This window comes from Cytobacillus sp. ABV4_503, assembly GCF_056158445.1.
Window position 1 is genome coordinate 1,089,307 of record NZ_JBSWTH010000001.1, and the last position, 57,671, is coordinate 1,146,977.

57 protein-coding genes and 1 other annotated feature (2 of these 58 only partly in view) are annotated in these 57,671 nt (G+C 40.2%); of the genes, 45 read left to right on the forward strand and 12 right to left on the reverse strand.

Features of this window, described 5'->3' with window-relative positions; translation table 11 throughout:
- A protein-coding gene (locus tag ACXAD1_RS05605; protein WP_206835231.1) for a Crp/Fnr family transcriptional regulator crosses the window boundary here: on the reverse strand, positions 1 to 238 show its 5' end (the start). It extends 464 nt beyond the left edge of the window; the window shows 238 of its 702 coding nt (coding positions 1–238); its start codon is at positions 236 to 238; its stop codon lies beyond the left edge, outside the window.
- Positions 239 to 524: 286 nt separating this feature from the next.
- Here ACXAD1_RS05605 and moaA point away from each other — a divergent pair, with 286 nt between their 5' ends.
- On the forward strand, positions 525 to 1,541 hold the full coding sequence (gene moaA, locus ACXAD1_RS05610; protein WP_206835235.1) for a GTP 3',8-cyclase MoaA: 1,017 nt from the start codon (positions 525 to 527) through the stop codon (positions 1,539 to 1,541).
- Positions 1,542 to 1,653: 112 nt separating this feature from the next.
- On the opposite strand, the gene ric is transcribed toward moaA, so the two are convergent.
- Positions 1,654 to 2,346: an iron-sulfur cluster repair di-iron protein gene (ric, locus tag ACXAD1_RS05615; protein WP_206835237.1), complete on the reverse strand. Its 693-nt coding sequence runs from the start codon at positions 2,344 to 2,346 to the stop codon at positions 1,654 to 1,656.
- A gap of 513 nt (positions 2,347 to 2,859) precedes the next feature.
- Here ric and ACXAD1_RS05620 point away from each other — a divergent pair.
- The 10 genes from ACXAD1_RS05620 to argF all read left to right on the forward strand — a co-directional run bounded on the left by ACXAD1_RS05620 (position 2,860) and on the right by argF (position 15,171).
- A complete protein-coding gene (locus ACXAD1_RS05620; protein ID WP_206835239.1) occupies positions 2,860 to 4,125 on the forward strand; it encodes a molybdopterin molybdotransferase MoeA in 1,266 nt (421 codons plus the stop codon).
- The gene (gene mobB, locus ACXAD1_RS05625; protein ID WP_474909619.1) at positions 4,119 to 4,655 is read left to right on the forward strand and encodes a molybdopterin-guanine dinucleotide biosynthesis protein B; all 537 of its coding nucleotides are present in this window, start codon (positions 4,119 to 4,121) and stop codon (positions 4,653 to 4,655) included. Before ACXAD1_RS05620 ends, mobB begins: the two co-directional genes overlap by 7 nt.
- A 157-nt stretch (positions 4,656 to 4,812) precedes the next feature.
- The gene (locus tag ACXAD1_RS05630) at positions 4,813 to 5,532 is read left to right on the forward strand and encodes a YwiC-like family protein (RefSeq protein WP_474909620.1); all 720 of its coding nucleotides are present in this window, start codon (positions 4,813 to 4,815) and stop codon (positions 5,530 to 5,532) included.
- A 196-nt stretch (positions 5,533 to 5,728) separates the two neighbouring features.
- Positions 5,729 to 6,760: an N-acetyl-gamma-glutamyl-phosphate reductase gene (gene argC, locus ACXAD1_RS05635; RefSeq protein WP_474909621.1), complete on the forward strand. Its 1,032-nt coding sequence runs from the start codon at positions 5,729 to 5,731 to the stop codon at positions 6,758 to 6,760.
- Positions 6,761 to 6,773: 13 nt separating this feature from the next.
- A complete protein-coding gene (gene argJ / locus ACXAD1_RS05640) occupies positions 6,774 to 8,003 on the forward strand; it encodes a bifunctional ornithine acetyltransferase/N-acetylglutamate synthase (RefSeq protein WP_206835251.1) in 1,230 nt (409 codons plus the stop codon).
- Positions 8,004 to 8,015: 12 nt separating this feature from the next.
- The gene (gene argB, locus ACXAD1_RS05645) at positions 8,016 to 8,789 is read left to right on the forward strand and encodes an acetylglutamate kinase (protein WP_474909622.1); all 774 of its coding nucleotides are present in this window, start codon (positions 8,016 to 8,018) and stop codon (positions 8,787 to 8,789) included.
- Positions 8,786 to 9,943, forward strand: a complete 1,158-nt coding sequence (locus ACXAD1_RS05650) for an acetylornithine transaminase (RefSeq protein WP_474909623.1) — start codon at positions 8,786 to 8,788, stop codon at positions 9,941 to 9,943. The genes argB and ACXAD1_RS05650 overlap by 4 nt, the downstream gene beginning before the upstream one ends.
- Positions 9,944 to 10,020: 77 nt before the next feature.
- Positions 10,021 to 11,100, forward strand: coding sequence for a carbamoyl phosphate synthase small subunit (locus ACXAD1_RS05655; RefSeq protein ID WP_474909624.1), 1,080 nt, complete (start codon positions 10,021 to 10,023; stop codon positions 11,098 to 11,100).
- Complete coding sequence (locus ACXAD1_RS05660) at positions 11,093 to 14,218, forward strand: carbamoyl phosphate synthase large subunit (RefSeq protein ID WP_474909625.1); 3,126 nt, start codon at positions 11,093 to 11,095, stop codon at positions 14,216 to 14,218. Before ACXAD1_RS05655 ends, ACXAD1_RS05660 begins: the two co-directional genes overlap by 8 nt.
- Complete coding sequence (gene argF / locus ACXAD1_RS05665; protein WP_474909626.1) at positions 14,215 to 15,171, forward strand: ornithine carbamoyltransferase; 957 nt, start codon at positions 14,215 to 14,217, stop codon at positions 15,169 to 15,171. The genes ACXAD1_RS05660 and argF overlap by 4 nt, the downstream gene beginning before the upstream one ends.
- 36 nt (positions 15,172 to 15,207) lie before the next feature.
- Here the strand turns inward: argF and ACXAD1_RS05670 are convergent, their stop codons facing one another.
- Positions 15,208 to 16,020, reverse strand: a complete 813-nt coding sequence (locus ACXAD1_RS05670; RefSeq protein ID WP_370224709.1) for an undecaprenyl-diphosphate phosphatase — start codon at positions 16,018 to 16,020, stop codon at positions 15,208 to 15,210.
- Between the two features lie 171 nt (positions 16,021 to 16,191).
- On the opposite strand from ACXAD1_RS05670, the gene ACXAD1_RS05675 reads away from it, so the two are divergent.
- Both ACXAD1_RS05675 and clpB read left to right on the forward strand, forming a co-directional pair.
- Positions 16,192 to 16,371 carry a YjzC family protein gene (locus ACXAD1_RS05675; protein WP_009331234.1) on the forward strand — a complete coding sequence of 60 codons (180 nt, stop codon included), beginning with the start codon at positions 16,192 to 16,194 and terminating at the stop codon, positions 16,369 to 16,371.
- Positions 16,372 to 16,535: 164 nt separating this feature from the next.
- Positions 16,536 to 19,133, forward strand: coding sequence for an ATP-dependent chaperone ClpB (gene clpB / locus ACXAD1_RS05680; RefSeq protein WP_474909627.1), 2,598 nt, complete (start codon positions 16,536 to 16,538; stop codon positions 19,131 to 19,133).
- Positions 19,134 to 19,203: 70 nt separating this feature from the next.
- Here the strand turns inward: clpB and ACXAD1_RS05685 are convergent, their stop codons facing one another.
- A complete protein-coding gene (locus tag ACXAD1_RS05685) occupies positions 19,204 to 19,395 on the reverse strand; it encodes a YjzD family protein (RefSeq protein ID WP_206835273.1) in 192 nt (63 codons plus the stop codon).
- Positions 19,396 to 19,609: 214 nt separating this feature from the next.
- On the opposite strand from ACXAD1_RS05685, the gene ACXAD1_RS05690 reads away from it, so the two are divergent.
- The 7 genes from ACXAD1_RS05690 to ACXAD1_RS05720 all read left to right on the forward strand — a co-directional run bounded on the left by ACXAD1_RS05690 (position 19,610) and on the right by ACXAD1_RS05720 (position 23,941).
- Complete coding sequence (locus tag ACXAD1_RS05690; RefSeq protein ID WP_206835274.1) at positions 19,610 to 20,347, forward strand: serine aminopeptidase domain-containing protein; 738 nt, start codon at positions 19,610 to 19,612, stop codon at positions 20,345 to 20,347.
- Between the two features lie 82 nt (positions 20,348 to 20,429).
- Positions 20,430 to 21,263 (forward strand): hypothetical protein, encoded by an 834-nt coding sequence (locus ACXAD1_RS05695; protein ID WP_474909628.1) that lies wholly within the window; start codon positions 20,430 to 20,432, stop codon positions 21,261 to 21,263.
- A gap of 118 nt (positions 21,264 to 21,381) precedes the next feature.
- Complete coding sequence (locus ACXAD1_RS05700) at positions 21,382 to 22,341, forward strand: BMP family ABC transporter substrate-binding protein (RefSeq protein ID WP_206835276.1); 960 nt, start codon at positions 21,382 to 21,384, stop codon at positions 22,339 to 22,341.
- A 26-nt stretch (positions 22,342 to 22,367) separates the two neighbouring features.
- Positions 22,368 to 22,562 (forward strand): ComZ family protein, encoded by a 195-nt coding sequence (locus ACXAD1_RS05705; RefSeq protein WP_206835278.1) that lies wholly within the window; start codon positions 22,368 to 22,370, stop codon positions 22,560 to 22,562.
- Between the two features lie 416 nt (positions 22,563 to 22,978).
- Positions 22,979 to 23,284 (forward strand): nuclease-related domain-containing protein, encoded by a 306-nt coding sequence (locus ACXAD1_RS05710; RefSeq protein WP_280516051.1) that lies wholly within the window; start codon positions 22,979 to 22,981, stop codon positions 23,282 to 23,284.
- Between the two features lie 19 nt (positions 23,285 to 23,303).
- Positions 23,304 to 23,393, forward strand: coding sequence for a hypothetical protein (locus tag ACXAD1_RS05715; RefSeq protein ID WP_312886136.1), 90 nt, complete (start codon positions 23,304 to 23,306; stop codon positions 23,391 to 23,393).
- Positions 23,384 to 23,941, forward strand: coding sequence for a hypothetical protein (locus tag ACXAD1_RS05720; RefSeq protein WP_474909629.1), 558 nt, complete (start codon positions 23,384 to 23,386; stop codon positions 23,939 to 23,941). Before ACXAD1_RS05715 ends, ACXAD1_RS05720 begins: the two co-directional genes overlap by 10 nt.
- A 16-nt stretch (positions 23,942 to 23,957) precedes the next feature.
- Here the strand turns inward: ACXAD1_RS05720 and ACXAD1_RS05725 are convergent, their stop codons facing one another.
- Entirely contained in the window at positions 23,958 to 24,350 is a 393-nt protein-coding gene (locus tag ACXAD1_RS05725) for a hypothetical protein (protein ID WP_206835281.1), read from the reverse strand.
- A 215-nt stretch (positions 24,351 to 24,565) separates the two neighbouring features.
- Here ACXAD1_RS05725 and ACXAD1_RS05730 point away from each other — a divergent pair, with 215 nt between their 5' ends.
- The 10 genes from ACXAD1_RS05730 (at position 24,566) to ACXAD1_RS05775 (ending at position 34,912) form a co-directional block, all read left to right on the forward strand.
- Positions 24,566 to 25,498: a beta-ketoacyl-ACP synthase III gene (locus ACXAD1_RS05730; protein ID WP_206835283.1), complete on the forward strand. Its 933-nt coding sequence runs from the start codon at positions 24,566 to 24,568 to the stop codon at positions 25,496 to 25,498.
- Between the two features lie 48 nt (positions 25,499 to 25,546).
- Positions 25,547 to 26,785 carry a beta-ketoacyl-ACP synthase II gene (gene fabF, locus ACXAD1_RS05735; protein WP_206835286.1) on the forward strand — a complete coding sequence of 413 codons (1,239 nt, stop codon included), beginning with the start codon at positions 25,547 to 25,549 and terminating at the stop codon, positions 26,783 to 26,785.
- A 253-nt stretch (positions 26,786 to 27,038) separates the two neighbouring features.
- Positions 27,039 to 27,695, forward strand: a complete 657-nt coding sequence (locus ACXAD1_RS05740) for a DUF2268 domain-containing putative Zn-dependent protease (RefSeq protein WP_474909630.1) — start codon at positions 27,039 to 27,041, stop codon at positions 27,693 to 27,695.
- Positions 27,696 to 27,852: 157 nt separating this feature from the next.
- Positions 27,853 to 28,878 (forward strand): ABC transporter ATP-binding protein, encoded by a 1,026-nt coding sequence (locus ACXAD1_RS05745; protein ID WP_206835292.1) that lies wholly within the window; start codon positions 27,853 to 27,855, stop codon positions 28,876 to 28,878.
- Complete coding sequence (locus ACXAD1_RS05750) at positions 28,878 to 29,894, forward strand: ABC transporter ATP-binding protein (RefSeq protein ID WP_474909631.1); 1,017 nt, start codon at positions 28,878 to 28,880, stop codon at positions 29,892 to 29,894. The genes ACXAD1_RS05745 and ACXAD1_RS05750 overlap by 1 nt, the downstream gene beginning before the upstream one ends.
- 35 nt (positions 29,895 to 29,929) lie before the next feature.
- Positions 29,930 to 31,660 (forward strand): oligopeptide ABC transporter substrate-binding protein, encoded by a 1,731-nt coding sequence (gene opp4A, locus ACXAD1_RS05755; protein ID WP_206835298.1) that lies wholly within the window; start codon positions 29,930 to 29,932, stop codon positions 31,658 to 31,660.
- 98 nt (positions 31,661 to 31,758) lie between these two features.
- On the forward strand, positions 31,759 to 32,724 hold the full coding sequence (opp4B, locus tag ACXAD1_RS05760) for an oligopeptide ABC transporter permease (protein ID WP_206835300.1): 966 nt from the start codon (positions 31,759 to 31,761) through the stop codon (positions 32,722 to 32,724).
- 12 nt (positions 32,725 to 32,736) lie between these two features.
- Entirely contained in the window at positions 32,737 to 33,657 is a 921-nt protein-coding gene (opp4C, locus tag ACXAD1_RS05765; protein WP_206835302.1) for an oligopeptide ABC transporter permease, read from the forward strand.
- A gap of 156 nt (positions 33,658 to 33,813) precedes the next feature.
- Positions 33,814 to 34,029 (forward strand): YuzI family membrane protein, encoded by a 216-nt coding sequence (locus ACXAD1_RS05770; RefSeq protein WP_244671093.1) that lies wholly within the window; start codon positions 33,814 to 33,816, stop codon positions 34,027 to 34,029.
- Between the two features lie 136 nt (positions 34,030 to 34,165).
- Positions 34,166 to 34,912: a YjbA family protein gene (locus ACXAD1_RS05775; protein ID WP_206835304.1), complete on the forward strand. Its 747-nt coding sequence runs from the start codon at positions 34,166 to 34,168 to the stop codon at positions 34,910 to 34,912.
- Between the two features lie 189 nt (positions 34,913 to 35,101).
- Here ACXAD1_RS05775 and trpS read toward each other — a convergent pair whose 3' ends face one another.
- On the reverse strand, positions 35,102 to 36,088 hold the full coding sequence (trpS, locus tag ACXAD1_RS05780; protein WP_206835306.1) for a tryptophan--tRNA ligase: 987 nt from the start codon (positions 36,086 to 36,088) through the stop codon (positions 35,102 to 35,104).
- A gap of 100 nt (positions 36,089 to 36,188) precedes the next feature.
- Positions 36,189 to 36,407 (reverse strand) — a binding site (T-box leader).
- Between the two features lie 613 nt (positions 36,408 to 37,020).
- Here trpS and ACXAD1_RS05785 point away from each other — a divergent pair.
- From ACXAD1_RS05785 to ACXAD1_RS05810, 6 genes are all read left to right on the forward strand, one after another.
- The gene (locus ACXAD1_RS05785; protein WP_206835308.1) at positions 37,021 to 38,667 is read left to right on the forward strand and encodes a peptide ABC transporter substrate-binding protein; all 1,647 of its coding nucleotides are present in this window, start codon (positions 37,021 to 37,023) and stop codon (positions 38,665 to 38,667) included.
- Between the two features lie 94 nt (positions 38,668 to 38,761).
- Complete coding sequence (locus tag ACXAD1_RS05790) at positions 38,762 to 39,697, forward strand: ABC transporter permease (RefSeq protein WP_206835310.1); 936 nt, start codon at positions 38,762 to 38,764, stop codon at positions 39,695 to 39,697.
- Positions 39,697 to 40,614, forward strand: a complete 918-nt coding sequence (locus tag ACXAD1_RS05795; RefSeq protein ID WP_370224732.1) for an ABC transporter permease — start codon at positions 39,697 to 39,699, stop codon at positions 40,612 to 40,614. Before ACXAD1_RS05790 ends, ACXAD1_RS05795 begins: the two co-directional genes overlap by 1 nt.
- A gap of 12 nt (positions 40,615 to 40,626) precedes the next feature.
- Positions 40,627 to 41,694, forward strand: a complete 1,068-nt coding sequence (locus tag ACXAD1_RS05800; RefSeq protein WP_206835313.1) for an ABC transporter ATP-binding protein — start codon at positions 40,627 to 40,629, stop codon at positions 41,692 to 41,694.
- 2 nt (positions 41,695 to 41,696) lie between these two features.
- Complete coding sequence (locus tag ACXAD1_RS05805; RefSeq protein ID WP_206835316.1) at positions 41,697 to 42,632, forward strand: ABC transporter ATP-binding protein; 936 nt, start codon at positions 41,697 to 41,699, stop codon at positions 42,630 to 42,632.
- A 399-nt stretch (positions 42,633 to 43,031) separates the two neighbouring features.
- Positions 43,032 to 44,237, forward strand: coding sequence for a putative glycoside hydrolase (locus ACXAD1_RS05810; RefSeq protein ID WP_370224723.1), 1,206 nt, complete (start codon positions 43,032 to 43,034; stop codon positions 44,235 to 44,237).
- A gap of 115 nt (positions 44,238 to 44,352) precedes the next feature.
- On the opposite strand, the gene ACXAD1_RS05815 is transcribed toward ACXAD1_RS05810, so the two are convergent.
- The gene (locus ACXAD1_RS05815; protein WP_159868752.1) at positions 44,353 to 44,541 is read right to left on the reverse strand and encodes a hypothetical protein; all 189 of its coding nucleotides are present in this window, start codon (positions 44,539 to 44,541) and stop codon (positions 44,353 to 44,355) included.
- A 249-nt stretch (positions 44,542 to 44,790) separates the two neighbouring features.
- Here ACXAD1_RS05815 and ACXAD1_RS05820 point away from each other — a divergent pair, with 249 nt between their 5' ends.
- The 5 genes from ACXAD1_RS05820 (at position 44,791) to pepF (ending at position 50,613) form a co-directional block, all read left to right on the forward strand.
- Positions 44,791 to 45,366: a GNAT family N-acetyltransferase gene (locus ACXAD1_RS05820; protein ID WP_206835321.1), complete on the forward strand. Its 576-nt coding sequence runs from the start codon at positions 44,791 to 44,793 to the stop codon at positions 45,364 to 45,366.
- A 463-nt stretch (positions 45,367 to 45,829) separates the two neighbouring features.
- Positions 45,830 to 46,225: a transcriptional regulator SpxA gene (gene spxA, locus ACXAD1_RS05825; RefSeq protein WP_009331204.1), complete on the forward strand. Its 396-nt coding sequence runs from the start codon at positions 45,830 to 45,832 to the stop codon at positions 46,223 to 46,225.
- Positions 46,226 to 46,641: 416 nt separating this feature from the next.
- A complete protein-coding gene (mecA, locus tag ACXAD1_RS05830; protein WP_206835324.1) occupies positions 46,642 to 47,304 on the forward strand; it encodes an adaptor protein MecA in 663 nt (220 codons plus the stop codon).
- Between the two features lie 179 nt (positions 47,305 to 47,483).
- Positions 47,484 to 48,677 carry a competence protein CoiA gene (locus ACXAD1_RS05835; RefSeq protein WP_474909632.1) on the forward strand — a complete coding sequence of 398 codons (1,194 nt, stop codon included), beginning with the start codon at positions 47,484 to 47,486 and terminating at the stop codon, positions 48,675 to 48,677.
- Between the two features lie 118 nt (positions 48,678 to 48,795).
- Positions 48,796 to 50,613 (forward strand): oligoendopeptidase F, encoded by a 1,818-nt coding sequence (gene pepF / locus ACXAD1_RS05840; protein WP_474909633.1) that lies wholly within the window; start codon positions 48,796 to 48,798, stop codon positions 50,611 to 50,613.
- A 582-nt stretch (positions 50,614 to 51,195) separates the two neighbouring features.
- Here the strand turns inward: pepF and ACXAD1_RS05845 are convergent.
- The 4 genes from ACXAD1_RS05845 to ACXAD1_RS05860 form a co-directional block, all read right to left on the reverse strand.
- Positions 51,196 to 52,071, reverse strand: a complete 876-nt coding sequence (locus ACXAD1_RS05845) for a ClpXP adapter SpxH family protein (protein WP_206835331.1) — start codon at positions 52,069 to 52,071, stop codon at positions 51,196 to 51,198.
- Positions 52,068 to 52,472, reverse strand: coding sequence for a globin domain-containing protein (locus ACXAD1_RS05850; protein ID WP_206835334.1), 405 nt, complete (start codon positions 52,470 to 52,472; stop codon positions 52,068 to 52,070). The genes ACXAD1_RS05845 and ACXAD1_RS05850 overlap by 4 nt, the downstream gene beginning before the upstream one ends.
- Positions 52,473 to 52,701: 229 nt before the next feature.
- Entirely contained in the window at positions 52,702 to 53,343 is a 642-nt protein-coding gene (locus ACXAD1_RS05855) for a lytic transglycosylase domain-containing protein (protein ID WP_474909634.1), read from the reverse strand.
- Positions 53,344 to 53,375: 32 nt separating this feature from the next.
- Positions 53,376 to 53,966 (reverse strand): CYTH domain-containing protein, encoded by a 591-nt coding sequence (locus ACXAD1_RS05860; protein WP_206835342.1) that lies wholly within the window; start codon positions 53,964 to 53,966, stop codon positions 53,376 to 53,378.
- A gap of 211 nt (positions 53,967 to 54,177) precedes the next feature.
- On the opposite strand from ACXAD1_RS05860, the gene ACXAD1_RS05865 reads away from it, so the two are divergent.
- The 4 genes from ACXAD1_RS05865 to ACXAD1_RS05880 all read left to right on the forward strand — a co-directional run bounded on the left by ACXAD1_RS05865 (position 54,178) and on the right by ACXAD1_RS05880 (position 57,083).
- Positions 54,178 to 54,543 (forward strand): UPF0738 family protein, encoded by a 366-nt coding sequence (locus ACXAD1_RS05865; RefSeq protein WP_206835345.1) that lies wholly within the window; start codon positions 54,178 to 54,180, stop codon positions 54,541 to 54,543.
- 119 nt (positions 54,544 to 54,662) lie between these two features.
- Positions 54,663 to 55,301: a GTP diphosphokinase gene (yjbM, locus tag ACXAD1_RS05870; RefSeq protein WP_275723073.1), complete on the forward strand. Its 639-nt coding sequence runs from the start codon at positions 54,663 to 54,665 to the stop codon at positions 55,299 to 55,301.
- A 25-nt stretch (positions 55,302 to 55,326) separates the two neighbouring features.
- Complete coding sequence (locus tag ACXAD1_RS05875) at positions 55,327 to 56,121, forward strand: NAD kinase (protein ID WP_009331194.1); 795 nt, start codon at positions 55,327 to 55,329, stop codon at positions 56,119 to 56,121.
- Positions 56,122 to 56,198: 77 nt separating this feature from the next.
- Entirely contained in the window at positions 56,199 to 57,083 is an 885-nt protein-coding gene (locus ACXAD1_RS05880) for an RluA family pseudouridine synthase (RefSeq protein WP_474909635.1), read from the forward strand.
- A 32-nt stretch (positions 57,084 to 57,115) separates the two neighbouring features.
- Here the strand turns inward: ACXAD1_RS05880 and prpE are convergent, their stop codons facing one another.
- Positions 57,116 to 57,671: the 3' portion of a bis(5'-nucleosyl)-tetraphosphatase PrpE gene (prpE, locus tag ACXAD1_RS05885; protein ID WP_474909636.1), read on the reverse strand. 179 nt of this gene lie beyond the right edge of the window; only the last 556 of its 735 coding nucleotides appear in the window; the start codon falls outside the window, past its right edge; it ends in the stop codon at positions 57,116 to 57,118.

A 57,671-nucleotide genomic window follows, 5' to 3' on the forward strand; every position in this document is an offset into this window, starting at 1 on the left:
ATAGGGTCAGCTCACCAATGATTTCATTTTCTCCGCATATCCTGAAAGTGAGTTCTCTGCCATCTGCTGTTATCTTGCTGATTTGTATCTTGCCTGAAAGTATAATATAAAGCTCATCAGCATCCATACCTTCCTGAAAAATGTAGGCCCCTTTGGGGGTTTTCATACGCCGGTCTGCGAAATGAAGAAGCTCTTTAATCTCTATGGAATGTGTCGGTTTAATGGCTGTACGAGGCATGTTGACCCTCCTTCATAAAACAACTGTCTTTTTTCACAATAATATCATTTGTATAGTGAAAACATTGCCGGCTTTTGTGTCTTTATTGTGGCAAATTCTATTGAAATGGCGTGTCTTTGCTATTATACAAACAATTCCCTATTAACATTGAAACGATTGTATGTTCTAATAGTAGAAGCCCTTAATTTGAGATACTGGGTTATTTCTGTTATTTTAAGGGAAAGGCTAAAATATACATCTGTATAGAAAGCTTTTTTAAGTCACTCTTTATATGGAGTTGAACGAAATGGCTAAAACAATCGTAAAAGATAAATTGAATAGACCTTTAAGAGACCTTCGCATTTCTGTCATTGACCGCTGTAATTTCCGCTGTCAATACTGCATGCCGGCAGAAATATTTGGGCCGGATTTTGCTTTCCTTCCAAAAAACGAGCTCCTGAGCTATGAAGAAATTGAACGGCTGGCTAAAATTTTTATAAGCCTTGGAGTGGAGAAGATTAGGTTAACAGGCGGAGAACCGCTTATGAGAAAGGACATGCCTAAACTTGTAAAAATGCTTTCAGACATTGAGGGCTTAAAAGATATAGGACTAACCACAAATGGTGTATTGCTGCCCAAGCATGCGAAAGATTTAAAGGAAGCAGGACTGGTGAGGGTTAACATCAGTCTTGACAGCCTGGATGATGAGCTGTTTGGAAAAATAAACGGACGCAATGTGGGTGTCAAACCAGTTCTTGAAGGAATCGAGGCAGCAAAAGAAGCAGGGCTTGGCGTCAAGCTTAATATGGTCGTTAAAAAAGGCCTGAATGATTCTGAAATTGTCCCGATGGCTAAGTTCTGCAAAGATAACGGCTTACAGCTCCGCTTTATTGAATACATGGATGTCGGCAGTACAAACGGCTGGAAGATGGACGAGGTTGTTACCAAAAAAGAAATTTATCACATGTTAAAGGAACATTATTTATTGGAACCGGTAGATCCGGATTATTTCGGAGAGGTTGCCAAGCGATACCGATATAAGGGGACTGATGTGGATGTTGGGTTTATTACATCTGTTTCTGAATCGTTCTGTTCAAGCTGCACACGTTCAAGATTGTCAGCAAACGGCCAAATTTTTACATGCCTTTTCAATGGAGAAGGCCATGATCTGAAGGGATTTATGAGAAAAGGCGCAACGGATGAAGAAATTACCGATCGGATTATTAATATTTGGAACGAAAGAAAAGACAGATATTCAGACGAACGGACTGAAGAAACCATTGCCAGCAGGAAAAAGATTGAAATGTCCTATATTGGAGGATAAAAAAAGCATGCTTTGCTGTGTCATGAGAAATGGACATAGCCGGGCAGGCTTTTTATTTTGTCTTTTAGACTGCAAAAAAACTGCAGCCGTTATTGGCTGCAGATCAAGATGTTTATATATACCGTGGAAATAGAATGTTATTTTCAAGGTGAACATGCATGAAAGTTTGGCTTTCAAGATCTTCCAGCCGCTTATACACAAGGCGGTATGAGCCGCATGCATCTGCTGGAGGAGTATAATCAGAAGTAATTTCCCTCAATTCCTTTAAAATTGAACCTGCATGATCATGCTCTTTCTCAAGCTCCCGGATATAGCTGATGATTTCTTCGCGATTTTCAGCCTGGGGGTCATCAAGCTTCAGAAGCATTGGAAAAACTGACTCTTCCTCTTTAGAAGTATGTTCAAGAAGCTCGTGCTTCAGCTCAAAGAATAATTGATGGACTTGTAAAAGCTCCTCGTGGCTTTCTCCATGGACTCTTGAGACCTTTGTTACATATGGGCTTAATAGGGATAGTTCCTCCTCAAGAGGACGATGATATCGTTTGATGACATGTTCAATAATAACTTCTGATGTACTGTCAGTCCATACTTCTAAATCATCGGTTTGGTTTTCCTTCTGAATAACCTCGTTCAATTCTTTAATCAGAACGTCCATATTGGCAGACTGCTCTGAAACTGCACGCACCAGCGGAATATTTCCACCGCAGCAAAAATCAATGCGATGACGTTTAAAAACATCACTTGTCTTTGGAAATTCATTTACAATATCTTTTACCAGGGGGTCTTCTGTAAGCAGTATGGTCATTGAATTTTCCTCCTTCTATCTTGTGAACTATCTAAAGAATAAACGAATTTCCTTTTTTATTTGGTGACGGGCATCACACTTGCAGGCTTTTTATAAAGTTTTTTGGGTAGTCTATTTTCGCATAAATTGTTGTTCTTTGCCTATCAATGTTGTCCGTTGATTTCCGCTCCAGGCTGCTCGCTTTCCGCGGGGCGGGCGGTGAGCCTCCTCAACGCTCCGCGTCTGCGGGGTCTCACCTGTCCCGCTACTCCCGCAGGACTTTGAATAAGCTTCGTTGAGTAAACACCGCACGAAGAAAATGCGAATGCATTTTCGAGGATCTCGCACCTTCCGCTACAATCAACTTAGTAAATAATATAAAAAAAGCAACAAACCTTACGAAAACAGCCTTTAGGTAAAACCATGCACATATGTAACTGAAAGTGTGATGATTGTCATGTTATAAGTTTTCATGTACGTTTATAATAATTGAAATAGAAAAAGCGTTAAGAAAAGTACATAGGAGCTGATATCATGCTGGAAAAAAGAACTCCCATTCCTGTTGCTGATGCAGTAAAAAAAATCATGGCATATCAATTAAACGGAAGTGCAGAATACGTATCCATTAATGAAAGCAACGGCCGTTTTCTGGCAGAAGATTTAAAAGCGACACATGATGTCCCTCATTTTGATCGATCACCATATGATGGTTTTGCTGTCCGTTCTGCAGACACAAAGGAAGCTTCATTGGAAAATCCCGTCATATTTGAGGTGGTAGACCACATTGGCGCCGGACATGTGACATCCAAAAAAATTGGTCCATTCCAGGCAGTAAGAATTATGACTGGTGCCCAAATGCCTGAAGAATGTGATGCCGTTGTAATGCTTGAACTGGCAAAAGCATATGAAGAAGACGGTAAGAATTTTATGTCCATTAAACGCACCTATAATCCTGGAGACAATGTTTCCTTCAAGGGCGAAGATGCGAAGGAAGGAGATTCCCTGGTTAAAAAGGGGACAAAAATCAACCCTGGAATTCAGGCTATTCTTGCTACCTTTGGCTATGCCGAGGTACCGGTTGCAAAGAAGCCTGTTATCGGATTATTTGCAACAGGCACCGAGCTATTGGAAGTTCACGAACAGCTGCAGCCGGGGAAAATCAGAAATAGCAATGCCCATATGATAGCAGCGCAAATTGAAAGGGCTGGAGCAGAAGTTGTTTATTATGGAAAACTCCCTGACGAATTTGATACTTGTTTCAATGCTGTGAAGGAAGCTTTGAACAGTGTGGATATGCTGATTACTACGGGTGGCGTATCTGTGGGGGATTTTGATTATCTGCCGGGAATTTATGAAAAGCTTGCGGCAGAGGTCCTTTTCAACAAGGTTGCGATGAGGCCCGGCAGTGTGACAACAGTTGCCCAGCATGAAGGGAAGCTGCTGTTTGGACTTTCCGGAAATCCTTCTGCCTGCTATGTAGGGTTTGAGCTTTTTGCAAGACCGATCATCCGGAAAATGCTGTTCTCTGAGAAACCGCACTTAAGAAAAGAAACAGCAGAGCTCGTGGCCGAGTTTCCAAAAGCAAACCCATTTACACGATTTGTCCGGACTGCTGTGAACTATTCAAGAGGCAGACTGGAGGCAGCGCCAAGCGGAGTGGATAAATCAAACATTGTGATGAGTCTCGCCGGCGCGAATTCACTAATGATCCTGCCAGGCGGTACCAGAGGCTATGGCAAGGGCGACATTGTTGATGTGCTATTGCTTGAGGACCATGAAGGAAGCGAATGGCCATGGTAAAGGAACCTGTCATTTTTCAGGTATCCGGCTTTCAAAACAGCGGAAAAACAACCTTGGTAAATAAATTGATTTCCGGATTAAAAGGGAAGGGCCTTTCTGTCATTGCCATTAAGCATCATGGCCATGGCGGCAAGCCCGAGACCCCGGAAGGAAAGGATTCCAGCAGTCATATTGAATCAGGAGCAGCGGCTTCAATTGTTGAAGGTGGCGGCAGACTTCTTTTACAAGCTGAGAAGAAAAGCTGGAGCCTGGAGGAACAGATCAGGATTGCCATGCAGCTGCAGCCTGATGTAGTACTTATTGAAGGTCATAAAATGGCTTCATACCCTAAAGCACTCCTGCTCAGAAGTGGTGAAGATCTGTACCTTATGGAGGAACTGACAAATATCTGTGCACTCTTCAGCTGGGAAGATAAAGTGATTAAGCACAAGGCTGCAGATTTGGAAACTCCGTTTTTCAGCATTCATAATCCAAAAGGCACTGAGTGGATTATTGAGTATTTAGTGGGCGAAAGTAAGAAAAGGAAATAAGATTATTCAAAACAGTCCATTTTATTTTGGGCTGTTTTTTATAATTCTCTGAAAGTTGAACGTTTTGTGGCGATGTGTTTACCAGTGATAATCTTCACTTATTATTTACCGGGAAAATTATATATTATTGGCAGAAAGCAGCGGGGAGGTATTGAAGATGAAGTTATTTATGCCAAAGCAGCATGGAGCCTGGGCAATGCTGATTCTGCCATTTTGGCTCGGAGCGGCTGCATCTGATATTATTTGGTCTCATATCCCGTTCTTTTTAGGATGGATATTATTATATCTGGCTACTTATCCGGGCCTTCTTCTTTTTAAAAGAAAAAGAATGGCTTTTTATGCGAAGTGGACTTCTATTTATCTGGTTCCGGCTATTTTACTGCTATTAATTCCTTTACTGGTAAGGCCATCGATTATCATCTTTGGACTTCTTATGATTCCTTTTTTTATTATTAATGCAAGCTATTCGTCTAAAAATAGAGATAGGGCATTAGGTAACGACTTTAGTGCCATCTGTGCATTTTCAATAGCAGGCCTTGCAAGCAGCTACTTGCCGCATGGGGAAATTACACCGCAGGCCTGGACAGTATTTGCAGCTTCCATTTTATTTTTTGCCGGAAGCACTTTCTATGTAAAATCGATGATCAGGGAAAAGAGGAACATTTCCTTCAAATGGATTTCGTGGATCTTTCATGCTGCGGTACCGATTCTCTGGCTGCTGGCAGGCGGATGGATTGTATCTGCAGCGTTTCTTCCCAGCCTTTTTCGGTCCATTGCATTTTATGGGAAATCATTTACACCTAAAAAAATTGGGATATATGAAATTGCGAATGCAGCCATATTCTTTTTCATGTTATTACTTGCCATTCACAATTAATGACCGGCCTGACCAGGCCGGTTTTTCAATTTATCCAGAAATAGATATTCCGAGTAAAAATAAATATTAGAAATCTTTAAAACTTCAGTAAAATAGGTTGCAATTTTTTCTTACAGTTTCTATAATAAGAGAAACATAAATTCATAAATATGTATATAAATGATTAAATATACAATCGAGTGTGGAAGGAGCAATTATGAACGTTTCAATTATCGGAACAACCGGATATGGGGGTGCGGAATTGCTCCGTATCCTGAAACAGCATCCAGAATTTAATATTATATCGATCCATTCAACAAAAGAAAATTTCCCCATTTGGAATGAATATCCTCATCTATATGAAATTATTGACAAGAACTTACAGGGGATTGATTCAGCTCAAATAGCAGACCAATCTGATATTGTTTTTCTGGCAACGCCATCTGGAGTATCAGGGAAACTTGCTGAAAGTTTTTCTGGCAAGGATATAAAGGTAATTGACCTTTCCGGTGATCTTCGAATCCCGGCTCAAGCCTATCTGGAGTGGTATAAACACGCTCCTGCAAACGAATCTCTTGTAGAAAAAGCAGTATATGGGCTTCCTGAGTGGCATCATGACGAAATAGCTTCCGCAGAAATCATATCTAATCCTGGGTGCTATCCAACAGCTGCTCTGCTAAGTCTGGCACCAGTTGTAAAAGAAAATTTAATAAAACCAGAAAGCATTGTGGTCGATGCAAAATCCGGCGTTTCAGGGGCAGGAAGGGCGCTTTCAAGATCAACAAGCTATGCAGAAGCTAATGAAAACCTGCGTGTTTATAAGGTAAATCAGCATCAGCATACACCAGAGATCGAGCAGCAGCTGCTGAATTGGAATTCCGCAATAATGCCGATCACATTCACGACCCATCTTCTTCCTATAACAAGAGGAATTATGACAACCAGCTATGTTCAGCTGACAAAAGAATACACTTCTTCTCAAATTATTGAACTTTATCAATCAGTCTATGAAAAACAACCATTTATTCGAATTCGTCCTGAAGATTCTTTCCCTTCCGTCAAAGAGGTGGCAGGCTCTAATTTTTGCGATATAGGTGTCCATGTAGATTCCAGAACGGGCAGACTGACAATAGTTTCAGTGATTGATAATTTAATGAAGGGTGCTGCCGGGCAGGCTGTACAAAATGCCAATATAATGAGCGGATTGGATGAAGCAGCGGGTCTCGGATTTGTTCCGCTCTATCCATAAGGAGGAAAGATAAATGCAATTAGTATCTCAAACTGAAGTAACCGAACTGCCGACAGGCAGCATCATAACACCGAAAGGCTTTTCAGCAGCTGGCGTTCATGCCGGGCTGCGCTATTCAAAAAAGGACCTGGGAATTATATTAAGCGATACTCCTGCACAATGTGCAGCTGTCTATACAACAAGCCATTTTCAGGCTGCCCCTCTAAAAGTTACACAGGAAAGCATTGCAGCAGAAGGCCTCATACAGGCTGTCATTGTAAATAGTGCATGTGCCAATGCCTGTACAGGGGACCAGGGGCTAAAGGATGCTTATCAAATGAGAAAATCAGCTGCAGATAAATTCAATTTAAAGGAGCAGCATGTGGCGGTTGCCTCTACTGGTGTCATTGGGGAATATATGCAGATGGATAAGATAGAAGAGGGCATTAAGATGCTGAAGCCCGGCAATGAGGCAATACATTCAGAGGATTTTCAAACATCCATATTAACAACGGATTTAGTGATGAAGAAGTGCTGCTATTCGGCAGTCATCGATGGGAAAACCGTTACTATGGGCGGTTCGGCAAAGGGGTCTGGAATGATTCATCCCAATATGGCAACCATGCTTGCGTTCATCACAACAGATGCAAATATAGACTGCGGTGATTTGCAATTTGCATTAAAACAGGTTACCGATCGAACGTTCAATCAGATAACCGTTGATGGAGATACCTCAACAAATGATATGGTAATGGTCATGGCCAATGGAACCAGCGGTATAAATAAACTTTCGCCGGAACATCCAGATTGGGATGTATTTATACAGATGCTTTCTCAAACAAGTGAAAGTCTTGCCAAACAGATTGCAAAAGATGGTGAGGGGGCAACAAAGCTGATAGAAGTGGAGGTATCGGGGACAAAAACGGATGACGATGCAAGAATGATTGCTAAGCAGATTGTTGGCTCGAACCTTGTTAAAACTGCTGTATATGGAGCGGATGCCAATTGGGGCAGAATTATAGGGGCAATCGGACAGAGCCAGCCGTCTATTGATCCGTCTTCGGTAGATATCGCAATCGGACCTATAGCTATGCTGCAAAATAGTGTTCCACTTGCATTTTCTGAAGAAGAAGCAAAAGAGTACTTATCCAATGCCGCCATTCAGATTACTGTGGATCTTCATCAGGGAGCAGGCAAAGGGAAGGCCTGGGGATGTGACTTATCCTATGATTATGTCAAAATCAATGCAAGCTATCGTACCTGAGGGGGATGCCATTTGAAAAGTATAGTCATTAAGTGCGGAGGCAGTGTAATGGAAGAGCTGGGAGAAGCTTTTTTTGATAGTCTTTTAGTGTTAAAGAATGAAGGATACCAGATTGTTTTTGTTCATGGAGGCGGCCCCGCAATTAACAGCATGCTGGAACTCTATAATATCCCTCATGAATTTGTCAATGGGCTAAGAAAAACGACTCCGGAAGTTCTGGAGGTAGCAGAGATGGTCTTGTCAGGACAATCCAACCGCAAGCTTACCTCAATGATCGAACTGCATGGTTTGAGAGGGTTTGGCGTAAATGGAAGTGATGCGGGATTACTAAAGGCAGAATTTATCAATCAGGATGAGCTTGGACTTGTTGGTGAAATAACGTCTGTAAATCAGACAGTACTGGAAATGTTATTTAACGAAGATCTGGTCCCTGTCATTACTCCTATTGCAGCTGCAGAAGGCGGCACGAAACTGAATATCAATGCCGATTATGCGGCGGCAGCCGTTGCCAATGCGATTAAATCTGAACATTGCATCTTTGTAACCGATGTAAAAGGAATTTTCATTGACGGTAACCTCTCTCCCCAGCTTGACGCGGATGAAATAAAACAGCATATTAACGATAAAAAAATTACAGGCGGAATGATTCCTAAAGTTACCTCTGCCTTGAACCTAATCAGCAAAGGGCTAAATAGCGTAATGATTGTATCAGGAAAAGAAAAGTTTTATGAGGAAGGCATATGGATCGGTACGAATGTATCTGCCAAGAAGGAGGTTTTAACTTGAGTAATCTATTTCCAACGTATGCCCGGTGGGAAGTGGAGCCGGAAAAAGCAGAAGGAAGCTATCTTTTTGATAAAAATGGGAAACGCTATTTGGACTTCACATCAGGGATCGGAGTCTGCAATCTTGGTCACCGTCCAGCAGCAGTACAAGAATCAATCAATGAGCAGCTGAATAAATTCTGGCATGTTTCCAATTTATTTATGCAGGATCAGCAGGAGGCTGCAGCAAAGACTCTCTCTGAAGCTGCGGGCATGGACCTCGTATTCTTTGCCAACAGTGGAGCAGAAGCAAATGAAGCAGCGATAAAGCTTGCAAGAAAAGCTTCGGGACGGAAAAAAATCATTACTTTTCAGCAATCATTCCACGGGAGAACCTTTGCCACTATGGCCGCAACGGGCCAGGAAAAAATTAAAAAAGGCTATGGTTCCATGCTTGAGACTTTTAAGTATGTTCCTTTTAATGATATTAATGCATTGAAGGATGAGATTGATGCGGAAACAGCGGCAGTTATGCTGGAAATCGTACAGGGTGAAGGCGGGATTCACATTGGGAATCAGGAGTTTCTAACAAAAACAGAGCAGCTTTGCAAAGAATATGGAGCGCTGCTGATTGTAGATGAAATTCAGACCGGCATAGGCAGAACAGGTAAAGCCTTCGGATTTCAGCATTTTGACCTTTCTCCCGATATCGTAACCGCAGCTAAAGGCTTGGGAAGCGGATTGCCAATAGGCGCTGTGATTGGAAAAAAAGCATTAGAAGGAGTTTTTGGGCCAGGTAGCCATGGATCAACATTTGGCGGGAACCCGATCAGCATTGCCGCAGCTATTGCTACCATGAACACAATATTTAATGATGATTTTTTACAAGGCGTTCAGGAAAAGAGTGCATATCTTGCTGACAGATTGGCAGAATCGCTTGAACAGACTGCAGCTGTTAAGGAGATTCGCTATCTTGGTCTGATGGTCGGTATTGAATCAGATATTCCCCTTCCATCATTGTTGAAGGAATTAAGAGCCAATTGCTTGCTGGCATTGCCTGCAGGAGAAAATGTTTTGCGGCTGCTGCCTCCGCTGACAGCATCAAAATCTGAAATGGATGAAGCGATACAAATTCTGCAATCCACACTAAAGGAATTTTCAAAATCAGCTGTGTAGGCTGTATTATTTTTCAAATAAATGAATAAAAATTAACGAAGTTATATAAATATACAGATAGCTTAGAGGTGTTGATAATGGAAGGATACCTACATTTAAATAGCGGCCATTCCTATAAGGGCAAATGGCTGACAGATAAGCCTGAAAAGGATATAGAAGGGGAAATCGTTTTTTTTACAGGAATGACAGGCTACCAGGAAGTATTGACAGATCCCTCTTATAAGGACCAAATTATTGTATTTACGTATCCTTTAATCGGAAATTACGGAATAAATGAGTCTGATTTTGAGAGCAAGAAGCCTCATGTGGCCGGGGTTATTGTATATGAAGGAAGCAGAAATCCTTCGCATTACAAATCGGCTTATTCGCTTCAGGAATACCTTCAGAAATGGAATATTCCATTATTAGGGCATATGGATACCCGTTCCATTGTAAAGAAAATCCGTTCAGAAGGCAGCATGCCGGCAAAAATGTCTTCTTCGGAAAAGGCAGCAGCCGTGTTGCTGCTTCCAAAAGATGAAAAAGTTTGTAAAGTATCATCACAAACTATGGAGTGCTTTGGAGAGGGCGGCATTCATATAGTTGTCATGGATTTTGGAGCTAAAAAATCAATTGTGGATTCATTGCTGAAAAGAGCGTGCAAGGTTACATCTGTCCCTTATAATACAAGCTTTGAACAGATAAAAAAACTAAATCCAGACGGTGTGGTGCTTTCAAACGGACCTGGAGATCCAAAAGAATTAAAAAGCATCCTCCCGGAATTAAAAAAGGTGCTGGAGCAGTATCCGGCATTGGGAATTTGCCTTGGCCACCAGCTGGCAGCTTTAGCATTTGGAGGCAACACAAAGAAACTGTCCTTTGGCCATAGGGGTGCCAACCACCCGATTGCGGACATGAAGAAGGGCACTGTCTTTATGTCATCACAAAATCATAGCTATGTGGTTGATGAAGAAAGCATAAAAGATACAGGGTTTAAAACCCGCTATGTAAACCTTCATGATCAGTCAATTGAGGGACTAATGCATAAGGTGCTGCCAATCCATACGGTGCAATTCCATCCGGAAGCCCATCCGGGACCTGCGGATGGTGATTATATTTTTGATGAGTTTATGAACATGATTCAAGAGGAGAATAGGAGAGTTTTCGCTTATGCCTAAAGACACCAGTATCCAATCCATATTAGTAATCGGCTCAGGCCCTATTGTCATCGGGCAGGCAGCAGAATTTGATTATGCAGGAACACAGGCCTGCGCAGCGTTAAAGGAAGAAGGATATAAGGTTATCCTTGTGAATAACAATCCGGCTACCATCATGTCTGACAAAGCTTTTGCTGACAAAGTCTATTTCGAGCCGATGACAGCTGACAGCCTTGAGAAAATTATAAAAAAAGAACGTCCCGATGGCCTGCTTGCCACACTGGGAGGCCAGACAGGGTTGAATCTTGCTTTTCAACTTAGTGAATCAGGTGTGCTTGAACGTTATGGAGTGAAGCTTTTGGGAAGCAGTATTGAATCCATAAAGAAAGGTGAAGACCGGGAAGCTTTTCGTAAGCTGATGCATGAGCTTAACGAACCTGTTCCTGAAAGCATCATTGTCCATGAAGTGGAAGAAGCCATCCAATTTGCCCGCGAAATTGGATTTCCTATTATCGTCCGTCCAGCTTATACTCTTGGCGGAACAGGCGGAGGCATAGCAGGAGATTTCGATGAACTGACGTCTTTGGTGAAGGGCGGCTTAAAAGAGAGTGCGATCAGCCAATGCCTGGTTGAAAAAAGCATAGCAGGATTTAAGGAAGTAGAATACGAGGTCATGCGGGATTCACAGAATACGTGCATCACTATTTGCAATATGGAAAATATTGATCCTGTGGGGGTTCATACTGGTGACTCAATTGTTGTCGCACCTTCACAAACCTTAACAGATGATGAGTATCAGATGCTGAGATCAGCATCAATTAAGATCATTTCAGAGCTTGGTATTATTGGCGGGTGCAACATTCAGTTTGCCCTTGATCCGCATAGTAAGAATTATTACTTGATTGAAGTTAATCCCAGAGTCAGCAGGTCATCTGCCCTTGCATCCAAAGCAACAGGGTATCCAATTGCCAGAATGGCTGCAAAGCTTGCCGTCGGGTACACCTTATCGGAAATTATCAACCCTGTAACAGGAGATACATTTGCTAGCTTTGAACCAGCTCTGGATTATGTCATCGTTAAGTTTCCAAAATGGCCTTTTGATAAATTTCCTTCTGCAGACCGCAAGCTCGGAACGCAAATGAAAGCAACCGGAGAAGTAATGGGCATTGACCGGAATCTGGAACGCGCTCTCTTAAAGGCAATCCATTCACTTGAAGTAAAGGAAAATGATTTAAAATCACCTGGCTTATCAGCTAAATCGAATGCCTTTCTTGAGGAACTTCTGTTAAAGCAGACTGATGAAAGATTTTTTACCGTGATTGAATTACTCCGGAGAAATTATTCAGTGGAAGCTTTACACTCAATTACGAAAATAGATTATTTCTATCTCAATATACTCAATGAAATGGTAAAACTGGAAAAACAAATCTCTGCCTTAACACTTGATGAAGCAACAAAAGAAGAGCTGCAGCTATTTAAGGAAAAGGGCTTCAGTGATAAGTTTCTTGCATTGGAATGGAAAGTTGCGGAGAAAGCAGTCAGGGACAAACGCAAAAAGGCTGGAATTCTACCAGCCTATAAAATGGTTGACACATGCGCTGCTGAATTTGAAGCACAATCTAATTATTATTACTCCAGTTACTTTGGCGAAAATGAACAAGTGAAGAGTGATAAGAGGAAAGTCCTGATTATCGGAAGCGGCCCCATCAGAATTGGCCAGGGCATTGAATTTGATTATTGCTCCGTTCAGGGAGTGTTTGCTCTGAAAGATGAAGGCGTTGAGACAATCATGATCAATAACAACCCTGAAACGGTAAGTACGGATTATACAACCGCTGACAGACTTTATTTTGAACCGTTAATTCTTGAGGATATCTTGAATGTGATTGAAGCAGAAGGAATTTCAGATGTCATTGTGCAGCTTGGCGGGCAGACAGCTCTGAATCTGGCATCCGATCTTGAAGCTTATGGCGTTACCCTGCTTGGAACTGACTCAAATACCATTGATGCATTAGAGGACCGGAAGCTTTTTTATCAGCTATTGGATGATTTGAATATCCCGAGAATAAAAGGAGATGTTGTCCACTCAGAAGCAGAGCTGAAAGAAGCAGCCGAAAACATTGGATTCCCGATTCTTGTCCGCCCATCCTATGTTATTGGCGGCAGAGGAATGGAACGTATTGCTTCATCATCTGAGCTGGAGAGTTATTTAACGAAAGGTGATGTCCCTTATCCGATTTTAATTGATCAATTCGTTCATGCATCAGAAGCTGAGCTTGATCTGGCAGCTGACGGAAATCATATCTGTGCACCTGCAATTATGGAGCATATTGAAAAAACGGGTGTTCACTCTGGCGACAGCATGTCCGTTCTCCCGCCGCAAAATCTTTCAGAAAATGTTCAGAATAAAATGCTAGCCTATGCAAAAGCCATTGTGCAAAAGCTCCAGTATAAAGGACTTATGAATATTCAATATATCGTTAATGGCGAAGAGGTGTTTATTCTTGAAATAAACCCTCGCGCGAGCAGAACAGTACCAATTATCAGCAAGGTCACAGGCGTGCAGCTGGTGGAGATTGCGACAAAAATATTGCTTGGGAAATATAATTTGTCGAAAGATGAAATGCCGGGTGCGGCGAAACTCCCATTTGTATGTGTGAAATTCCCGGTTTTCTCAAATTATGCATTAAAGGGTTTGGACAGCAAGGTAGGTCCTGAAATGAAATCAACAGGAGAGGGGATTTCACTGGCACCAAATTATGAGGCAGCAATCAGAAAATCTTTCCATGCTGGCTTAAATAGTGCTAAAGGCAAATGTGTCGTAATAGCAAACTCTCCAGAAACAGAAGAATTAACTCACTATGTTAATCAGGCTAATGTTGTGCCTGTTTTTCTGAATCAAGAAAATATGGATTGGAACACCCAGGAAACCTTTGCTTTATATAATCCTGGCATGAGTGAAGAAGATAAGAGAATGAGAGAAATGGGAATCAAAAACAGAATTTTGACTTTCAGTGAAAAAGAAACGCTTATTGCATTACTAAAATCAATGTCAGCAGGCGAATGGGATGTTAAATCCATTGATGACTGGCTGGGCATTAAAAACAAATTTGGAGAAAAGGAAGTGGGCGTCTTATGATTTCAATTCAGGCCGCTGATAAGGGTTTAAATTTGAAAGGAAAGGATTTTCTAACACTTGCTGACTTTTCATCAGAGGAAATTAAGGGGCTGCTGGAAAAAGCAAAGCAATTAAAAGAAGCTCATCTGCAGGGTGCAGAAACTTCCATCCTAAAAGGCAAAATTCTTGGCATGATTTTTGAAAAGTCATCTACACGTACAAGAGTTTCCTTTGAAGCAGGGATGCTGCAGCTTGGGGGTCATGCATTATATTTAAATAGTCAGGATCTGCAGCTGGGAAGAGGAGAAAGCATTGCGGATACAGCTAAAGTGCTTTCACAATATGTTGATGCGATTATGATACGCACATTCTCCCATGCGAAGATCCAGGAGCTGGCTTATCATGCGGACATTCCGGTTATTAACGGCTTGACCGATCTTTATCATCCATGCCAGGCTCTTGCCGATCTCCTTACAATCGAAGAGAAAAATGGGGAGTTAAAAGGCCAAAACCTGGTATATGTAGGCGATGGCAATAATGTAGCCCATTCTTTAATGATTGCTTCTGCCAAGATGGGGGTAAATATCACGATTGCCTGTCCTGAAGGGTATGAACCAGATAAATCTGTTCTCAAGCAATCACAAGAGTTTGCAGAACAAAGCGGGTCAAAAGTAATCGTAACATCTAACCCTGGAGAAGCGGCTGCTAATGCCGATGCCATCTATACAGATGTCTGGACGAGCATGGGACAGGAAACTGAGAATGAACAGAGGCTGAAAGACTTTGCTGATTATCAGGTTAATGAATATCTTGTCCAAAAAGCAAAAAAAGATTACGTCTTTTTACATTGCCTTCCTGCTCATCGCGGTGAGGAAGTTTCAGCGGAAGTTATTGATGGAAACAATTCCGCTGTCTTTCAACAGGCTGGGAACAGACTTCATGTTCAAAAAGCCATTCTTTCAGAAATATTATAATGAAAAAGCCTTCTCAGCGCTGAGAAGGCTTTTTCATTAAGATAAGAAATAAACAAGCGGTCCAACAATAAAACAGTAAATCGCAAAATACTTCAAGTTCCCTTTAGCCATAATATTCATAAACCATTTCAGCGAAAAGTAAGATGCAATCAATGATGCAAAAAAGGCTATTGTATAGGGCAATGCCAATTCAGATAAATTGGGATCTGTTAAAATGTCGTTGAACCCCAGTATCATTCCGCCGGCACTTACGGGGATATATAAAAGGAAAGAGAACCTTAAAGCTGTTTCCTGTTTCATCCCCAGACCCATGGCGGCTACAATGGTGGCACCGGAACGGCTGATTCCCGGTATCAGGGCAACTGCCTGTGCAAGTCCTACAATTATTGCATCTTTATAAGATAATTCAGCATCATTTTTCCGTCCGCGTAAATTACGGATCAGCCACAGCGCAAGTCCTGTCACGATAAGAGTAATCCCAACTGTTTTTATATTTGCAAAGTGCAAATCGATAAAATCCTCAAATAAAATGCCGATGACACCTGCAGGAATGGTTCCAATAATCAAGTAAATGATAAACCGAAAGTCTGGTTCTGTCTGTTTATCTTTAGTTGTAATGTATGCAAGGCCATTCCGCATGAGTCTCATAATATCTTCCCTGTATATAAGCAGCACAGCTAATAATGAGGCAGTATTTACAAGGAGTGCAAAGCTAAGGCCTTTAATGTCAAGGCCGAAAAAGTGCTGTGCAATCTCCAGATGCCCGCTCGATGAAATGGGAATAGGCTCTGTAAATCCTTGAAATAATCCCAAAAACAAGTATTTAAGCAATATCAGAAAATCTGTCACAAGTAAATCCTCCATAATGAAATCTCATACACCCCATTTAACTATAAAAAGGAGAGCAGAGTAAAGTAATATCCTTTTCATTGCTTTTATGCGATGCCAATAGTTTCCCTCATGAGAGATGAAAGAGTGGAAATAATAATAAGTGATTTACGATTAAAGGAGGTATTCAGCATGGGGCAAAACAGACAATTTAAGCCTGGCCAGAAAGCGCCTAATAATGGAATTTATATAGAAATTGGCGAAACGGGAAGTAACGTCAATAATCCTCAAATGCTTAAAATGAGAGCTGGGGACCAATTTCCGGAAACATCCAATCATAACCGGCTTTGGACGTATAAAAGAAAGCCTTGATTTTGATTATTGATAAAGAAGATGGGGAAATAGTATAAAAATAGAGCCATCCCAATTGCGGATGGCTTTTTACACTGAGAATAAACTGCTGGAAACTTTACATATGAAAAGAATGGATTATAATAAAACTAAAGGTCAAAAAAGGTCAAAAAGGAGGTTGCATAGTGGATTTTAATCGGATGACAGAGCGGCTTCAGGAAGGATTATTAAATGCACAGTCCATAGCGTTGCGCGAGCAGCATCAGGAGGTGGATGAAGCACATTTATTCCTGGCTTTAATGGGACAGGAAAACAGCCTGATATCATTAATACTGTCAAAAATGCAGATTCCGGCTGATTCTTTTAATAATAAAATGCAGGAAGCACTGAGGAAAAAACCGCAAGTGTCCGGTTCAGGAACGGAACATGGAAAATTGTATATAACCGGTAAACTGCAGCGGGTGCTGGCGGAAGCAGAAAATTATAAGAAGATATTTCAGGATGAATTCATGTCAGTTGAGCATGTTTTCATGGCTGCTGCAGCAGCGGAAACCGAAACGGCAGCAGTTTTAAAGTCATACGGAATCAATAAAGAATTAGTGGAGCAGGCGATTAAGGAGATTAGGGGGAATCAGAGGGTGACATCGCAAAATCCGGAATCAACATATGAGGCTTTAAAAAAATATGGAAGAGATCTTGTTGCAGAGGTGAAACAGGGGAAAGTGGATCCTGTAATTGGCCGGGATAGTGAAATCAGGCATGTTATTCGCATCCTTTCAAGAAAAACCAAAAATAATCCAGTTTTAATAGGCGAACCTGGGGTAGGAAAAACAGCGATTGTCGAAGGATTGGCACAAAGAATTGTACGTAAAGATGTGCCTGAGGGCCTCAAGGATAAAACCATTTTTGCTCTTGATATGAGCGCTTTAATTGCCGGGGCCAAATTCCGGGGTGAATTCGAGGAAAGACTGAAAGCTGTATTAAATGAGGTTAAGAAAAGCGAAGGAAGAATTCTTCTTTTTATTGACGAACTTCACACCATTGTGGGAGCGGGCAAGACAGAAGGAGCAATGGATGCAGGGAATATGCTGAAGCCCATGCTTGCAAGGGGAGAATTGCACTGTATAGGAGCTACCACACTTGAGGAGCACCGCAAATATATCGAAAAAGATCCGGCTCTGGAACGGCGTTTTCAGCAGGTATTGGTGCAGGAGCCGGATGTAGAGGATACAATCTCAATTCTCAGAGGGCTGAAGGAGCGCTTTGAAATCCATCATGGTGTCAATATCCACGATCGGGCTATTGTGGCTGCCGCAACCTTGTCAGACAGGTATATTACAGACCGGTTCCTTCCTGATAAAGCGATTGACTTGGTTGACGAAGCTTGTGCCATGATCAGGACGGAAATCGATTCAATGCCATCAGAGTTGGATGAGGTTACAAGAAGGGTCATGCAGCTGGAGATAGAAGAAGCAGCTTTACGAAAAGAGAGTGATGAAGGAAGCAAGAAGAGACTTGCAGACCTTCAAAAAGAACTGGCCGAATTAAAAGACCAGGCTAACAGCATGAAAGCAAAATGGCAGCTTGAAAAGGAAGGAATCCAGAAAGTCCAGGAAAAACGGGAGCAGCTTGAGAAAATGCGCCGGGAACTGGAAGAAGCAGAGAATAATTATGACTTGAATAAAGCTGCCGAATTGCGTCATGGAAGAATCCCTTCTTTAGAAAAGGAATTGAAAGAGCTTGAAAATGCAGTTAACGGGAATCAAGGGGACCGGCTGCTGAGAGAGGAAGTCACAGAAGAAGAAATTGCAGGCATTGTGGCAAGGTGGACAGGTATTCCAGTGGTTAAACTTGTTGAAGGAGAACGTGAAAAGCTGCTTCGCCTTGAAAGCATCCTTCATGAAAGAGTGATTGGCCAGGAAGAAGCTGTGCAGCTTGTGTCAGATGCTGTCCTTAGGGCAAGGGCAGGAATTAAGGATCCGAATCGCCCCATTGGCTCCTTCATCTTCCTGGGCCCAACTGGAGTGGGAAAAACAGAATTGGCTAAGGCACTTGCACAGTCATTATTCGATAGTGAAGAACAAATAATCAGAATTGATATGTCCGAATATATGGAAAAACATGCTGTATCAAGATTGATTGGTGCTCCTCCGGGGTATGTAGGATATGAGGAAGGCGGTCAGCTGACAGAAGCTGTCAGAAGGAAGCCATACTCAGTAATCCTGCTTGATGAAATTGAAAAGGCCCATCCTGAAGTATTCAATATCCTCCTGCAGATGCTTGATGATGGAAGAATCACTGACTCACAGGGACGCACGGTTGATTTTAAAAATACGGTTATCATTATGACTTCCAATATTGGCTCCCATTTTCTTCTGGAACGTTCTGCTGGTGAAGAAGAAATATCTGAAGGAACAAGAGACAAAGTACTTGATCAGCTGCGGAGCCATTTCCGTCCAGAGTTTCTGAACAGAGTGGACGAAATTATTCTGTTTAAGCCTTTAGCTCTGAATGAAATAAAGAGTATTGTTTTAAAATTAATTATTCAGCTTCAAGCAAGATTATCTGATCAGCATATTAAGTTGAGTATAAATGATAATGCCAAAGAATATATTGCAGAAAACGGATTTGATCCCATATATGGAGCAAGGCCGCTCAAACGTTTTATTCAAAGGAACGTTGAAACAGCACTTGCCCGCAAAATAATCGCAGGTGAAATTAAAGAATACAGTGAAGTTGTCATATCTGCAGATAACGGCAAAATTGAATTGCTGGTAAAATAAGTCCGCAAATGAAAAGAATCATCCTGAATCAATCAGGATGACTCTTTTCATTTCATGCATAAGCTGCAGATTAATGAAGACCTTCTTTCTCAACAGGACCTTCAGGAATGATGGAAGCGACAACAAAAATTAAAACAGTTGTTCCAACCGCCAGAATGGTGCCGGTTACAAAATCGTAAGGCGCTCCAAGCATTGAAGAAACTACGTACGTTAACATTTGAACAAGAAGGAAAGTCCAGAAAAATGTCCAAAAGTATCTCATCTATTTCACCTCTAACATAATTAATCCCTTTTCATATTAGCATAAGCTATTAAAGAAATAAATTTATTTTTACATCCTATACATGTACTTTTCAGATCTCTGATTGGATGCAGCCAGCTTCATAATGAACTTGTCTGAAACTAGGCAAATCCCCCATTCATTTTAATTTTACTCACATACATTATTATGAACAAACTTGCAAAGGAGTTTTACTATGGAAAGCCGGAACTTCCAGCTGGATACAGAATGGTGCATGATTCATTACCCAGATAAACCTAGTGGTTTCGGTATCCTGATTATTGGGGATGATCGGCACTTTGTTGACAGAAACTGCAGTTTTTGGACTCAAAATGAAGGGAAATATTCATTAATTAAGAAGCTCAGGGAAGATGGCTATACGATTTTTTATTCAAATCTTTACGGGAGGCACTGGGGAAACGATCAGGCTGTCGATAAGGCTAAAGGCTTGTATGAACATATTCTGCGAACGGAAATTATTAACGAAAAGATCCATATTATTGCTGAGGGCATGGGGGCATTGGTAGCCCTTAGATTATTGCATGAAATGAGCGATTTAATCCGTTCAGCCGTATTAATCAATCCCATCCTTTCACTAAAGCATCATCTTGATCAGGAAAAGGAGCATAAGTTTTTTTACAAGAAACTATTAAAAGAGCTGGCAGTTTCATATGAAATAGAAACGGAGAAAATAGCGGACCTGCTCATCAGACATGAAAAAAACCTTACAACGGGCCTTAAAGTTCCAGTCAGAATCATTCAGGTACTGGCTGGCGGAAGAGCTTACAAGCAATCAGATTATTTAAAGAAACGATCAATACAATGGGAAAATGAAAATAGCCCTATCTCTGTGTTTTATATCCTACCAGATAAAAAACAGCGAATGTCTTCTCAAATGACAAACTTCTTTAGAAAATATGAAAAAGTTCTATAAAAATCTGCTGCCATTCCGCCAAGAAATAAAGACAATCCCTGAAGCATAGTATACATTAATATGCTTCTAAGGAGGAGTGAAAATGGACAGGGCAGTAATAGTAGGAACTTTTGAATTTATAGGATTCAGCCTGTGCAAGCATCTGCTTGAACAGGGCTGCGAGATAGATGGAATTCATTTCAACAAGGAAAAAGAAGATGCATTAATCAGTGAAAAACGCCTGGCAATCGGAAGGAATGCCAACTTCTATGAAAAAAATTATTCATCATGGATTAATTCTAAAAGAGAAATAATAAAAAATGATGTAATTTTTATAGATATATACGATTTATATATAAAGAATGAGCTCGCCTCTTTAAGGGAGAAGGAGCTTATTGAGGAATTTCTTATAAAAAATTTGCCTGTATTCAAGGACCTGCAAGTGAAAATTGCATTCCTTCTCCCTATTCAGTGGCTTAAAGACATCAGCAGAACACACAGCTGCTTGGAAGATGCTATTGAAATCCTTAGAGAAAACAATATTTCAGTTTCATGCTTTTACCTGCCTGCCATATACGGTCCCTGGCAGCCAGAAGAATTTAGTTTTCACCAGGCTCTTGCCAATGGAAAAAGAGTAATAATAAATGAAAGGGAATGGATACATGACGCTATTTTCATTGAGGATCTCATCTGTTTCTTATCGAAATGTGCAGATAAGCCTTTAGGAGAATCCTGCCTATTAATGAGCAGCGTTAATGGGCATTGGAAAAAATGTGCAGAATACCTTTCGATTGACTATAATGAAAATTGGCGCAGTCCCGATCTGGCAAAAGGAAAAGTAATTGAAAAAGCGATTATGTGTTCCGTGAAATTCTCCGAAGGGCTTGAGAAGCAAAGAAGCCATTTTCTTTCTATAGAGAGCCCGGATGGTTTCTAAACAAGAAAAAAAACTTTTCAATTAACATACAGACAAGGTAGAATTGAATTAGTCTGGTAAAATAAACCGGTCATACCATTAGTATGAAGCGAAAGACAGAGAGGCGGAGAAAAAGGAGATGCATAAGACTTTAGTGAAATTCGGGATCCTTCTTTTGTGCCTTCTTTTATTGGCCTCCTGCAGACAAGCGATGTCTACAGGAAAACTTGAAAAAGCTGGATTATTAGTGCCTGATACCGTCAATGATCAGGTGTGGGGGACCAAAGGCTATAAAGGCATGTTAAAGATTCAATCCCATTATAATGTGGAGGTTTATTATAAAGAGGGCATGAATTCTGAGATGGTTGTTGAAAGAGCTGTTAAAGAGTTTGATCAAAAAGGTGTAAACCTTATTTTTGGACATGGCAATGAATATGCAGCATACTTTAATAACATTTCTAAAAAATATCCTGACATTCATTTTGTCAGCTTTAATGGAGATGCCAAAAATGAAAACACCACCAGCTTGAATTTTGAAGCCTATGCAATGGGATTCTTCGGGGGCATGGTTGCAGGTCATATGACGAAAACCAATAATATAGGAATACTCGCAGCTTTTGAATGGCAGCCGGAGGTAGAAGGTTTTTATCAAGGTGTAAGCGAAATTGATGAAGGGATAAACGTGCAAATCCAATATGTCGGCAACTGGGACAATGATAATAAAGCCATAGCTCTTTTAGACAAAATGATTGCCAATAAGACAGATGTTGTCTATCCCGCTGGAGATGGGTATAATGTTCCTGTCATTGAGAAACTAAAAGAGGAAGGGCTCTATGCCATCGGCTATATTTCCGACCAGTCTGATCTGGGTGAATCAGTCGTCCTGACCAGTACGGTTCAGCATGTCGATGTTTTGTATGAACTTGTGGCAGAAAAATTCAACGATGGCGAACTGGAATCAGGAAATTTAACTTTCGATTTCCAGGATGAAGTTATTTCACTCGGGAAATTCAGCCCTGACGTTGACGAAGAATTCAAAAAAGAATTAAACGCCGCCATAGAGAATTACAAAAAAACAGGCAAACTGCCCAACGAGTAATTTCTATACATAGGAGGTACTACAAGATGCAGCTAAACGAAAAAAATATGGAATTCATGCAAATCGCCATGAAATACCTGCCAGAAGCCAAACAGCAGCTCGACGATGCAGGCATTGAACTATCCATGGAAATGATCCAGCCATTCATGAACCTATTTACTAAAGTCATGAACGAAGCCTACGAAATGGGCAAAGCGGATGCTTTGAAAGAGAGTGAGTGAACCAGCCATTAGGCTGGTTTTTTGTTTGGGATCGTGAGAAAAAAGAAGATCTCCTGCTAGTCAAGAAGATTCGCGCTGAAACGGGAAGAATCAAGGGAGGGCTCCGCGCGCAAACGGGAAGAAACCGCACACAAATCCCAAGAGCCCGCGCGAACAGAAGCAGTGAGCGCCTAAACCAGGAGAATCCGCGCGCAAAAGGAAGGAGTCCGCGCCGAACAGAGAAGAAACCGCGCCGAAACGTTAGGGTCCATCCTCAAAATTAAAAAGGCCGTAACAATAGACGATGAACCCATGCACAGAGAAGTAATTCATTATAGAAAAGAGAAGAGGCACATTAAATTTACATATTAAAGGATAATTCAGTATCCATACCGAATTCATAACTTTCGAGATAAAAATTCCAAAGGAGGTTTGCTATGTTAATGAAGTCTAGATCAAAGCCGCTAAGAATTTTACAGATGGAAGCACTGCTGCGCAGATTGCCTGATTACCATCGGAAAAGGGGAGAAATAGAAGCCGATTATAGAAACGGGCTATTAGGTTTTAATGGAGAGAAGCAGCTGGATTATTATTTTAGTTTTCTCCCAGGTAAAGATTTTAGAATTTATAATGATCTTCGTCTTATCCTTCATACTCCTTTTCAAATCGACTCCCTGCTTATTACCCCATTTTGCGCAGTAATATATCGAAGTCAAAAATTATTCTGGAACTCTATATTTTGAACCAATATCTGATCAAGTAATTCAAAAACTCGGACAGAAGGAAAAAGTGATACCTAATCCAGTTTCGCAGGTATTGCGTCAAGTTTATCAATTCAAAGAGTGGCTTTAAAAGAAAAGTTTCCAGATTTCCCAATAGAGTATTTTGTCACTATTACTAACCCTGCTACTTATATAAAAACAGAGAAAGAGAATAACTTTATTTTGAAAAGAGTTGTTCATACTGAAAAAATAATTGATAGACTTATTGATGCCAAATCAAAATATAACAAACAAATATTATGGCCAAACGACATAAATAGGCTGAATGAAAAGATTATGTGCAAAAATAGTCCTCTTAATAATGATATTCTAAATACTTACGGTATCAGTCGAAAGGATTTACTAAGGGGTGTTCAATGTCATTCCTGCCAATCATTTGCTGTTGTGAGGAAAGACGGAAAATGGTGTTGTCTTAAATGTAAAATGATTTCAAGAACGAGTCATATGGAAGCAATAACTGATTATTTTTTGCTTTTTAATTCAAAGATAACAAATAAAGAATGCCGGGATTATTTAAATCTCGAATCCAGGCAAACAGCATATAGGATATTAAAATCTTTAAATCTATCCGGTGATGGACCAGATAAAAAAAGGATATATTCTAAAGTTGACGTATAAGATATTGCCCCAGCCCCTACTTCTTCAAAAACATCTCCAGCAAAGGCCCTGCTTTTTTCAGCAATGGTTTTAACTGATGAGCTGAAGTCATGAGAGTGTCAATGTTGCCCATTAGTTCCTCCAAGTTGATATTGCTCAGGATATTGGTTCCATTTTCGTTAGGGGAATTGTCACTTTCATGAGTTTCTCTGCTTTTACCGCCAAGCAGCCATTCGTCAGCTTCATGTGCATTTCTGCTCCTGCCCCTGCCGCCGAAAAGCCAGTCTTCTATCCCCTTAGCTTCTTCAGCTTTTCTATTGGATACTTTTTCGACTTCAGCTGGCTCATGTCTTCTTACTCTTTCACCAAACAGAAAATGGGTTAAAGGGTCTCCTGTATTTTCTTTGGCTTTATCATCATTATCAAGCATATGCCGATTTCCTCCTTTCAGCTGCCTATATAACAGCATATGAAGAAAAATTAACTGGGTATAGACATTAGTGCAGTAATAAGTGAGGGAAGGTAAAAAGTGTTGCGTTATTATATATACTTTTGATAAAATTAGTACCAAGTCATAATAATTGATAATAATATATAAATAGAGAACGCTTATGGGTTTGTAAATATGAAAGGGAGTGGAACTCCATGAATGCTGGAATTATAGGAATCGGAAGATATCTTCCTGAAAAAGTGGTAACAAATGCAGATTTGGAGAAAATAGTTGATACTTCTGATGAATGGATTCGGACCAGGACTGGAATTGAGGAAAGAAGAATTGCGGATGACAGCATAGATACATCTGATATGGCGTATGAGTCAGCACTTAAAGCATTGGAAAATGCAGGTATAGAAGCAGAGGATTTAGACCTTATTTTAGTTGCAACGGTTACACCGGATTACCCGTTTCCGTCTGTTGCCTGCATGCTTCAGGAGCGATTAAATGCAAACAAGGCAGCGGCAATGGATATTAGCGCTGCATGTGCAGGTTTTATGTATGGTATCATAACGGGAAAACAGTTTATTGAAACAGGAACATATAAACATGTATTGGTAGTAGGTGTTGAAAAGCTTTCCAAAATTACAGACTGGAATGACCGTAATACTGCCGTTTTATTTGGAGATGGAGCAGGCGCAGCTGTAATAGGCCCAGTCTCAGATGGACGGGGGATATTATCATTTGAATTAGGTGCAGATGGCACAGGCGCAAAACATTTATATCAGGATGAATATATCATTATGAATGGACGTGAAGTGTTCAAATTTGCGGTTCGCCAAATGGGTGAAAGCTGCATCAACGTACTTGATAAAGCTGGATTATCCAAAGAGGATGTAGATTTCCTAATCCCTCATCAGGCAAATATCCGCATTATGGAAGCTTCCCGCCAAAGACTGGAACTTCCGGTTGAGAAGATGTCGAAAACAGTGGATAAATACGGAAATACTTCTGCTTCGTCTATTCCAATTGCATTGGTGGAAGAACTGGAAGCGGGTAAAATTAAAGATGATGATTTGCTCGTGATGGTCGGCTTTGGCGGAGGTCTTACCTGGGGAGCCATTGCGATGAGATGGGGAAGATAAGATACCTCATTTTAAATATGATGATAATTTAAAAGGAGCTGCATCAAAATGAATAAAAGAAGAGTTGTCGTTACGGGCATCGGAGCTGTGACACCGCTTGGAAATAATACAGAGACGACATGGAACAATATTAAATCAGGGGTTTCAGGTGTTGGCCCTCTGACTAGATTAAATGCAGATGAATATCCGGCTAAGGTTGCTGCTGAGGTAAAGGATTTCAATCCTGAAGAATATATTGACAAAAAAGATGCAAGAAAAATGGACCGCTTCACACACTATGCTGTTGCATCATCCTTTATGGCCGTAAAGGATGCAAACCTTCAGATTACAGATGAAAATGCACATCGCATCGGTGTTTGGATTGGTTCAGGCATTGGCGGTATGGAAACTTTTGAAAATCAATATGAAACATTTATGAAACGCGGGTACAGAAGGGTGAGCCCATTCTTCGTGCCAATGATGATTCCGGACATGGCAACTGGTCAAGTTTCGATATATTTAGGGGCAAAAGGGTTTAACTCATGTACAGTAACTGCATGTGCCACTGGTACAAACTCAATCGGCGATGCCTTTAAGGTTATTCAGCGCGGCGACGCCGATGCAATGATTTCAGGTGGAGCAGAAGCGCCAATAACAAAGATGTCTGTAGCTGGATTTTGTGCCAATACCGCGCTTTCAACCAATCCAGATCCAAAAACAGCCAGCCGTCCATTTGATCAGAATCGTGACGGGTTTGTTATTGGAGAAGGTGCGGGAATTGTCGTGCTTGAAGAATTGGAGCATGCACTTGCCCGCGGCGCAAAAATTTATGCTGAAATCGTTGGCTATGGCGCTACCGGGGATGCTTATCACATCACTGCACCCGCTCCAGGAGGAGAAGGCGGAGCAAGAGCCATGAAAATGGCGATTGAAGATGGCGGCTTAAAGCCGGAAGATATTGATTATATTAATGCACATGGTACAAGTACCGATTATAATGATAAATTTGAAACATTGGCAATCAAAGAGGTGTTCGGAGAGCATGCCTATAAATTGGCAGTAAGCTCGACTAAATCAATGACAGGGCATCTTCTGGGAGCTGCAGGCGGAATTGAAGCCATCTTCACAGTTCTGGCAATGAAGGAAGGGATCCTGCCACCTACCATTAATTTAGAAAACCCGGATCCTGAATGTGATCTGGATTATGTTCCAAATAAGGCAAGGGAAAAAGAAATAACAGCAGCAATGAGCAATTCACTGGGCTTTGGCGGCCACAATGCAACCATTGTCTTTAAGAGATATGAATAAAAATTAAAACGAAAGCCGATTCAAAGGAAGTTAACCTCCTAGAATCGGTTTTTTATTTTGATGAACAAAATGCGCTCACTTACATAAAATTTATTACATATCGAGTATGTGGAGGTAAGGTAATGGGATAGTTAAAACCGATTTATGGCTTGAAGAAAGCTTTAATGAACCGCTTAAAATATGTGAAAAACTTACAGGATCCTTCAATGATCATGATCCCCGGAAAATATACGAATACTTAATGGAATTCGGCATGTATAAACCTGATCGGTTCAGCAGCAATAATTTCAAGGAATTAAAAGAAAGAGAAACATGGGATTTTACAGAAAAAATATACTTAAAATATAAGAAGAAGTGGGCCGGTCCTAATATCGATGTTTATATCTTTCCTGCGGCAGGGGGAGGTCTTTTTTCGCGGCATTCTGGAAAATCGGGAGTTTCATTCGCAAATATGCTATTTTTGTTTCTTCCTTCTGATATAGCAGAAGACGAAGTAGAGGCTTTATTTGTACATGAATATCACCATACTTGCAGAATTAACTCACAGAAAAAAGATCTTGAAGAATTTACGCTGCTTGATTCCATCATATTGGAAGGGCTTGCCGAACATGCGGTCGAAATTCACTGTGGCAAGAAGTTCAGAGGATCTTGGTGCAGCAGGTATTCAAAAGAAGAAATCAGGAATTTATGGGATAAATTGATCAAGCCTCAGTTGAAATTAAAAAAGAATGAGAGGCTCCATCAGAAGATACTGTATGGTGAAAGACCCTACCCTCCATTAATTGGTTATGCTGCTGGCTACGAAATTGTAAGGGGATTTAGAGAGAAAAAAAGTTTTTCTACAAAACTATCTTTTAGTGCGCCATCCGAATATTTTGTGGACCAAACTTTATATAAACTGGAGTCGTAATCGCTTTAAAGCCCTAAAATGTGGGCTTTTTTTTTGTTATAGAAAAATGAATTTTAACAAATTTTAAAAAAATCTTGCAATTGTAATAACTTTGTAATAATATTTTAGACAAATAGAATGAATTAACAGAATAATTCGAAAAGGTAAGAGGTGTCCTATGAGCACAAATCCCCGTCAACATAAAGACGCACCATTACTAGAGGTGAAGAATTTAGAAACGGCTTTTTCCATAGATGGTACATACTATAATGCAGTTGATAATGTTTCTTTTAGAGTTAAACCTAGACAAATAGTTGGAATCGTAGGAGAGTCGGGCTGCGGTAAATCTGTAATGAGCCTCTCTGTCATGAAGCTCCTGCCTAAGGGCATTGGCCAAATCCGTAATGGAGAAATCATCTTTGACGGTGTTCATTTGGAGAAGATGACAGATTCAGAGATTAATAAAATCAGGGGAAAAGATATCGCGATGATATTCCAGGAACCTATGACTTCTTTAAATCCTGTTTTCTCTATCGGGTTCCAGCTGCAGGAAGTATTATTCAATCATATGAAAATCTCCAAAAGAGAAGCGCGGCTTAAAAGTATCGCACTTCTAAAAAGTGTGGGAATTTCAAGACCTGAAAAAATTGTAGATGAATATCCGCATCAGCTTTCAGGAGGGATGAGGCAAAGGGTCATGATCGCCATCGCCATTGCCTGCCAGCCGAAGCTGCTGATCGCCGATGAGCCGACAACTGCTCTGGATGTAACTGTACAAGCCCAAATTCTTGAACTTCTAAAAGAAATCCAGGAAGTCAATGATATGTCTGTTATTCTTATTACTCATGATCTTGGTGTTGTGGCTGAGATGTGTGATGAGGTAATTGTTATGTATGCAGGGAAGATAGCAGAGCGGACAGATGTAGATTCCTTATTCCACAATCCAAAACATCCTTATACTCAGCTCCTGATGGGAGCCATTCCAAAAATGGATGAAGAAGTGGAAAAGCTAAGCACAATAAAAGGAATTGTGCCTTCATTAAAAAATATGCCTAAAACAGGGTGCAAATTTGCGGCTCGCTGCCCTAAGGCAATGCCGGAATGCCTGACAGTTACACCTCGATTGGCAGAAAATGAAGAAGGACATGAGGTAGCCTGTCTGCTTTACGAGACAAGCCAGCCGAAACATGAGGTGAACGCATAATGAGTACAGAGCATAATAATACAGCTGTTTTAAAAAAGGATAAAAGCAGTAATGATGTGCTTTTAGAGGTTAAGAACCTAAAAACTTACTATCCAATAAAAGGCGGAATCCTTAGAAAGACGGTAGCGGTCGTTAAGGCAGTTGATGATGTTTCCTTTGAAATTAGGAAAGGGGAGACATTGGGGCTGGTGGGAGAATCAGGCTGCGGAAAATCAACCGCAGGCAGAACAATCCTCAGACTTCTAGAACCAACAGACGGACAAATCATATTTGACGGACAGGATATCACAAATGTGAGAGGGACCAGTCTGAGGAAAATCCGCCAGGACTTCCAGATGGTTTTCCAGGATCCTTATGCATCATTAAATCCCACCATGATGGTTGGGCACCTTGTGTCAGAGCCAATCAGAAACTATAACAGCAAATCCGAAAAGGAACTGAAGCCGGAAGTAATGGATCTTCTTGCGAAAGTTGGGCTGCCTGAAGATGCTTACTATAAATACCCGCATGAGTTTTCCGGCGGGCAAAGACAGCGTATCGGAATCGCAAGGGCACTGGCTTTAAGACCAAAGCTCATTATTGCGGATGAGCCTGTTTCCGCCCTGGATGTATCGGTCCAATCTCAGGTATTGAATCTGCTGAAAGAGCTTCAGGATGAATTTGATCTTACTTTCTTATTTATTGCCCACGATTTGAGCGTAGTTAAACATATGAGTGACCGGATAGGGGTTATGTATCTCGGAGGCCTTGTAGAAGTCGCTGAAAAGGACAGCCTCTATGCAGATCCTTTGCATCCTTATACTCAAGCTCTAATATCCGCAATCCCAGAACCGGATCCGCGCAAGAAAAAAGAAAGAATCATTTTAGAGGGCGATGTGCCAAGCCCGATTGATCCTCCAAAAGGATGTACATTCCATCCGCGCTGCGCACATGCAATGCCGGAGTGCCAGAGTATAAAACCGCACTTAAAGGAGGTGAAGCCTGGGCATAGAGTCGCTTGTCACTTATATAAATAAGGCTTTGTCAAAAAATATTTTTCGGGGGGAAACCAATGAAGAAGTCAGCATTTTGGCTGCTTTCGCTTCTGCTTGTCATGTCTGTATTCCTGGCAGCATGTTCCGGCGGCGGAGAGAAGGCCAGCACTGATAAGGAACCAAAAGATGATGGGAAAGCATCAGGAGAAGCTCAAGAGGGTGGAACAGTAACATTCGGTTATACTCAGCCATTTAAAGGTGTTTTATCTTTTGCTTATTACGAGGGTGAAGATGATGTTAATGCCCTTCAGTTTATGCATGAAGGTTTGCTCAAAGTAAATGATGAGCTTATATCTGAACCGAATCTGGCAGATTATGAGTTATCTGAAGACAAGACTAAATTAACTTTCAAGCTTAAGCAAGGCGTTAAATGGCATGATGGTGAGGAATTAACAGCAGAAGATATGGAATTTGCATGGTATTTAATTGCAGATCCAACTTATGAAGGTGCACGTTTTGCTAACGTAGCAATGATCAAAGGTGCTCAAGAATATAAAGATGGAAAAGCTGATACAATTGAAGGCATCAAGGTAATTGACGATTATACGATTGAAGTGACAGTAACTGAGCCTTCTGTTAACTTATTGGAAAATATCTGGATTTATCCTGAGCCAAAGCACCATTACGGGGATATTTCCTCTAAAGAGCTTCCGGACTCCGATCAAATCCGTAAATCGCCAATTGGTGTAGGTCCTTTTAAAGTGAAAAACATCGTACCTGGCGAAATGATTGAATTTGAGCGTTTTGATGATTACTGGCAAGGACCAGCTAAATTGGATGGTGTAGTTTACAAAATTATTGATGGTTCTCTTGCGCAAGGTTTAGTGCAAAACGGAGAAATCGATGTTATTGAAGCTCCAAAGGATCAGTGGGAAGCGATTAAAGCTCTTGACAATGTAAATCCGGTAGAAGCAGATGCGATGTCTTACAGCTATATTGCTTTTGACTGGGGTCACTATGACACTAAAAAAGGTGTAGTAGTATCTGATAACAAGAAGTTCCAGAATAAGTCCCTTCGCCATGCAATGGCACATGCAATTGACCGTCAGGCATTTATCGATGGTTTTGCAAACGGCTTAGGAAAACCATTAAATACTCCTTTCCCATCAGTATCTTGGGCAAAAATTGATGATTCAGAAATCAATCCATATGAATATGATCCAGAAAAAGCAAAGAAATTACTTGACGAAGCAGGATATGTTGACAAAGACGGCGACGGCTTCCGTGAAGATCCAGAAGGCAAGCCATTTACAATTAACTTTGATGCTATGGCAGGCGCTGAAACTTCAGAGGCACGTGCTCAATTCATCCTTCAATCCTGGCAGGAAGTTGGCTTAAATGCTAAGCTAAACGGCGGTTCATTAAAAGATTTCAACTTATTCTATGACACTATTGAAGCAGATGACCCATCTGTTGAAACATTCATGGGTGCTTGGGGACTTGCTAATGACCCAGATCCAGCTGGCATCTGGTTGTCTACTGACAAATGGAATATGTGGAGATGGTACAGCGAAGAGTCTGATGCACTTATCAAAAAGGGTGTAACATTCCCTGAAGATTCCAGTAAAGATGTTCAAGAGCACCGTCAGGAAGTCTATAATGAATGGCAAAAGCTTGTTAACGAAGAATTGCCAATCATCTTCTTCGAACAGCGTGTAGATCCATGGGCGATCAACAAGCGTGTGGGCGGAGTTAAAGTAACTCCATTTGGAACTGATGAGTTCCACAAGTGGCACATTGTAGAGTAATAGGATAAAAGGAACCTGTATTCCTTGAGGGATTTTGTTCTCCCAGGGAGTACAGGTTTAACCAGCGAATAAATTTTTGTTTGGTAAGGGGAATGGAAATGCTACAGTACACAATTCGACGACTCATAGGTATGATTCCAATAATTTTCCTTATCTCAGTAGTGGTTTTCACACTGGCGAAGCTAATGCCTGGTGATGCACTATCTGGAAAAATTGACCCTTTAAACTCAGATCCGGAGTATATTGAAGAAATGCGTGAGCAGATGGGATTGAATGATCCTATTCCTGTACAGTATGTCCGCTGGATGAGTGGTGTGGTCCAAGGAGATTTTGGAGATTCATTTGTTCATAAGCGCCCGGTTATGGAATTAATTGGTGACCGTTTGCCGAACACAATCATATTAGGAATATCAGCTCTAATAATTACTTATTTATTGGCCTTTTTAATGGGAAGATACTCTGGGCGTTTTGCCTATAGTATTGGAGATTATTTAATATCAGCTTTTAACTATTTAGCACTTGCAATTCCCAGCTTTGTTGCAGCTTTAGTTGCCATTTATGTTTTTGCCATCAATCTTGGATGGGTTCCAGCCAGTGGAAGTATCGGCAGCGGGGTAGAAGCAGGAACACTGGAATATTACTTAAGTAAAGCAAAACATACTGTATTGCCGGCTATTGTCCTGGGAGCCATGGCTACAGCCGCTTATACACAGTTCTTAAGAAATGATATGATCGAAAGCTCTCGCAAGGATTATGTTCGTACAGCAAGAGCTAAAGGTACGAAAGAATCTGCGATTTATAATAAGCACATTCTAAGAAACTCCATCATACCTATCGTTACTTTACTGGGATTCGATATTGCCAATCTTTTTGGAGGGGCAATTATCACAGAAACCATTTTCACATACCCTGGCATCGGTTATTTATTCGTAGAATCAGTTAATGCACGTGATTATTCTGTCATGATGGCTATTGCCATGATGCTGACGATTTTAACCCTTATTGGAAATTTAGTTGCAGATTTACTATACGGTCTAGTAGATCCGCGTATTCGTTTAAGTTAGGTAGGTGAGAGTATGGAACCATCAATTTCACAGCAAACTTCGCCTGGTTTAGCAGACCCTGTTAAACCGCCGAAAAGTCAATCACCATGGGCTCTCGCCCGCCGCAAGTTTTTGCGCAATAAAGTGGCAATGATCAGTCTGGTCTTCCTGCTGCTGGTCTGTGCAATGTCCATATTGGCTGAGCCGCTAACTATGCCGGTTGAGGAGACAGCTAAGATCAATTTAACACAAATGAGCAAAGAACCATCTGCTGATCACTACTTTGGCACCGACAAGTCAGGCAGAGACGTTTTTGCCAGAACTCTGCATGGAGGCAAGACTTCACTCTTGCTTGCATTCTCTATCACACTAGCTGTTATTACTATTGGTACTCTTGTTGGTGCTACTGCGGGATATTTTGGCGGCTGGGTCGATAATGCCCTAATGAGATTCACAGACTTTATGATGAACTTTCCATTCCTGCTTTTTGTTATCGTATTAAAATCAATTTTTATCGAATCAAGTACAGGAACCCTTATATTCGTAATAAGTGTACTCAGCTGGACAGGAACTGCCCGACTTGTTCGAAGCAAGGTCATGGCTGAGAAGGAAAATGAATATATTATGAGTGCTGTTTCCATCGGATGCTCTGCACCAAAGACCATCTTTAAACACTTGCTGCCGAATGTAATGTCAACCATTATCGTTCAGGCGACCATTACACTGGCAGCTATGATTGTAGCTGAGACAGGCCTAAGCTTCTTGGGATTCGGTGTACCGATCAACATCCCTACCTGGGGGAATATGCTTCAGGAAGCAAGAAGTCCGGATGTTTTGACCAGTAAATGGTGGATATGGATTCCGCCAGCTGCTGTTCTAACATTTACAATCCTATCGATCAACTTTATTGGAGAAGGCTTAAAAGATGCCTTCAATCCTAAATCCAACAGATAGCAAAGAAACGCCTATAGTCAGGCGTTTTTTTGTTGTCTTTAGGACAATAGCTTGTACATATCCGAACAAATTCCTTCATATACATGTAAAAAAGGACTGGGAGTGAGTTTATGGCAGCATTAAAACCTTTTGGGACTCACGCATATAGTAAAGAATATGTTATTTAGGGCATTTTGGCTTTTAACCGGGTTTGGGATTTCTGTTTCAGGAGGAGTCAGTGTAATAGGGTATTTAAATTTGCTTACAACTGGCCATACCTTCAAAGAATATTTCGATTTTATTATCTCGCGTCCAGAATGTTATCTGCTTCCGATCGGAATCATTATAATAACTTTAAGCATATATTTTCCTTATACTAGTGAGAATGAATAGAGGGAAGGTATTTATTACAGCAATGTCATTCCAAAATTTATTACAAAAAATGGATTGCAAGTGCAATATAGGAATAAATTTACTTCCTACTGCCCATACTGAGTGACAAATAGTTTGTTGAAGTGGGGGTTGAAAAATGTTGTATCTTCATGATGTTTGGGTGAATTGGTTTGAAGGAGAAGAGAATGGATACAATGTATGCCATTTTCATGAATGGAGAAAAGATGATGGCGTAGAACTGCTTGATCAGGTTCCGCTGCTGAAGATTGACCCGGTTCTATTTAATTATATTGAAAACGATCTTTCTGAGCTGCCACAACAACTGCTAGATGATATTTATCAAAAAGCTTACTTAAGGAAAAATCATGAACGTATTCAATTGGAGTATTGTTTCGTAGTTTCGGATGGGACAGGCATATTGGCAGTCGATACAATCGGCTATAATATCCCTATCAGGAAAAGCAGACTTATCCCGCGGCAGGAGCAGCTGGCATATGAAATGCTTGAAAATCAGGAAACGGCAAACTATTCATTTAATGATCAAACAGCATTAAAGGAATTTCATATTCTTTCTCCATCTCCGGATTTGATGGCAGGCCTGACGAGAAAAGAAAGACAGCTTAAGCAGCTGCTGTTTATGGCGCTGGATCAGCTTCATTCCTCCAAAAATGATGCTGAAATCCGTTATTGGTATACGGAGTGGAGCCCGGAACGCTATTCCAAAATTCAGTCAATGAACTTCGAAGAAGCATGGTATGAACTTTACGATGAAAGTAAATACGGCTGGTCAGGTAAACACGAGAAGTTTTGTGAAAACTTAATAAAAGGACAGCCGTTTTTTGAGAAGTTGTGGGAAATGGAGCACGGTCCAAAAGTGAATTAGAAAAAAACAGCCAAAAGGCTGTTTTTTATTTAAAGAAAGGAATGTATAAATTCTAAACTAAGATAACTGTCTAGCTCCAGGCGCCATCGGCTCGCGATCATAAGCCAATCCGTCCAAAAGGTTAGAGACCAACCTTTTAGCCGGCTTGTCTTATGCTTGTCGCCCATAAGCTGGAGCCTTCCGCTTTTCTTATCTCTTTCGGCCGAGTCCCATGGCACTTTCCATTTTTTTAATCATTTTGTATGCAGCCTTATTCGCTTTTTCAGCTCCCTGATCAAGTACCAGATCAAGTTCTTCCGATTCCATTAGCGCATAATATTTATCCTGAATAGGTTTAATTGCTCCAACAACAACATCTGACAGGCCGGCTTTAAAATCTCCATATCCTTTGCCTTCGTATTCCTTTTCAATCTCCGCAACAGTTTTCCCTGAAAGGATTGAGTAAATGGAAAGGAGATTGGATACTCCCGGCTTGTTTTCCTTATCATATTTAACGATGCCTTCAGAATCTGTTACGGCACTTTTTATTTTCTTTTCAATTTGTTTTGGATCGTCTAATAACGATATAAATGACTTTTTATTAGGATCAGACTTGCTCATTTTCTTTAATGGATCCTGAAGGGACATAACCCTCGCGCCTGTTTTGGCGATTCTGACATCAGGAATAGTGAAGATGTCGTTGTACTTCTTATTGAATCTTTCTGCAAGATCGCGAGTTAATTCCAGGTGCTGCTTTTGATCCTCTCCAACTGGGACCAGATCAGTGTTGTATAGCAGGATATCCGCAGCCATCAGAGGTGGATAGGTCAGCAGTCCTGCAGATACAGCATCTTTACCTTCTGATTTGTCTTTGAACTGGGTCATGCGTTCGAGCTCACCGATGTAGGAAACACATTGCATCATCCATCCCGCTTGGGCATGGGCTGGAACTTCCGATTGGATGAATAGGATGGATTTCTCAGGGTCGATTCCAACAGCCAAATATAGAGCAGCCAGGCTTCGGATGTTTTTTCTTAATTCCAGTCTGTCCTGTGGAACTGTTATTGCGTGCTGGTCAACAATGCAGAAATAGCAGTTGTAATCATTCTGCAGTTCAACAAATTGCTTCATGGCACCGATGTAATTTCCAAGTGTTATAGTCCCGCTGGGCTGGATGCCGGAAAATATAGTTTTCATGTTTTTCCTCCTTTAATCGGCCTAAAAAATCATGAATTGACAGGCAGTAAAGAGCTATTTTGGTGCTGAAAGCATAAAAAAGAACCATTCGTCCCTATAAAATAGGGACGAATGGTCCGCGTTGCCACCCTAATTACTCAAATACTGAGTCACTCTGCCCTATGCAGAACAATGCATAGGTCCCCGATAACGCAGGGTAACGCCTGAAAAATTCAGAAGCTCAAAAGTCCATTCGATTTACCGGGCTGCCTGTTTGCACCTTCCACAGACTCTCTGCTAAACCCTCAGTAAATGTACTAATCTTTTTCATTGCCGACTAAATAATTTATTTTTATTTATATTATATAATAAGTTAAACTATCCGGATACAAAAATCAAGTTAATAAAAGGAAAATGAAAGTCACCGATAGCCTCCAATATCGGGTTGAATTTTACAATATATGGGTGGTTATTCCTATTAAAATAGCAAAAAATCTTAAAATGAAAAATTTTTTTATTATCTCAAAAATCTTAATTTATAAGACTTTTTGACGAAAAATGTCATACTCGATTGAATTGCATGTACAAAAAGCCACTTGCAATAAGTTTTTAAACTATTTATAATAAACGTAACAAACATATTCTTTACGAATTTGTTACATTTAAAACAAAACTATATCACTCCAGATAGCGAGAGTATGGTGCATATTGAGTAAGTTTATAGCTTACATCTTATAGATTACTTCTTTTAATCTGAATTATCAGAATATAGGAATAATCTATCTTTAAGAGAATATAAACTTGCTTTTTTTGTTGCCTTCTAAATAGTCTGCAAATTTTTTAAATTGAATTAACAGACTATTTGAGCAATATATCTGGGGCGCACAGTTGTGTTTTTTGTGAATGGCAAGCGTAAGAGTATTGTTTGAGGAAATTAATAGGGGGTTAATACCGTGAACAAAAGATTATCGATCTTTTTTAGCATGCTGCTAGTGCTAAGCATGTTCCTTGCTGCGTGCAGCGGCGGCGGAGACAATGCTGATGGCGGCGACAAAGGCGGAGATGACGGCGGAAAGTCCGATGTACCGCAGGAACTACGAGTAAATATCAACACTGAACCACCATCTTTAAACCCAGGTTTAGCACAGGATTCAACTTCTGGAACTGTTCTGCGAAATGTCTTAGAAGGTCTTACTCGCATCAATCAAGATGGTAAGCCTGAAAATGCAATGGCAGAAGACATCAAAATTTCTGAAGACGGAAAAACTTATACATTCACAATTCGCGATGCTAAATGGTCAAATGAAGACCCAGTAACAGCCAAAGACTTTGAATATGCTTGGAAGTGGGCATTGGATCCTGCTAACAATTCAACATATGCATACCAGCTTTACTACATTGAAGGCGCTGAAGCTTTCAATACAGGCAAAGGTGAAAAGGATGCTGTTGGCGTTAAAGCTATCGATGACAAAACTCTAGAAGTAAAATTAGTAAACCCTACTCCTTACTTTGAAGAATTAACAGCTTTCTATACTTATTTACCGGTTAACAGCAAAATCGCAGAAGCTAACCCAGAATGGGCAACTGATGCTGGTGAAAACTTTACAACTAACGGGCCTTTCCATATGGTTGAATGGTCTCACAGTGACAAGATTGTTCTTGAAAAGAGCAAAACATACTGGGATGCTGAAACAGTTAAGCTTGACAGCATTGAAATGGTTATGATCAATGATCCTAATACTGAATTATCTATGTTTGACAATGGTGAACTAGATTGGGCTGGAGCTCCAACAGGTGCCCTTCCAACTGACGCTATGCAGGCTCTTAAAGACGAAGGCCGCTTAGTGACACAGCCAATCGCAGGTATTTACAATTACAAGTTTAATACAACTGTAGAACCATTTAATAACGTTAATATCCGTAAAGCATTTGCACATGCCATCAACCGTCAGGAGCTAATTGATAACATCCTTCAGGGTGAACAGCTTCCAGCAATGGCGATTGTCCCTCCATCAATGTTTGAAGAAAACGAAAAGGGTTATTTCCCTGACAATGATGTAGAAAAAGCAAAAGAATATTTACAAAAAGGTCTTGAAGAGCTTGGATTGAAAGATGCTTCTGAACTTCCAGCTGTAACTCTTTCTTATAATACTTCTGAGGCGCACCAAAAGATTGCCCAGGCAGTTCAGGATATGTGGAAGCAGAATCTTGGTGTTGAAGTAACTCTAGATAACTCAGAGTGGAATGTATACCTTGATAAATTAGACCAAATGGATTACCAAGTAGCTCGTTTGGGCTGGTTGGGTGACTTTAACGATGCAATCAACTTCTTAGAAATGTACCGTGACGCTGATGGCGGTAACAACAATACTGGATGGGAAAGCAAAGAGTTCCAGGATCTGCTTGCTAAATCTGCAACAGAAACTGACCCTGAAGCTCGCCAGCAGTTATTGAAGGATGCTGAAGCAATCTTCATGGAAGATATGCCAGTAGCTCCAATCTATTTCTATACTAATAACTGGGTACAGGCTGAGAACCTTAAAGATGTTGCAGTATCCGGCCTGGGTGATGTCCAGTATAAGTGGGCACACTTCGAATAAACATAGCTAAACTTACGAAAGGTATATGGGATGCACAATCCCATATACCTTCGTTTCTGATTAAGGCATTGTAATAAATTGGAGGTGTTTGACAATGGCGAAATATATTGGAAAACGCTTGGTGTACATGCTTCTGTCTCTATGGATGATTGTTACAGCAACGTTTTTCTTCATGCGCATTGCACCCGGAAACCCTTTTGCATCTGAGAAAAAACTTCCTCCCGAAATTGAAGCAAACCTGAATGCCCACTTTGGGCTGGACAAGCCATGGTATGCACAGTATTGGGAGTATCTGGTTCGAATTGTCAACTGGGATTTTGGACCATCATTTAAATATAAAAGCCAAACTGTAAACGACTTGATTAATGAAGGTTTTCCTGTTTCATTTCTTCTTGGAATGGAGGCCATTTTTATCGCCGTTGCAGTAGGAGTTCTCTTAGGAATCATTGCAGCATTAAAACATAATAGATGGCCGGATTACACAGCGATGATTGTAGCTGTCTTAGGTATCTCTGTACCTTCCTTTATCATGGCATCATTCCTGCAATATTTCCTGGCAATAAAAATGGGTATTTTCCCTGTTGCACGATGGGAATCATTTATGCACACCGTTCTTCCAGCCGTTGCACTGGCTTCGACACCGATGGCATTTATAGCCCGGTTAACTCGTTCGAGCATGCTTGAAGTTCTGGCGAATGATTATATTAAGACTGCTAAATCAAAAGGTTTAAGCAGGGGAGTAATTACAGTAAAACATACGGTCCGTAATGCCCTTTTACCTGTTGTAACATATATGGGACCATTAACCGCAGGTATTTTAACAGGAAGTTTCGTTATTGAAAGAATCTTCGGTATTCCTGGACTTGGTGCACACTTTGTAACAAGTATCAACAATCGTGATTATACGGTAATTATGGGTGTAACAGTTTTCTACAGTATTCTGTTGCTTGTATCTATTCTCCTTGTTGACATTGCATACGGAATCATCGACCCACGCATCAAACTTGCTGGCGGGAAGAAAGGAGAGTAATTATGCAGATTTCGAAAGATAAGTTCAAGTTAGTCGGAACACAGCTTGGTGAAGCTGAAAAAATTTCAAAGCCTAGTCTTTCTTTTTGGAAAGATGTATTTATTCGATTTCGAAAAAACAAGCTTGCCCTGTTTGGATTAGTATTATTGGGACTGCTAATCTTCATGGCAATCTTTGGACCATATATGACTCCATATGATTATGCATCAAATGATCTGGGCAATAAAAACCAGCCGCCTTCTTCTGAACATTGGTTTGGCACAGATGATCTTGGCCGTGATGTATTTGCCCGCACATGGGAAGGTGCACGAATTTCCATCTTCATTGGAGTTGCTGCAGCTGTAATTGATTTGATTATTGGTGTACTTTGGGGCGGTATAGCCGGTTATAAGGGCGGACGCACAGACGAGGGTATGATGCGCTTTGCCGATATTTTATATGGTGTACCGTATTTATTATTAGTAATCTTGTTAATGGTTGTGCTAGGACAGGGATTGTCTACTATGATCATAGCAATGTCCATTACAGGTTGGATCAATATGTCCCGTATTGTCCGCGGTCAGGTGTTATCTCTGAAAAATCAGGAATATGTCCTGGCAGCCAAAACGCTTGGTGCAAATACAAGCAGAATTATGGGCAAACACTTAATTCCAAATTCAATGGGACCTATTTTAGTCACAATGACGCTGACGATCCCTTCTGCCATTTTTACTGAAGCATTTTTAAGCTTTATTGGCCTTGGATTAACACCGCCGATAGCAAGCTGGGGAACAATGGCCAATGATGGATTGCCGGCTATGCGTTACTACCCATGGCGTTTATTCTTCCCTGCTACGTTTATCTGTTTAACGATCTTTGCTTTTAACGTAGTTGGCGATGGCTTGCGTGATGCTCTAGATCCAAGAATGCGTAAATAAAGGAGTGAGAACATGGAAAAATTACTTGAAGTAAAAAATTTAGAAGTCTCATTCCAAACATATGGAGGTACAGTAAAAGCAGTCCGGGGAGTCAGCTTTGACCTTCATAAGGGAGAGACGCTAGCGATTGTTGGTGAATCTGGGTCAGGCAAAAGTGTTACTTCCCAGTCTATTATGAAGTTAATACCTATGCCGCCAGGCCGAATTTCAGGCGGGCAGATCCTGATGAATGGTGAAGACATTGTACCTAAAACAGAAAAACAAATGGAAAAGATTCGCGGTAAAGAAATCAGTATGATTTTCCAGGATCCGATGACGTCTTTGAATCCAACGATGAGGGTTGGAAATCAGATAATGGAAGTGCTGATTAAACACCAAAATATGACGAAGACTGATGCCAAAAACAGAGCAATTGAATTACTGAGACTTGTTGGTATTCCGATGCCTGAGAAAAGAGTGAATCAATATCCACATGAATTCTCTGGCGGTATGAGACAGCGTGCCATGATTGCGATTGCTCTTGCAGCCAATCCAAAGCTGCTTATTGCTGATGAGCCGACAACAGCACTTGACGTTACTATTCAGGCGCAAATCCTGGAGCTAATGAAAGATCTTCAAAATAAAATGGATACTTCCATCATCTTTATCACGCACGATCTGGGTGTTGTTGCAAATGTCGCGGACCGTGTTGCTGTAATGTATGCTGGCCAGATTGTTGAAATGGGCACTGTTGATGAAATTTTCTATGATCCGCGCCATCCTTATACATGGGGATTACTTGCATCAATGCCAAGCTTAGAAAATGATGATAAAGCTGAATTAGCTGCAATACCTGGAACACCTCCAGATCTGACGAATCCTCCAAAGGGAGACGCATTTGCAGCCAGAAATCAATATGCACTAGCAATTGACTTTGAAGAAGAGCCGCCAATGTTCCAAATTTCAGAAACACATTTTGCAAAAACTTGGCTGCTTCACCCGGATGCTCCAAAGGTTGAGCCGCCGGAAGCAGTAAAAAGACGTATGCGCCAATTATCCTCCACATTTGAAAAGCCTGTATTAGTGAAGGAGGGAAAATAATAATGGCAGAAAAATTGCTTGAAATTAAAAATTTAAAACAGCATTTTAATGTAGGCCGTCCAAATATGGTAAAAGCAGTTGATGGGATTACTTTTGATATTTTTAAGGGAGAGACCCTTGGACTTGTAGGTGAGTCTGGCTGCGGTAAATCAACTACTGGACGAACCATTATCAGATTATACGATGCAACAGATGGTCAAGTTCTTTTTGAAGGTGAAGATGTTCACGGCAAAAAGTCTGCAAAAGAACTAAAAAAGTTTAACCGGAAAATGCAAATGATTTTCCAGGATCCTTATGCTTCCTTGAATCCGCGTATGACTGTAGCCGATATTATTGCTGAAGGCATCGATATCCACGGTTTGGCAAAGAGCAAAAAGGAACGTATGGAGAGGGTTTATGAGCTTCTGGAAACAGTTGGTTTGAACAAAGAGCATGCTAACCGTTACCCTCATGAATTCTCTGGAGGACAGAGACAGCGTATCGGGATTGCCCGCGCGCTTGCGGTTGACCCGGACTTTATTATTGCCGATGAGCCAATATCAGCATTGGACGTTTCCATCCAGGCTCAGGTAGTAAACCTTATGAAAAAACTGCAGCGTGAAAAAGGATTAACATACCTGTTTATCGCTCATGACTTATCTATGGTTAAGTACATCAGCGATCGTATTGGTGTAATGTATTTCGGCAAACTGGTAGAGCTTGCGCCAGCAGAAGATTTATACGCCAATCCAATGCATCCATATACTCAATCACTGCTGTCTGCTATTCCTCTTCCAGATCCGGAAACGGAACGTGCCCGCAGAAGAAAGTCTTATGACCCAGCAGTCCACAATTACGCTGACAATGAAGAGCTGGAAATGCGTGAAATTACTCCGGGACATTTTGTTTACTGTTCTGAAAAAGAGTATAACGAATTAAAAGCCCAATATGCCAAATAACAAAAAACGATCTCAACTGAGATCGTTTTTTACATCCTGGAAAAGTAAGTGTTTGCTATACTTATGCTTATCCTTTTTGATAATAAAAAGGAGTTACCAAGATGTATGTTGCTCAGTCAAATATGTAGAGAGTAGAAATATCTCTTTAGCACGTTTATTCGCTAATGTAAGCTTTAGTATATAATACAACATTTTCTAGAATATTACTATTAGAATTTTCGATTATTTATATTTTTCCGTCAATTTGTCTAATTAAGCAGCATTTTAATATTTTTTTAATATTATTGGTTTAAAGAACACTAAAAAAGATAATTTAGTATAAAGATAGTTCTTAATTCTTTGAATTAATCTTATAATGGAGGAAACAACAAGCAGAACTTCATAAAGGGGGCATCACATTTGAAAAAGTCAGTACCTCTTGCTGCTGCCTTAATGTTAGTGTCAGGTCTGTTCATTTCTGCCCAATCCGGGGATGCAAAAGAACAGGAAACCGAGGAACCAGGCCAAAACCCGCAAAGGGAACATGTTTCGCTTGTAAAAGCACTGCCAGAAAAAATAAACCGGTTTCAATTTGATTCTGGCTATCATTTTCAATATCCTGATGCTGTAAGAGGGATATATGTTACCGGACATTCTGCAGGCGGCGAAAAGTTTAATAACCTGGTGAATTTGATGGATGAAACTGATTTAAATGCGATGGTAATCGATATTAAGGACGATTGGGGTAATCTTACTTATATTCCTGAAGATAGCTCACCATATCATGAAATTGGAAAACCTTACATAAAGGATTCAAGTAAAATCCTGAAAGTCATGGAAGATAAGCAAATATATCCGATTGCACGGGTAGTTGTTTTCAAAGATTCTGTCCTGGCAAATAAAAAGCCGGAATGGTCTTATAAGGAAGGAGACAAAGTATGGAAAAATGGCAGAGGTGAATCATTTGTTAATCCATTTATAAAAGAAGTTTGGGATTACAATGTGGGAATTGCAATTGAAGCTGCCAAAATGGGATTTCAGGAAATTCAATTTGACTATGTCCGGTTTCCTGAAGGGTTTGAACACCGCGATAGCTCTTTGAAATATAGTATGGGTGAATATAAAAATCTTAAAATAAAAAATGTGCAGAAGCGAGTAAGCGCTGTAACAGACTTCGTTGAGTATGCAAGGAAAGAGCTTGAGCCATATGGAGTAAAGGTATCGGTTGATATCTTTGGTTACACGGCTACCCTCCCTGAAGCTCCAGGAATTGGTCAAAATTTTTCTAAGATCTCAGAACATGTAGATGTAATTTCTTCTATGATTTATCCAAGCCACTGGACTTCCTATTTTGGAATAGCCAAACCAGATCTGGAACCTTATAAGCTGGTTTCTGAATATGCAAAGCTTGAGAATAGGAAATTGGAAGAGTTGGATAGTCCGCCTGTTTCAAGACCGTGGCTGCAGGATTTTACAGCTTCTTATTTAGGAGCCGGAAATTATAAGGAGTATGGAAGAGCCGAGGTTGAAGCTCAAATAAAGGCATTGAACGAACAGGGAATTAATGAATTCCTTTTATGGAATGCGGGTAATTCGTATACACCAAAAGTGGATTATACACCATAAAAGCCAGAAAGAGGCCGATTATTTTGGCCTCCTTCTGGCTTTGTTTATCAATAAATTAAGTTAAATATCATTTGACACCAATCTTGAATGCGGTATCATAGTATAGAGGCATAGGTTACTGCTTTTTCTTACCGCCTACGCTTTTCCATCCAGTCTGCACCCTTGCAGATTGATCCACGAATTCGGATTTATTTTTACCGCCAAACACCTTTTCTCCAATACCATTAGTTAGTACACCTAATAAGGCAGTAAATCCAATTATGAGCAGTGCAACAATTGTTAAATCAGTTATGTAACCAACCATGATAAACCTCCATCTTTCTTTTCACAGTATCCTGTGATTAGTGTATAAAACATCCCTAATCTTATTTTATTCGAAATTTTCCAGTATTAAAAGGGGTAATTCCACAAATACTTTATCTGATTGGAAATAGTATAAAAGGCTAAAGCATAAAAGTGAGTGGAAAGGAAAGCTGGGAGCTTATCATGCTGGAATAAATATTCATGTTCAATAAACAGTTTATCGTTTGTGAGCAAAAAAAGGAGAAGATCCATGCATTGGTATGAAAAACTGAATCAATATTTCCCTATTGAAGAAATGAAATCGAGAGAACATATGGAAACCTTATTAAAGGAACGGTCAGACATTTATCATAAAGATGAAGGTCAACACCATGTACTTATGTATGTGGAATTGGATAACTTTGTGTTTATTGATTATCTGTTTGTTTCAAAGGAATCCAGAGGACAAGGGCTTGGCCATAAATTACTTCAAAAGCTGAAAGCCAAAGGCAAGCCGATCATTTTGGAAGTTGAACCAGTGGATTATGAAGACACGGATACAGAGAAGCGCCTTCGGTTCTATAAAAGAGAAGGGTTTGAGCATGCACAATCAATCGGATACAGCCGCCGGTCTCTTGCAACAAATGAAATCAATACAATGGAAATTCTATATTGGTCTCCTGAGAATGAAAGTGAAGAAATGATTTATGAAGCTATGAGGAAAACATATAAAATGATACACACATACAGAGATGAACATTTCTATGGAAAGTCCTATCAGCCTGTAGATGAGGTCCTGACCTATGAGGAAAATAAAAATGGGACGGATGTATTGGAGGATCTTTAAGAATTGGGAAAACACAGCCATTTTTGTAAATGGCTGTGTTTTCATTTTCATTTATTAATTGAGAAAATGTTAATATCAATTTTAGGTTTAATCAAAATTAATAAGGGTATACAAAGTATAAATAAAATAATTTAATACATAAAATTCCCTTGAGCTAAAGGCTTAAGAATCTTATGGAAGAAATTATAGCAAAAAAGATATAAAAAAATGAAACTTTTTGCTTGTTCATTCGTCTTATTAAGTAGATTCTAATTCTTAATCCATTTGTTTAATAAATGTTTAATACTTTTATCATATTTATAAAAAGTTATACCAAATAGATATTGTTTGGTGTATAATAAATAATATAAATTCCTTGATTAAAGTTATTTTAATCTAGAAAACTCTAGAAATATTTGATTAAACAAATATAAATCTCAGATAGTTTCATATATGTCTAATTTAAGGAGTGTGAATTTGTAAAATGGTCACATTATACACTTCACCAAGTTGTACATCTTGCAGGAAAGCTAAATCATGGTTAGAAGAACATGAGATTGCCTATAAAGAAAGAAATATCTTTTCAGAACCGCTGTCAATTGATGAAATTAAAGAAATTCTGCGCATGACTGAAGATGGAACCGATGAAATTATTTCTACTCGGTCAAAGACATTTCAAAAGCTTGATGTAAACCTTGAATCAATGCCTCTCCAAGATTTATTTGAGTTGATCAAGGAAAACCCTGGGCTGCTTCGCCGTCCAATCATTCTTGATGAAAAACGTTTGCAGGTTGGATATAATGAGGACGAAATAAGACGTTTCCTTCCAAGAAAAGTTCGCACCTACCAGTTGCGTGAAGCACAGCGCATGGTAAATTAACAGTAGTTTAATTTAAATCTGAAAGATTTGCTCAAGTCCAGATTGTGAATTAACAAACTTATTCAATTATACTTAAAATTAAGAGGCCTTCTTTCTGTTAACAGAAGAAGGTCTTTTTGTTTGTTATGTGAAAAAGAACAAGGAATATGGATATAATAAGAGAATATATAGTTACAGTAAAATTTGATAAGGATGGAAGCTTGGGACAATATAGGCATTTAACGGTTTTTCTAAACATATGACTTTTTAATTCCCTTTATGCTCAATTTGTCATAAAATAAAAGTACAAGGTACAAAATACAGTTTACCTTCAATTAAATCGGGGATTAGCCAATTGATTTACGGGTAAATGGATAACACATGACTGCTGGGGGTATTTAGTCCCTTCAATCATAGCCAGAAGGGAGAGTTGCTGCATGGAAATCGAACGTATTAATGATCATACAGTTAAATTTTATATTTCTTATCTTGATATAGAAGAAAGAGGCTTTGACCGTGAAGAGATTTGGTACAATCGTGAGCGGAGTGAGGAACTCTTTTGGGAAATGATGGATGAAGTCCATCAGGAGGAAGAATTTCTTGTTGAAGGACCTTTATGGATTCAGGTACAGGCATTGGATAAGGGTCTGGAGGTTCTTGTAACAAAGGCCCAGCTTTCAAAGGATGGTCAGAAGTTTGAACTTCCTGTCCCGGATGAAAAAGTGAAAGATTTGCCTGTGGATGAACATATAGAGGAAATGCTCGATCATCATTTCCGTAAATCCGATGAAGATGAGCCTGGATATGAAGGCGATCTTGAGTTCCTATTATCATTTAAAGATTTTGAAGACGTTATTTCATTATCAAAGCAGTCAAGTCTTGATTCCATTACTACAAAGTTATATTCCTTTGAAGGGAAATATTATTTATTCGCAGAGTTCCCTGAAGAGCTTTTTGAAGAGGATGACATAGATAACATGCTAAGCATTCTCCTTGAGTACGGGCACGAAACGAGCACAACAATTCACCGTGTAATGGAATATGGCAAATTGATTATAGAAAATGATGTTTTTGAAAATCTGAGAAAACATTTTAAATAGTTCAGCAAAGCCGATTTCATTTTTGAAATCGGCTTTATTTTAGTAAGGGCATCCGCGTCAGACAATGCAGCAAGAAACGTATGTATATGTTTGCATAAAAAGCTCAAAAAGAATTTGCAGAATATAAAGGAATTTAGCAATTAAATAAAGAACGTTTATCATAGAAAGGAGATGATCATTTGTTAGTTGCCGCAACAGAGAAGGGGGTTCGAATAAGTCTCTTAGGTCCACATAGTATCCCTGATTTACAGCAGTATAGGGAAAAGCACACTTTTTTCTGCCCCGAATGCAAAGAGGAAGTAATTATGAAGATCGGTAATAAGAGAATCCCGCATTTTAGCCACAAAAAGGGTTCTGAATGTCCGGAAAGCTATGAAAGGGAATCTGAATACCATATTTCTGGAAAGCTCCTTTTGTATCAATGGCTAAAGAAAAAAGGGTTAGATCCAATTCTGGAGCCATACTATCCGGACATTTCACAGCGGCCAGATATAAGTGTCCATTTTGAAGGTGTAAATTATGCTCTTGAATATCAATGTTCAATTATCTCAGAGGAGTTATTTAAAAAACGAACAGAAGCTTATTTTCAGTCAGGCATCGTTCCAATATGGATACTGGCAGGAAAAAATATTAAGCGCATTGGGAAAGCAAAAATTTCTTTATCTGGGTTCCAGTACTTATTTCTTCGGCAAACAGCTTCAGACAATTGGGTAATCCCTTCATTCTGCCCCAATACAAAGTCCTTCATCAATGTCCGCCAAATCCTTCCCTTAACTGTCAGAAATGCCTACGCGCATTATGATGTGAAAACAATCTTCCATGCTGATCCAGGTTTTTTATTTGATCCATATTTTAAAAATGATTTAAAAATAAGTGAATGGAAAAATGAAATTCGAAAAATAAAGAATTTCCTTGCTCAGAATAGCAGTGCATATAAAAATACCTTTCTTCAGGAAATATACTCCCGCTCAATTGCTCCTGCTTTACTCCCGCCTGAAATTGGCCTTCCTGTCCGCCATTCTCCATTTATTGAAACCCCGCCTATACAGTGGCAGTCCTACTTGTACATGGATGTCATCGGCAAAGATAGACCGTTTTCTCATGCGCGAATGGTTGCTGCCTTTCGCAATAGGGTAAAGAACAGCGATATTAAAGTCAGGTCAATTCCACTGATTCAAACAGGATCTGAAGTTTTGGCAGTTAAAGAATATATGGATGTCCTTATTAACTTAAACATTGTTAAACAAACTGGAAACGGTCTGTACAAAAGAACTGCGTCTTGTGGAGAGCCTGACCATTCCTCCTGTATTCTCCAAAGAGAGGAGGATTTTTATAGGGGTATCACGCAAAGCATTTTGCAGGGCAATAAATGAAAAAGATCTATTTAACATAAAATAATCAAAGATTTGCACATTCGCTCTTTAAAAAGAAGGAATTTGTTTTTTGAAAGAGAAGATAGTGTAATGGGACTTTTGAATGGAGGATGAATGAATGGCTAATGAGACAACTGTAAAGAAACTGCCAGCAAGGAATGAGATTTCACCAGAAGATACCTGGCGTTTGGAGGATATTTTCCCTTCTGATGAGGAATGGGACAAGGAATATAATGATGTGCAGAAGCTGATCCCTAATGCAGGCAAGTATCAAGGCAGGCTTGGGGAAAGTACTGAAACATTATATGAAGCGCTGCAGTTCCAGGATCATTTACTCTCGCGCCTTGGGAAGCTTTATACATATGCCCATATGCGTTATGACCAGGATACAACGAACTCATTTTATCAGGGCCAGGACGACAAAATCAAAAATTTATATTCGGAAGCTGCAAGTGCACTCGCGTTTATTGTTCCTGAATTGCTGGCTGAAGATGAAGAGAAGATTGCCGGGTTTTTAGAGGAAAAAACGGAGCTGCAATTATATAAACATTCGCTTGAGGAAATTAATCTTCAAAGGCCTCATGTATTATCTGCTGAGCAGGAATCCCTGCTTGCCCAGGCTTCCGAGGTGCTTGGGGCTTCAAGCAATACATTTGGCATGCTGAATAATGCTGATTTGGAGTTTCCATCCATTAAAGATGAAAATGGTGAAGAGGTAGAAATCACTCATGGACGGTTCATCCGTTTTCTCGAAAGTGATGAGCAGCGTGTGCGCCATGATGCTTTCAAAGCGGTATATGAGACTTATGGGAAGTTTCGCAATACATTCGCAAGCACTCTAAGCGGGAATGTGAAAAAGGATAATTTCAATGCAAAGATCCGGAATTATGAATCTGCGCGCCATGCTGCCCTATCTGCGAACAATATTCCTGAAAGTGTTTATGAAAATTTAGTCAATACCATTAATGATAATCTGCATTTGCTTCATCGATATGTCAAACTCCGCAAGAAGGTTCTTGGGGTCGAGGAGCTTCATATGTATGACCTTTACACTCCTTTGGTGAAGGAAGTAAAAATGGAAATCCCCTACAATGAAGCAAAGGATCTCATCTTAAAAGGACTGAAGCCGCTTGGCGAGGACTATTTGAAAATTTTAAATGAGGGCTTTGAAAATCGCTGGGTAGATGTTCATGAGAATAAGGGCAAAAGAAGCGGTGCTTATTCATCTGGAACATATGGAACTAATCCATATATACTGATGAACTGGCAGGACAATGTGAACAATCTATTTACCCTTGCTCACGAATTTGGGCATTCTGTTCACAGCTATTACACAAGAAAATACCAGCCATATCCATATGGAAATTACTCAATTTTTGTCGCAGAGGTTGCATCCACATGTAATGAGGCCCTCTTAAATGATCATCTGCTTAAAACAATAGATGATGATAAGAAGCGCTTGTATTTGCTGAATCATTATCTTGAAGGCTTTAGGGGTACTGTTTTCCGCCAGACAATGTTTGCAGAGTTTGAACATCTCATCCATCAAAAGGCGCAAAACAATGAAGCTTTGACTGCAGATTCATTGACGAAAGCATATTATGAACTCAATAAGAAATATTTTGGGGAAGAAGAGATCGTGATTGATGAGGAAATCGGTCTGGAATGGTCCAGAATCCCGCATTTCTACTATAATTATTATGTTTATCAATATGCAACAGGCTTCAGTGCGGCAACGGCATTAAGCAAGCAAATTCTTCAGGAAGGGCAGCCTGCTGTTGACAGATATATTGAATTCCTGAAATCCGGCAGCTCAGATTATCCGATTGAGGTGTTAAAGAAAGCCGGTGTTGATATGACAAGCAGCAAGCCGATTGAAGATGCCTGCAAAGTATTTGAAGAAAAGCTTAACGAAATGGAAAGCCTGCTTTCTTAAATAGAAAAGTGGAAGCGCCATGCCCGCCTACACCTTGAGGGGGGGCATGGCGCTAGACAGTACATAAAAGGTGCCTGGCGTTTCTCGGGCACCTTTTATGTATTGTTCAAAACCCCTTAAATCTCCTTCGGTCATTCAAATATAAAAATAAAATCAGGAGAGAAATAAATAAAATAGGTGAAGTGATGAAAATGGGGATAAGTTTCATCAATCCGAGAATATTTAAAATAAAGGAGAGCAAGATGAGCAGCAGCATCAATAATACAGGCAGTTTTTTCATATTGCATTCTCCTCCTGGCCAAGGTTTACATCCGTATTATTTTATGCGGTTGTCCAGAAAGTGATGACTTGATTTTGACAATATTGTGAAAAAAGGCACAAACTCATTGTCGTTTTCTTTCACATCATGATATATTACAGATGTGAAGTTGATCACATGCAAACATTTACCCCTTTTGTTTGGAAGTGAAAAATTTCTCCCATCCCCTTTGTTTGTATAAAAACCCTGAAAAAGCCGTGCAAATGAAGTGCATGGTTTTTTTCAGCGAAAAAATAAAGCTGTGCATTTTGCACAGCTTTACATTACCCTGAATATCTCCAGAAATTACCGTATTTTGCAGGTACATACTCAGCTATTTGCTTTAGTTGAAGCTTTTTCATTTCCCTGTTCACTTCGCTGTCCGACATATTATATACAACTGAGATCTCCTTGCTGGCCACTAGCTTAAAGTATTTTAAGAAATATTCAAGGGGCGGAAGAGGAGCACGCTCAGGTTTAGCAGGAAGCATTTCCTCTAAAATCTGTTCATAAATTTCATATGGATAGTATCCAGTGACTTTGATGCCTTCATCTTCAATATTTTCATTAAAAAAGACAAGAGTGGGTATTTCTTGGACATCCATTTCAGAAGTAATTTTTAAATCGCATTGAAAAGCCTTTGCTGCACTATCTGAATGAATATCAGAAACAAATTCTACTACATCCAGACCGACTTCCTTAGCACAATCCTTTAGCACTTCAAAATGAGACACATTCTGCTTTTCAAGAAATAAGACCTCTTGAAGCTTGCGTAAAAATCTGATGCCAGCTTTTCTCCCTTGCAATTCCGCAGCTTTAATTGCAACCGAAGCCAGGTGCGGGGAAGAAATCGGATTTTCGAACCAGACGTTCCCGTCACATGACATTCCAGAGCGGCTTGCTGTTTTCTCCCATAAATCAGCAATGTTTTCGTAGTTTTGCCTTTTCCCCATATTTAACGTTGCCAGCCTGCCGCTTAATACATGCTTTATGGAAAAATAGCGGCCGTATTCAATCAGGAGCTTTTTTAAGATTGGCTCCAAAGCCCAGCATTCTGGGCAAAGGGGATCAACAAACATATAGACTTCTACGGGCTTTTTTTCACTGCCGTGGCAATGTGGAGATGTAAGCTTGTTTTCATTGGATTCTGGCTTATTCACGAGCTTTCACCTTTCACGCCGTTTTCAGGTGTATTGATCATATGCTGGGCAGTGAGTACAAGCCTTGCAAAAAAGTCTTCTCTCAAGCGGCCTTCCAGCCTAATTTCGTCCATTGCTTCATTCATGCATAAAAGCCAGGCCTTTGCCCGCGTTTCCGTTATGGGAAAAGGCATGTGCCGCGCCCGAAGCATCGGATGTCCATGTTCTGAAGTATATAAAGGAGGTCCCCCTAAATACTGCGTCATAAACTGCTTTTGTTTTCTGGCTGTCTCTGTCAGGTCATCTGGAAAAATAGGAACGAGATCAGGATGTTGTCCTACGCGCCGGTAAAAAGCGTCAATTAGATGGTGAAGTTTTTCCTCACCAATAGCGTCGAAGGGAGTGTGCATTTTCTCGGCCATATTTAAAACTCCTTTTATGAGTTAATTCGTTTGTAAAAAAATCTTCCTATTTAATATTGAGTGGTGTGATCTCTTTATATTCTATCAATGAGGGATTTATATCTCAAACAAATAGCTTACTGAGCCCTTTTGACTATAGTATGGATTAAGCACATGCCGTCAATCCGGAACATTTGCTGAAAAGGTATTGAAAAAGCCGCCCGGTAAATTCGGGCGGCTGAAATAAGCCTTAAGCCATAAACGATGAGGTAACTTTCTTTATGTAATTCAGTGTTTCTCTAAAAGGCGGGACTCCTCCGTATTTATCTACATTTCCAGGTCCGGCATTATAGGCAGCCAATGCAAGTTCAACATTATCCCCATACCTGTCCATCATTTGCCGTAAATATTTGACTCCGGCAAAAATGTTCTCTGCAGGGTCGAAGATATTTTTAACGCCGAGCCCCTTGGCTGTATCAGGCATAAGCTGCATCAACCCGGAAGCACCTGCATGGCTTACTGCATTCGGATTGAAGTTTGATTCCTGTTTAATGACTGACTTAATCAGATTAACTGGTACATTAAACAGATCTGATGCTTTTTGAATCAGATCATCAAAATCACTTTTTGAAGTTTTGGCAAATTTGGTTAGTTTTAGGGGGGGAAGAGCTTGAGCTGTATGGGTATCTGTTTGTAAAGCGCTAATATAAGGTTCCAGAGACGCAACTGCTCCAAGTCCACCTGTGACTTGATGAGATGAACCGGGACTTTCCGGAACTAACCCGGCCAATAGCTCTTGAAACAGAGGATTTGAAGTGTTCGTTTGCTTAGAACTATTAAATCCTTGCAGTGCCTGCAGCTCCATCAATATTTTTAACTGATCTACGTTCATTATATTGCTCCTTGGCAAAAGCTGTAATTCTATTAAGCCTTTTGCTGTCTGTATTTTTCGTTATAAAATCTCTTAATTTTATTTTCGGTCTTCCTGACAGGAATGTTAAGCTGTTTAAGCAAATTTAGAAAAGTCAATTCACCTTCATTCCTGTTATCCACTTCATATTCTAACTCAAAATCTTCCTTATTTAAATAGCTGCTGTGATCAAGAACAGCCAAACCTTTCATGTACTCCTTTTCGGCACGTTTTGTTGCGAGAGTACCAAAGTATTGAAGTCTATCTGTCTTTATGCCCAGCTTTTCTATGGATATTATTATCTGTTCTTTGGGAATTTTTCCAGTCTGGATCATCTCTGCAGCTTCGGACTCAGTAATGTTTTCATTAGTCTCTAAAAGCCCTTCAGGGTGGGGCTGTTTAAGCGTCAATTCAAATGAGCCGTTTTTCTGCCTAATCCTTAAGGCACTCCCTTTAGACTTCAATAAAAAATCCGGTGTATCAAAGTAATGATTCTCCTGTTCAGAAAAATCCTCGCTTCTTAAGTAAAAAAAATCTATTAATGAGGAAAACTCTTCACTGGTCAGCATGTTTTTAAATTCAATTTCAATATTTTTGTTAGACAAGCCTCTACACCTCAGCTATTAGTAATTTCCTGTATTATCTCCTTAATTAGCATGGACTTCAATCTTTGAAGTTTTTTTTATTATTGTGATAAAGTCAATCAGGGGAGACTCAACTATCGGGGCGCAGGACTGTGGCTATGAAAATTGAATCAGGGGTTTTACTGTCCATAAAATCTGCGATAGAATAGGTAATGACAATGGAGGTAGAAAAATGAAACAGAAACTTACAGTTTTAAATGCAGAATGGATTGAAAATGAATTAATTTTGGAAATAGAAGCTGGAACAGTCTCAGGCTTAACAGCCATGCGGCAAATATTGGCTGATTCCGACAACCTTTCATTTATTTACATAGCAGAACAAAATGATGATTATACATATATTTCCCTTCCGGAAACAGTCTGGACGGAACTTAAAAAGGCACTTGATGGCCAGATGCGTGTTTTTGCTTCTGATCGTAATCATGATCGTATTGAACTGGCAGGCTTTCATGAGGAATTAGGAGATTTAATAGAAAATATCCGTGGGAACAGCAATTATGGTAATGAAATGGTAGAAAAAGTAGAGAACATATTTTAATTAATGTTTAAATTACGAAAAACTTGGATAAAGAGATAGGCTGTGTTACCCCCTCTCGAAGTCGGGGGTAGTCGAGGCGCTTGCGCTTTTCTAACTTCGGATATTTGGTGGTGTTGCAGGTGAAGCATTGGGATTTATTTTTGGCGCCATATAAGCAGGCGGTCGAAGAATTAAAAGTAAAGCTAAAAGGCATGAGAAGCCAATTTGAAATGGATTCTACCCATTCTCCGATTGAATTTGTTACTGGGAGGGTAAAGCCAATTGCAAGCATTCTTGATAAGGCAAACCAAAAAGGCATTCCTCTCGACAAATTGGAATCTGAAATGCAGGATATTGCCGGTGTTAGAATGATGTGCCAATTTGTAGATGATATTAAGAGAGTGGTTGAGCTATTAAGAAAAAGAAATGATTTTGAAATTGTTGAAGAAAGAGACTACATATCTCATAAAAAAGCAAGCGGTTACCGCTCTTACCATGTCGTGATCCGCTATCCTGTTCAGACAATAAAAGGAGAGAAGAAAATTCTCGCAGAGATTCAAATCAGAACACTTGCCATGAATTTCTGGGCCACGGTTGAACATTCCTTAAATTATAAATATAAGGGCCAATTCCCTGAAGATATTCAAATGAGGCTCCAGAGAGCGGCAGAGGCTGCTTTCAGGCTGGATGAAGAAATGTCACTCATTCGCGGTGAAATTCAGGATGCACAGGCATTCTTTACAAGGAAAAAGGAAAAGCAGCAAAAGGGAGAAAACTAACGTATAAAAGAGGAGCTTGGATAAGATGAAATTTGCCATTACCTCAAAAGGAGATTCAAAATCTAATACACTCATGCACAAAATGAGAACCTATTTATTGGACTTCGAGCTTACATATGATGAAGAAGAGCCTGATATTGTCATATCGGTAGGCGGGGATGGCACTTTACTTTATGCCTTTCACCGATACAGCAGCCGTCTGGACAAGACCGCGTTTGTGGGTATACATACAGGCCACCTTGGGTTTTATGCAGACTGGGTGCCGGAGGAAATCGAAAAGCTTGTCATTGCAATTGCCAAAACCCCATATCAAGTGATTGAATATCCGCTTTTGGAAGTAATTATCCGCTACCAGCATGGCGGCAAAGAAACCCGTTATCTTGCATTGAATGAATCAACAGTTAAAGCGGTGGAAGGTACTTTAGTAATGGATGTGGAAATACGCGGCCAGCATTTTGAAAGGTTTCGGGGAGATGGCCTTTGTGTTTCTACACCATCTGGAAGTACAGCTTATAATAAGGCGCTGGGGGGTGCCATCCTGCATCCATCCTTGCCTGCCATCCAGCTTGCTGAAATGGCTTCCATCAATAACAAGGTATTCCGTACAGTTGGCTCTCCGCTCGTATTGCCGGCACACCATACATGCATGCTTAAGCCTGTAAATGAACCGGATTTTCAAATTACCATTGATCATTTGACTCTTCTTCATAAAGATGTAAAATCAATACAATTCAGAGTGGCAGATGAGAAAATCCGTTTTGCCAGGTTCAGGCCATTCCCATTCTGGAAAAGAGTTCACGATTCATTTGTTGCTGATTGATAAAGGAACCCTGCAGTTTTTAGAATCACTTATTTTAATAATCCCGTTACTTCTTATAGAACAGGAGCCAATTGCTCATGGAGCGTTTTAAATTACAATGGAAAATTACTGCCCCGCAGGCGGGCTCGTTAATCAGGGAATTTTTAAAAGAGAATGATATTTCTAAAACTGCACTTACTGACATAAAGTTTGCTGGCGGCTTCATTAAAGTGAACAATGTGGAAGTCAATGTCCGCTATGAGTTAAAGGAAGGAGATATCCTTCAGGTTGGTTTTCCGGAAGAAGTTCCCAGTGAAGGCATGAAGGGTGAAGACTTGCCCCTTGATATTCATTATGAAGATGATTATCTTCTTGTAGTAAATAAACCGGCAGGTGTTAGTACCATTCCTTCGAGAGAACATCCTTCGGGAAGTTTGGCTAATCGGCTGATTGGATACTATCAGCGAATAGGCTTAAAGTCTGCAGCACATATCGTGACTCGACTGGATCGAGATACTTCCGGCTTGGTTTTAATTGCGAAACACAGGCATGTGCATCATTTGCTTAGCCAGCAGCAGCGCTTCCGTAATATCGAGCGCACTTATGAAGCCTTTGCAGAAGGGGCAGTCATCTGGGATGCCGGTACTATAGAACAGCCGATTGCGAGAAAAAAAGACAGTATTATTGAGCGGGAAGTTAGTGAGGAAGGTCAATACGCATGTACTCATTATCAGGTAATCAGCCGCCGCAAAGAATTTACTCATGTAAAATTAAAGCTTGAAACTGGCAGAACTCATCAGATCAGAGTCCATTTGGCCTGGCTTGGTTATCCTCTTGCGGGTGATGAATTGTATGGAGGCACAAGACAGATTATCAGGAGGCAGGCACTGCACTGCTGCAGCCTTTCCTTCAATCATCCCTTTCTGCACAGAACCCTTTTGTTTGAACAGAAGCTACCAGAAGATATGAATTGCCTATTATAAAAGCCGGCATTAACATTTGCCGGCTTTTTGGATTAAATCTTCCTAAATTTTTCTTCCACATAAGGCATGCCTGACTGGACTGACATGAATTCCATTTCAGGATATCTAAGTGCAGTTAATTTATTGCCAAAAACAGCACCTGTATCAATATTAAAGGTGTTATTGATTTTCCTGACTTCCTTTACAGGAGTATGCCCATAGACAACTGCTGCCTTACCCTCATACTGTTTAGCCCAATCCCGTCTTACAGGTGTACCGTCAGGATTTTTTTCTCCAGTTATATCTCCGTAAAGAACAAACGTTTTAACTTTGGATGAATGTTTCCCAATATAGCTTTCCTTAATTCCAGCATGGGCGATTACCAGTTTATTGTTGTCGAGTACATGGTATAGCGGTGCATTTTCATATAATTCAATAAATTTCCTTTTAATTTCCTTCTGTGATTGCGGGTCAAGCTGCTCATATTCAGCTGCTGTGGTTTCCAGGCCATGTGTAATTTGAACTTTATTTCCTAAAAAGAAGCGGTATAGTTTATTGCAATGATTGCCCGGGACATAGTGTGCCAAGTCATTTGCGACAAGGTTATAT

What these genes read in the sequence shown, in the direction of transcription:
- ACXAD1_RS05620 (WP_206835239.1), top strand. Translation starts at nt 2,860, where the DNA reads ATGCTGGAAAAAAGAACTCCCATTCCTGTTGCTGATGCAGTAAAAAAA.
- ACXAD1_RS05655 (WP_474909624.1), top strand. Translation starts at nt 10,021, where the DNA reads ATGGAAGGATACCTACATTTAAATAGCGGCCATTCCTATAAGGGCAAA.
- ACXAD1_RS05710 (WP_280516051.1), top strand. Translation starts at nt 22,979, where the DNA reads ATGTTAATGAAGTCTAGATCAAAGCCGCTAAGAATTTTACAGATGGAA.
- ACXAD1_RS05800 (WP_206835313.1), top strand. Translation starts at nt 40,627, where the DNA reads ATGGAAAAATTACTTGAAGTAAAAAATTTAGAAGTCTCATTCCAAACA.
- ACXAD1_RS05740 (WP_474909630.1), top strand. Translation starts at nt 27,039, where the DNA reads ATGTATAAACCTGATCGGTTCAGCAGCAATAATTTCAAGGAATTAAAA.
- opp4B (WP_206835300.1), top strand. Translation starts at nt 31,759, where the DNA reads ATGCTACAGTACACAATTCGACGACTCATAGGTATGATTCCAATAATT.
- trpS (WP_206835306.1), bottom strand. Translation starts at nt 36,088, where the DNA reads ATGAAAACTATATTTTCCGGCATCCAGCCCAGCGGGACTATAACACTT.
- ACXAD1_RS05685 (WP_206835273.1), bottom strand. Translation starts at nt 19,395, where the DNA reads ATGAGATACTTTTGGACATTTTTCTGGACTTTCCTTCTTGTTCAAATG.
- ACXAD1_RS05745 (WP_206835292.1), top strand. Translation starts at nt 27,853, where the DNA reads ATGAGCACAAATCCCCGTCAACATAAAGACGCACCATTACTAGAGGTG.
- ACXAD1_RS05750 (WP_474909631.1), top strand. Translation starts at nt 28,878, where the DNA reads ATGAGTACAGAGCATAATAATACAGCTGTTTTAAAAAAGGATAAAAGC.
- ACXAD1_RS05705 (WP_206835278.1), top strand. Translation starts at nt 22,368, where the DNA reads ATGCAGCTAAACGAAAAAAATATGGAATTCATGCAAATCGCCATGAAA.
- ACXAD1_RS05675 (WP_009331234.1), top strand. Translation starts at nt 16,192, where the DNA reads ATGGGGCAAAACAGACAATTTAAGCCTGGCCAGAAAGCGCCTAATAAT.
- ACXAD1_RS05820 (WP_206835321.1), top strand. Translation starts at nt 44,791, where the DNA reads ATGCATTGGTATGAAAAACTGAATCAATATTTCCCTATTGAAGAAATG.
- pepF (WP_474909633.1), top strand. Translation starts at nt 48,796, where the DNA reads ATGGCTAATGAGACAACTGTAAAGAAACTGCCAGCAAGGAATGAGATT.
- ACXAD1_RS05815 (WP_159868752.1), bottom strand. Translation starts at nt 44,541, where the DNA reads ATGGTTGGTTACATAACTGATTTAACAATTGTTGCACTGCTCATAATT.
- opp4A (WP_206835298.1), top strand. Translation starts at nt 29,930, where the DNA reads ATGAAGAAGTCAGCATTTTGGCTGCTTTCGCTTCTGCTTGTCATGTCT.
- mobB (WP_474909619.1), top strand. Translation starts at nt 4,119, where the DNA reads ATGGTAAAGGAACCTGTCATTTTTCAGGTATCCGGCTTTCAAAACAGC.
- ACXAD1_RS05770 (WP_244671093.1), top strand. Translation starts at nt 33,814, where the DNA reads ATGTTATTTAGGGCATTTTGGCTTTTAACCGGGTTTGGGATTTCTGTT.
- mecA (WP_206835324.1), top strand. Translation starts at nt 46,642, where the DNA reads ATGGAAATCGAACGTATTAATGATCATACAGTTAAATTTTATATTTCT.
- argF (WP_474909626.1), top strand. Translation starts at nt 14,215, where the DNA reads ATGATTTCAATTCAGGCCGCTGATAAGGGTTTAAATTTGAAAGGAAAG.
- argC (WP_474909621.1), top strand. Translation starts at nt 5,729, where the DNA reads ATGAACGTTTCAATTATCGGAACAACCGGATATGGGGGTGCGGAATTG.
- ACXAD1_RS05630 (WP_474909620.1), top strand. Translation starts at nt 4,813, where the DNA reads ATGAAGTTATTTATGCCAAAGCAGCATGGAGCCTGGGCAATGCTGATT.
- ACXAD1_RS05730 (WP_206835283.1), top strand. Translation starts at nt 24,566, where the DNA reads ATGAATGCTGGAATTATAGGAATCGGAAGATATCTTCCTGAAAAAGTG.
- ACXAD1_RS05880 (WP_474909635.1), top strand. Translation starts at nt 56,199, where the DNA reads ATGGAGCGTTTTAAATTACAATGGAAAATTACTGCCCCGCAGGCGGGC.
- ACXAD1_RS05805 (WP_206835316.1), top strand. Translation starts at nt 41,697, where the DNA reads ATGGCAGAAAAATTGCTTGAAATTAAAAATTTAAAACAGCATTTTAAT.
- ACXAD1_RS05855 (WP_474909634.1), bottom strand. Translation starts at nt 53,343, where the DNA reads ATGAACGTAGATCAGTTAAAAATATTGATGGAGCTGCAGGCACTGCAA.
- ACXAD1_RS05790 (WP_206835310.1), top strand. Translation starts at nt 38,762, where the DNA reads ATGGCGAAATATATTGGAAAACGCTTGGTGTACATGCTTCTGTCTCTA.
- ACXAD1_RS05850 (WP_206835334.1), bottom strand. Translation starts at nt 52,472, where the DNA reads ATGGCCGAGAAAATGCACACTCCCTTCGACGCTATTGGTGAGGAAAAA.
- ACXAD1_RS05865 (WP_206835345.1), top strand. Translation starts at nt 54,178, where the DNA reads ATGAAACAGAAACTTACAGTTTTAAATGCAGAATGGATTGAAAATGAA.
- opp4C (WP_206835302.1), top strand. Translation starts at nt 32,737, where the DNA reads ATGGAACCATCAATTTCACAGCAAACTTCGCCTGGTTTAGCAGACCCT.
- ACXAD1_RS05695 (WP_474909628.1), top strand. Translation starts at nt 20,430, where the DNA reads ATGGACAGGGCAGTAATAGTAGGAACTTTTGAATTTATAGGATTCAGC.
- fabF (WP_206835286.1), top strand. Translation starts at nt 25,547, where the DNA reads ATGAATAAAAGAAGAGTTGTCGTTACGGGCATCGGAGCTGTGACACCG.
- ACXAD1_RS05775 (WP_206835304.1), top strand. Translation starts at nt 34,166, where the DNA reads ATGTTGTATCTTCATGATGTTTGGGTGAATTGGTTTGAAGGAGAAGAG.
- argJ (WP_206835251.1), top strand. Translation starts at nt 6,774, where the DNA reads ATGCAATTAGTATCTCAAACTGAAGTAACCGAACTGCCGACAGGCAGC.
- ACXAD1_RS05725 (WP_206835281.1), bottom strand. Translation starts at nt 24,350, where the DNA reads ATGCTTGATAATGATGATAAAGCCAAAGAAAATACAGGAGACCCTTTA.
- spxA (WP_009331204.1), top strand. Translation starts at nt 45,830, where the DNA reads ATGGTCACATTATACACTTCACCAAGTTGTACATCTTGCAGGAAAGCT.
- ACXAD1_RS05660 (WP_474909625.1), top strand. Translation starts at nt 11,093, where the DNA reads ATGCCTAAAGACACCAGTATCCAATCCATATTAGTAATCGGCTCAGGC.
- ric (WP_206835237.1), bottom strand. Translation starts at nt 2,346, where the DNA reads ATGACCATACTGCTTACAGAAGACCCCCTGGTAAAAGATATTGTAAAT.
- ACXAD1_RS05690 (WP_206835274.1), top strand. Translation starts at nt 19,610, where the DNA reads ATGGAAAGCCGGAACTTCCAGCTGGATACAGAATGGTGCATGATTCAT.
- ACXAD1_RS05700 (WP_206835276.1), top strand. Translation starts at nt 21,382, where the DNA reads ATGCATAAGACTTTAGTGAAATTCGGGATCCTTCTTTTGTGCCTTCTT.
- ACXAD1_RS05875 (WP_009331194.1), top strand. Translation starts at nt 55,327, where the DNA reads ATGAAATTTGCCATTACCTCAAAAGGAGATTCAAAATCTAATACACTC.
- moaA (WP_206835235.1), top strand. Translation starts at nt 525, where the DNA reads ATGGCTAAAACAATCGTAAAAGATAAATTGAATAGACCTTTAAGAGAC.